The sequence below is a fragment of the Dysgonomonas sp. 37-18 genome (assembly GCF_001899125.1).
In the GTDB taxonomy this organism is placed as follows: Bacteria; Bacteroidota; Bacteroidia; order Bacteroidales; family Dysgonomonadaceae; genus Dysgonomonas.
In genome coordinates this window covers 57053-98930 of sequence record NZ_MKVC01000029.1, presented here as the reverse complement: position 1 = coordinate 98930, position 41878 = coordinate 57053, and the positions used below count along the sequence as shown (strand labels likewise).

30 protein-coding genes and 1 tRNA gene (1 of these 31 only partly in view) are annotated in these 41878 nt (G+C 42.2%); 18 read left to right on the top strand and 13 right to left on the bottom strand.

All coding sequences use genetic code 11. From position 1 onward, the window contains the following. Positions 1-551: 551 nt before the first annotated feature. The 3 genes from BGO84_RS10835 (at position 552) to BGO84_RS10825 (ending at position 2283) form a co-directional block, all read left to right on the top strand. Positions 552-719 (top strand): hypothetical protein, encoded by a 168-nt coding sequence (locus BGO84_RS10835; RefSeq protein WP_291029170.1) that lies wholly within the window; start codon positions 552-554, stop codon positions 717-719. 78 nt (positions 720-797) lie between these two features. Further along, entirely contained in the window at positions 798-1295 is a 498-nt protein-coding gene (locus BGO84_RS10830; protein ID WP_291029169.1) for a DUF2628 domain-containing protein, read from the top strand. 103 nt (positions 1296-1398) lie between these two features. Beyond that, entirely contained in the window at positions 1399-2283 is an 885-nt protein-coding gene (locus BGO84_RS10825; RefSeq protein ID WP_291029167.1) for a hypothetical protein, read from the top strand. Positions 2284-2392: 109 nt separating this feature from the next. On the opposite strand, the gene BGO84_RS10820 is transcribed toward BGO84_RS10825, so the two are convergent. Then, positions 2393-2464 (bottom strand) — tRNA-Arg (locus BGO84_RS10820). A gap of 206 nt (positions 2465-2670) precedes the next feature. Here BGO84_RS10820 and BGO84_RS10815 point away from each other — a divergent pair. From BGO84_RS10815 to BGO84_RS10775, 9 genes are all read left to right on the top strand, one after another. Further along, positions 2671-3258: a DUF3109 family protein gene (locus tag BGO84_RS10815; protein ID WP_291029165.1), complete on the top strand. Its 588-nt coding sequence runs from the start codon at positions 2671-2673 to the stop codon at positions 3256-3258. Between the two features lie 68 nt (positions 3259-3326). After that, a complete protein-coding gene (locus BGO84_RS10810) occupies positions 3327-3848 on the top strand; it encodes an NUDIX domain-containing protein (RefSeq protein WP_291029164.1) in 522 nt (173 codons plus the stop codon). Further along, positions 3845-6841, top strand: coding sequence for a tetratricopeptide repeat protein (locus BGO84_RS10805; protein WP_291029162.1), 2997 nt, complete (start codon positions 3845-3847; stop codon positions 6839-6841). The genes BGO84_RS10810 and BGO84_RS10805 overlap by 4 nt, the downstream gene beginning before the upstream one ends. Positions 6842-6868: 27 nt before the next feature. Beyond that, positions 6869-8650, top strand: coding sequence for a hypothetical protein (locus BGO84_RS10800; RefSeq protein ID WP_291029160.1), 1782 nt, complete (start codon positions 6869-6871; stop codon positions 8648-8650). Positions 8651-9195: 545 nt separating this feature from the next. Then, complete coding sequence (locus tag BGO84_RS10795) at positions 9196-9813, top strand: outer membrane beta-barrel protein (RefSeq protein WP_135104711.1); 618 nt, start codon at positions 9196-9198, stop codon at positions 9811-9813. 9 nt (positions 9814-9822) lie between these two features. Next, positions 9823-12261: a primosomal protein N' gene (gene priA, locus BGO84_RS10790; protein ID WP_291029158.1), complete on the top strand. Its 2439-nt coding sequence runs from the start codon at positions 9823-9825 to the stop codon at positions 12259-12261. A gap of 258 nt (positions 12262-12519) precedes the next feature. Next, positions 12520-14829 carry a transglycosylase domain-containing protein gene (locus BGO84_RS10785; protein WP_291029172.1) on the top strand — a complete coding sequence of 770 codons (2310 nt, stop codon included), beginning with the start codon at positions 12520-12522 and terminating at the stop codon, positions 14827-14829. Positions 14830-14857: 28 nt separating this feature from the next. Further along, a complete protein-coding gene (locus tag BGO84_RS10780) occupies positions 14858-15415 on the top strand; it encodes a CD225/dispanin family protein (RefSeq protein WP_291029156.1) in 558 nt (185 codons plus the stop codon). 13 nt (positions 15416-15428) lie between these two features. Next, a complete protein-coding gene (locus BGO84_RS10775; RefSeq protein WP_291029155.1) occupies positions 15429-15812 on the top strand; it encodes a DUF2752 domain-containing protein in 384 nt (127 codons plus the stop codon). Positions 15813-15906: 94 nt separating this feature from the next. Here the strand turns inward: BGO84_RS10775 and BGO84_RS10770 are convergent, their stop codons facing one another. From BGO84_RS10770 to BGO84_RS10760, 3 genes are all read right to left on the bottom strand, one after another. Continuing rightward, positions 15907-16824: a TraB/GumN family protein gene (locus BGO84_RS10770; RefSeq protein ID WP_291029153.1), complete on the bottom strand. Its 918-nt coding sequence runs from the start codon at positions 16822-16824 to the stop codon at positions 15907-15909. A gap of 147 nt (positions 16825-16971) precedes the next feature. Next, positions 16972-17580, bottom strand: coding sequence for a hypothetical protein (locus tag BGO84_RS10765; protein ID WP_291029151.1), 609 nt, complete (start codon positions 17578-17580; stop codon positions 16972-16974). 9 nt (positions 17581-17589) lie between these two features. Beyond that, positions 17590-18078: a sigma-70 family RNA polymerase sigma factor gene (locus BGO84_RS10760; protein ID WP_135104704.1), complete on the bottom strand. Its 489-nt coding sequence runs from the start codon at positions 18076-18078 to the stop codon at positions 17590-17592. 255 nt (positions 18079-18333) lie between these two features. On the opposite strand from BGO84_RS10760, the gene BGO84_RS10755 reads away from it, so the two are divergent. Next, a complete protein-coding gene (locus BGO84_RS10755; RefSeq protein WP_291029149.1) occupies positions 18334-18972 on the top strand; it encodes a peptide deformylase in 639 nt (212 codons plus the stop codon). Between the two features lie 465 nt (positions 18973-19437). On the opposite strand, the gene BGO84_RS10750 is transcribed toward BGO84_RS10755, so the two are convergent. After that, on the bottom strand, positions 19438-20178 hold the full coding sequence (locus BGO84_RS10750; RefSeq protein WP_291029147.1) for a CPBP family intramembrane glutamic endopeptidase: 741 nt from the start codon (positions 20176-20178) through the stop codon (positions 19438-19440). Between the two features lie 253 nt (positions 20179-20431). On the opposite strand from BGO84_RS10750, the gene BGO84_RS10745 reads away from it, so the two are divergent. From BGO84_RS10745 to BGO84_RS10730, 4 genes are all read left to right on the top strand, one after another. Then, positions 20432-21451, top strand: a complete 1020-nt coding sequence (locus tag BGO84_RS10745; protein ID WP_135104701.1) for a branched-chain amino acid aminotransferase — start codon at positions 20432-20434, stop codon at positions 21449-21451. 53 nt (positions 21452-21504) lie between these two features. After that, positions 21505-22287, top strand: a complete 783-nt coding sequence (gene lptB / locus BGO84_RS10740) for an LPS export ABC transporter ATP-binding protein (RefSeq protein WP_006844650.1) — start codon at positions 21505-21507, stop codon at positions 22285-22287. A gap of 252 nt (positions 22288-22539) precedes the next feature. Beyond that, positions 22540-22962 carry a hypothetical protein gene (locus BGO84_RS10735; protein WP_291029145.1) on the top strand — a complete coding sequence of 141 codons (423 nt, stop codon included), beginning with the start codon at positions 22540-22542 and terminating at the stop codon, positions 22960-22962. Between the two features lie 123 nt (positions 22963-23085). Beyond that, positions 23086-23868, top strand: a complete 783-nt coding sequence (locus BGO84_RS10730; protein ID WP_291029143.1) for a Cof-type HAD-IIB family hydrolase — start codon at positions 23086-23088, stop codon at positions 23866-23868. 71 nt (positions 23869-23939) lie between these two features. On the opposite strand, the gene BGO84_RS10725 is transcribed toward BGO84_RS10730, so the two are convergent. From BGO84_RS10725 to BGO84_RS10695, 7 genes are all read right to left on the bottom strand, one after another. Further along, complete coding sequence (locus BGO84_RS10725; protein WP_291029141.1) at positions 23940-25748, bottom strand: sugar-binding domain-containing protein; 1809 nt, start codon at positions 25746-25748, stop codon at positions 23940-23942. Between the two features lie 217 nt (positions 25749-25965). Then, positions 25966-26979, bottom strand: a complete 1014-nt coding sequence (locus BGO84_RS10720; protein WP_291029139.1) for a family 43 glycosylhydrolase — start codon at positions 26977-26979, stop codon at positions 25966-25968. A gap of 250 nt (positions 26980-27229) precedes the next feature. Then, entirely contained in the window at positions 27230-29245 is a 2016-nt protein-coding gene (locus BGO84_RS10715) for a hypothetical protein (protein ID WP_291029138.1), read from the bottom strand. A gap of 306 nt (positions 29246-29551) precedes the next feature. Then, positions 29552-31207, bottom strand: coding sequence for a sialidase family protein (locus tag BGO84_RS10710; protein WP_291029136.1), 1656 nt, complete (start codon positions 31205-31207; stop codon positions 29552-29554). Between the two features lie 161 nt (positions 31208-31368). Then, positions 31369-32319: a glycoside hydrolase family 43 protein gene (locus BGO84_RS10705; RefSeq protein ID WP_283685791.1), complete on the bottom strand. Its 951-nt coding sequence runs from the start codon at positions 32317-32319 to the stop codon at positions 31369-31371. A 97-nt stretch (positions 32320-32416) separates the two neighbouring features. Next, on the bottom strand, positions 32417-34015 hold the full coding sequence (locus BGO84_RS10700; RefSeq protein ID WP_291029134.1) for a RagB/SusD family nutrient uptake outer membrane protein: 1599 nt from the start codon (positions 34013-34015) through the stop codon (positions 32417-32419). Between the two features lie 18 nt (positions 34016-34033). Then, positions 34034-37027, bottom strand: coding sequence for a TonB-dependent receptor (locus tag BGO84_RS10695; RefSeq protein ID WP_291029132.1), 2994 nt, complete (start codon positions 37025-37027; stop codon positions 34034-34036). A 359-nt stretch (positions 37028-37386) separates the two neighbouring features. Between BGO84_RS10695 and BGO84_RS10690 the strand changes: the two genes are divergently transcribed. Next, on the top strand, positions 37387-41397 hold the full coding sequence (locus tag BGO84_RS10690; protein WP_291029130.1) for a two-component regulator propeller domain-containing protein: 4011 nt from the start codon (positions 37387-37389) through the stop codon (positions 41395-41397). A gap of 104 nt (positions 41398-41501) precedes the next feature. Here BGO84_RS10690 and BGO84_RS10685 read toward each other — a convergent pair whose 3' ends face one another. Beyond that, positions 41502-41878: the 3' portion of a terminase small subunit gene (locus BGO84_RS10685; protein ID WP_291029128.1), read on the bottom strand. The gene runs 106 nt beyond the window's last position; 377 of the gene's 483 nt are visible here — the last part of the coding sequence; the start codon falls outside the window, past its right edge — the gene reads right to left on this strand; it ends in the stop codon at positions 41502-41504.

The following is a 41878-nucleotide window of genomic DNA, read 5'->3' as shown; positions in this document are numbered from 1 at the left end:
TGATCGTCTTCTTTACTATCTTTTATGGTAATATCTCCGCGGAAGGCATGAAGATGTTCCGACTCTGCCTTTTTCATGTCACTACTCAATCCTTCTACTTTTTTCATAGGGGCCCCCAGCCTGCTATCGAGCATAGACCTATTTTTCAATTTATCGTCATCGTTAAGCATGGTAGTATTTATTAGATTAGCAATTAAAACTGTATTATCTTAGAACAGCCCTTAACATCAAATTGTTTCTTGGTAGTGCATGAAAATAAGAATCTTAACACCTTTAGCCGCTTTTTTGATCTCTTGCCTTGTAAAAGCCAGATTACTTCTTATCAATAACTTAACAATTTACCATAAATATGGTATTGTATTTATATGAAACAGGATTTATCTTTGTAATGTATTTTTCATGGTATTAGACTTTAGGTTATAAAATTGAAGATTGGTTGTCGTGATGACAGCCTTTTTGTTTTTATACAGATAGATAATAAACGAACCGAGAACATTATTCCGATTCGTTTTGTTTAGTCTATGTATGTCGAACATTAAATTTATTGAACCATGAAAGAAGATATATCAAAGACACAATCCAAAGATCATAAATTTGAGGGATACGAACATGCCCGAAAAGTAAAAAACATCAAAAATCCTGTACCTAGCTCCGAAAAATCGGTAAAGGCTGCCACAAACAGAATTAATCCGGATGAAAACTCTAATGATAGAGGGTAGTTTTTTAAAAACTTACTGTAGTAAGATATTGTACCTATTGTTTTATAGGTACAATATTAAGTTGTGGCTTCAAAAAATATGATGAAAGACAAGCAAACTCAAATTACAGGTGAGCAATTTGAAGAGGAGGTGCTATATTCTATTTTTTATGGAAATAATTCCTTCTATTATCTAAACTGTTTAGAGAAAATAAAGAATGGAAAAAAGTTGATATTTAATCTTTATGCTTTCGTTTTTAGTATACTGTGGCTAGCTTACCGTAAAATGTATTTAGAATTTGCTATTTCTTTATTGATAGGAATATCTCTTGCTATATTTATAGGCATATCATTAAGCATATTTACATTGTCCCTAATTCTTGGATTGACAGGAAACTACTTATATGTAAAGAAGTCGATTAGAGAAATGCAAAAAGCACAAGCAAACTACCCCATTTTAAATGACCGGATAGACTATTTGAGAAGAATAGGAGGAACAAGTTATAATATTGTTTTTACTTTTATTGGTTTATTTATTCTTATCTCACTTCTCACATTTGCAATACTAGCTTATATTATTGGACATAAAGCTATTTGAGCAATCTATATCAAGGTGTTATACTATTTATTTTAAATTATTTATTCTTTTGAATACTAAATTGAATCCGAAGAAATAATTAGATTTGCAAAAACAATAAATAATGAAAGAAAAATTAATAGTTAGTCTCTTCTTATTTGTGATGCTTTTCATTAATCTACCAATATTGGCACAAGAAAGTGATATAGAAAACCAAATAGATCCATATTACAGTAGATATCTATCAAAATATGTAGACGAAAATCAAGTAGATTTTAGTCAGGATTATCTGAAGTATTGTATAGAAAATAATTCAAAAAATCAGTTAAGCGAATTTTTATCATACGACTTCAGCGCTATGTGGACAGCTCTCAATTCAATGCTATATGGCGCACCATTACAAAATGGAATTATAGGTAATAATTACCAAAGGATACAAATCCATATAAGTGAAGTGTCGAAAAGTAAAAAAAACGAGGCTATCTATTTTGTTAAAGGAAAATCAAAAGTTAATAATACCATTTGTAACTTTTCGGGAGAAATAGAACTATTAAGATTAACATGCAATAGTGATTGTAATTATTCTGATTTTTCTGAATGTGGATCTTTAGTAGCCAAATACACCCTATATGAAGATAGTTTACAAAGATATAGTGGATTCTTCAAAGGCATTACCGACTGTTTAATATATTTTGATACAGCTAAACAGATGGTGGGTCTTGATGATACGTTAAGTGGTGCGGATTTTTATTATAATCGAACATTTGTAGGCACATGGACAAATTACATAACTAAAACATCTAAAAAATGCATTTGGGGAGATGATCGTTTGCCTTACACCTTCGATTTTAGCCATGGAGATGGACAAATGGTTATAAACGAGAAATATGTAAAGAACGGATGGGAATCATTCAATGACTATTCGGAATATACAGAAACCTCAGATGGAGAGTGGAAATTAGCCGATAAATGGTGGCTAAAAGATAACGAACACTATGTCAATAAATAAGTAAATAGCTTATGTTTGATTATCCCTCGTCTCTTCGGATTTGCAATCCGAAGATTAATGTAGAAAGGCTTTCTAACAACAAAAGCCGCTTCATCAGCGACTTTCCCTGTAGCACAGCCGGGAATCGAACCCGAATCTAAAGTTTAGGAAACTTCTATTCTATCCATTGAACTACTGCGCCATACATCTTATCTTCACTATTGTTTCCGATAAAATCACTGCAAAAATAAGAGAATTTCCGACATTAGGCAAATACATTCTGCGATTTAATCAAATAGTGTTAAAGAAACCCTGTTTTTTCGGGAAATAGGACTTTAGCCAATTGTGTGCTGCTATAAAAACATCTATATTTGCTAAATATTTTTTTAAAAACATAACAATAAATAAATGTTTCAAATTGGCGATGCAATAGTCGCATCAGATATAATCGAAGAAAATTTCCTATGCGACCTCTCAGCCTGTATGGGCGAATGCTGCGTAGAAGGCGATGCCGGTGCACCTCTCGAAGAAGACGAAGTAAAGATAATAGAAGACCTCTTATCTGAGGTCTGGGACGACCTGTCGCCCGCTGCCCAAGCAGTAATTAAAGAGCATGGAGTAGCATATCGCGACCACGATGGAGACATGGTAACCTCTATCGTAAACGGAAAAGACTGTGTGTTTACCTATTACGACGAAAAAGGCATCTGCAAATGTGCTATCGAAAAAGCATACCGCGAAGGTCGTACCAACTTTTACAAACCCATCTCCTGCCATCTGTACCCTATCCGCTTGCAAAAATATAAAGACTTCACCGCCGTTAATTATCATCGGTGGTCGATCTGCAAAGCGGCTGTATTACTGGGTAAGAAGGAAGGATTGAAAGTTTACGAATTCCTCAAAGAACCGCTTATCCGTCGTTTCGGAGAAGATTGGTACAACGAACTTGTTCTGGTAGCAGAAGAATACAAAAAAGCAGGATACAAATGGCAATAATCTGTAAAGAGCTTATGGCCTGTATCGATTTACAATATAACTTAAACTCATAACTTTAAACTCAAAACATGCATCCACTACATCAATTCAAATTTTGCCCAAAATGTGGTTCAAGCCATTTTGTGGAGAATAATTTCAAATCGAAAAGATGTGAGACTTGTAGCTTCGTTTATTACTTCAACCCCAGTTCTTCCACAATAGCCATTATTATCAACAGTAATGATGAGCTGCTGGTTGCAACACGGGCTCACGACCCTGCAAAGGGAACATTCGACTTGCCCGGCGGATTTGTAGACATGAACGAAACAGGAGAGGAAGCTGTTATACGAGAGGTAAAAGAAGAAACAGGGCTCCATGTTTCGCAAGCAAAATATATGTTCTCTATCCCCAATACATACGTATACTCAGGATTTGAAGTGCATACCCTCGATCTGGTTTACCTGTGCAAAGTAGACGATATGCAGAACATAAAAGCTGAGGACGATGTCGCCAGCCTTCAATTTATAAAAATATCAGAGCTTAACCCCGACCTGTTTGGGCTACGTTCGGTAAAAGAAGTAATACAGGAAATCAAAATAATGAAAATATGAGAAAACTGCTATTAGTTATCACCCTTGCATCGGGCTTACATTTGGCTCACGCTCAGAAGTCAGTGTACACAGAATTGCCCGGAAGGCTATTTTCGCAAGGCAAAGAAATGTTCTTAAACAATAACTATGTAGGATGTATCAATACACTACAAGAATTTAAGAACCAGTCGAAAGATATAAAACTGATGGAAGAAGCAGACTATATGATTGTCAGCTCCTTATTTTATCAGGGCAAAGCCGGTGACGGAACAATTTTGAAAGATTTTCTTGACGATTATCCTGAATCTTATCACCGCAACCAGATCAGTTTCTTTACAGGATCAATTCATTTTCAACAAAAAGATTGGAACAAAGCCCTTCATTGGTTTTCACAAGTGGATATCGATTATCTATCGGTAAGCGAACAAGAAGACTACAGCTACCGCATGGCGTATGCCAGCCTCCAAAAGGGAGACAGAAAAGAAGCTAAAAACCTATTCGGACTATTGTCTCGCAATAGTAAAAAATATGCAGAACCGGCATCTTACTATCTGGCTTATGCCAATTTTCAGGAAGGAGAATACGATCAGGCTATCGCTACATTCCGAAAGCTGAAAAGCAAACCCGAATATAAGGAGAATGCAACATTCTTCCTCATACAAAGTGAGTTTCTGCAAGGCAATATGAACGGGACGATAAGCGAAGGACAAGACTTTATCTCGTCATATCCGGGCAGTAAAAACATCGGAGAAGTATATCGCCTGCTAGGCAGCAGCTATTACCGCCTTGGCAACATACAAAATGCCATCCGTAACTATGAGCAATATCGTGCCACGACATCTACACCTTTCCGTGAAGATATGTATCAACTGGCAGAAGCGTACTACCAAACAGGTGCGTATGGCAATGCCGTAGAAGCGCTGAAAGATGTAGCTTCGACAACCGACAAACTGGGACAGGCTGGACAGATGCTTCTGGGACAGTCTTATCTGAAACTAAACGACACACAGAATGCCGTTATGGCTTTTGAAGCTGCCGCACGATCCGAGTTCGACCCTTCTATCAGCGAAGGTGCATTATACAACAACGTAATGATACGCAACAGAGACGGAGGAGGTGCTTTTGGCGAAGCTATCACAGCATCGCAACGTTTCCTTGCTCAGTATCCAAATTCGAAATATACGAGCGCAGTAAGCGGAGCTCTGGCTTCCACATTGCTTTCGTCCAAAAACTATAGCACTGCCCTTGCTGCCATCAACAGCATCAAGTCGCCCGATCGTCAGATATTGGAAGCTAAGCAAATTATATTATTCCAGTCGGGTGTGCAAAACTTCATCGACAAGCGTTACGACCTTGCCGCCAACGATTTCAATGCAACCATCAATATGGGTAGCTACAATGCCGACGTACGCAACGAAGCATACTTCTGGCGGGGAGACATAGCCTATCGCAGTACCGATTATGGCTCTGCAGCCAGAGATTATACGGCTTACATTGGTCAGGCTTCCCCTTCGCAAAACAATTATCCGCTTGCTCTATACAACTTGGCTTACGCACAGTTTCAGGACAAAGTTTATTCTTCTGCTTTGAATAACTTCAAGAAATATATTTCGGCAGAAAGAAGCAAGCAATCGCCAAACTATTCCGATGCCCTCAACCGCATCGGGGATATAAACCTCTACAATAGAAACTTTTCAGAGGCAGAAAGATATTATGCGCAAGCCGTATCTTCAAACCCTGAGAATGCCGATTACTCTGAATTCCAAAAAGCATTTGTGTTGGGATTACAACGCAACTACTCGGGAAAAGTAACGGCACTGAACAGTATGATGGCAAAATATCCGAACTCGCAATACATAGACGATGCACTGTACGAAAAGAGCCGTGCATTGGTAATGCAAAACAAGGAACAGGAGGCAATATCGGTGCTTGAAAAAATGCTAAAAGACCATCCGAAATCCAATCTGGCACAAAAAGCCGGAGTACAACTCGGACAATTATACTTCAACACCAACAACCCTCGCAAGTCGGCAGAAGCCTACAAGCAGGTAATTGCCAACTATCCGAATTCGGAAGAAGCACGTACTGCCATAGAAAGCCTAGAGGCGGTTTATAAGGATATGAACGATATCAGCTCTTATGCTTCATACGTCAACTCGTTGGGTAAAGGCACAATCCTTTCGTCCAACCGTCAGGACTCACTCACCTATCTGGCTGCCGAAAACATATATATGAAAGGCCGCAAAGATGAGTCGAAAACAGCATTCAACAAATACCTGCAAGCATATCCTAACGGGGTATTTGCAAGCGATACACACTTCTATCTGGGCGATATGGCATTCGAAGCCAAGGATTTCGATAAAGCACTCACCCACTTCAATGAAGTTATAAACTCAAACAACCCGAAATACATTGCCAATGCCTTGGTGTTTGCATCGGGAATAGAGTTCGACCGCAAAAACTATGAGGCTGCCTATGCCGCTTACGAGCACCTGAATATGGTGGCATCCAATACCGAAAACAAAGACATTGCCCAACTGGGTATGTTGCGTTGTGCTTATCTCCTCAAAAAAGATAACGAGGTGGTAGCTGCCGCAAGCAAAATATTGCAAGGAGCAAAAGCAGCCCCTGCCGTAGCTAACGAAGCCAGATTCTACAGAGGAAAATCGTATATCAACCTAAAGAAGAACGACGAAGCAGCCACAGACTTGCAGGCAGTAGCCAAAGATACTCGCAGCGCATTCGGAGCCGAAGCTCAGTTCTTACTGGCTGACATGTATTACAAGTGGAAATCGTACGACAAAGCCGAGAAACAAGTGCTTGCCTTTATGAAAGAAGGTACACCATACCAATATTGGATGGCACGTGCGGTGGTAGTATTGTCGGATGCTTATGTTGCCAAAGGTGATAAATTCTCGGCACGTCAGTATCTCGAAAGCCTTCAGGCAAATTATAAAGGCAGCGAAGCCGATATAAAAACAATGATAGACGAACGCTTGTCAGCTTTAAAATAACTTATGAACAAATCAGAATTAAAACGTATGAAAACAACATATAAATCATTATTGGTCATAGGACTGGGAATAATAAGCCTGACAGTTTCGGCACAAAAAGACTCTACCATCACTCGTCAGGTGATGCTCGAAAGAGACTATGTACCTACAATGCAAGAAGCATCGAAAGTAAATACACAACCCGATATCTACGCCCCTACTATCAAACCAAAAGAAATCAAGTTCGAGAGCAATACCCCTCAGATCAGGTTGGACAACAACAAACTGGGAGCTTCGGCATCGGGCGACATCAAAACAGATGTAGCCTTCGACAAGAAACGTGGATATGCGGTATTGGGCTTAGGCACAGGTGGAAATATAGATGGAGCTCTCGGGTACAGACTTGTTAACGGAGACAACGACCGACTCGATTTTTTTGGCACATATAGCGCAACAGGCTCTACAGTAGACTATATCAACGGTAGCGACTATGCCCGCAAAGATGTAAAAGCCAAGTATATGCATGCAGGAGGCAACCTGAAATATCAACACACGTTCGACCCTTCTGTCTTATCGGTAGGAGCATCGTTCTATAATACATCTTACAATTATTATGGAAACAGCTTTATTCCGATCACATCGTCTGCCGTATATCCGTTCGATGTAGACAGCAAGCAAGGCGTAAATGTGTTTAAGATCGGAGCAGGACTGAAATCGAGAGAAGAGAACGAAGGCCCGATCAAGTATGACGGAAATGTGAGCTACAATTATTTCACAAATAAGTATGGTCGCCAAAAAGCGGATGACGGAGTAAAAGGGGGCATTATCAATGCCGACCTAAACCTGTATACAGAATTTGGAGCCGATCAGCAAGTAGGGATAAAAGGAATGATATTGAACCAATCGTTCAGCAACAAAACCGATTACCTACCCAATGCCCATCACGGATATACAAATATTACAGGTACACCATACATCAAGTTTCAGGGAGCAAACTGGAATGCCGATTTAGGAGCAAACCTGAGTGCATTGTTTGACGTGAAAACGGCTTTTGCTATTTCACCCAATGTAAAAGCAAGCGTCAGCTTCTACGAAGTAAACACGCTTTATGCCGAAGTAGGCGGAGGAGTGAACAACAATACATTCCTCGACATTTTGCAAGAAAACCGTTATGCAGACCCTAGCACCCGCATCGAATATTCAAAAACATATTACGATGCCAAGATCGGATTCCGTTCGGGTGTAGTCAGTGGTTTAGAGTTTGACCTCTTTGCCGGATACAAGCACGTAAGAAGAGACCACCTCTATGTATACAACTATTATAAAGAAGAAGGATGGGGAAATGTTGGAAGCCCTGTATATGCTAACATCTCTACAGGACACATCGGCGGGTTGCTGAAAACCAATTTGATCCCATACACCGACCTTTCGGCTCGTATGACTGCCTACTTCTACAATGTGAAATATCACGAACCGTATGTGCAAGTGATAGATGCTGAGACGTTGCCTGATACCAAACCGTGGGGACGTCCTACATTCACTGCCGAGTTTAACGCTGACGTTAATCCAATCAACAACCTTACCCTATCGGTGAATTATCTATATGCAGGCGGACGCAAGGCTCTTGCCTCAAACGCAAGTACTACCGCATGGACGATTGCAAATATGAAGGATATAAAAGAACTGAACTTCAGAGCCGAATATAAGATAAATGACTATATAGCCGTAAACGGACGATTGAACAACGTGCTTTTCCAGAAGTATGAGTTACAATACGGATATCCGCTACAAGGCTTTAACTTCATGGCGGGTGTAAGCCTCAAGTTCTAAAAAAGAAAATACATTAATCTTCATAAATGGAGTGAGACCCCGTTCGTGCAACGGATCGTTTCACTCCGTTTTCTTTGTAGGGTTACTGTATTTTTTGTTATGCAGAAGTTATGGAGTATGAGAGAAGACAAGAATACATTTTAACCCTTTCTTTAACTACAAATAAACAATATGCCGGTTCGAATAGCGTTATAAACATGAGGAGTTCTTACGATATTTCCCCGAAAGATAGTTTATAACAACGGTTATACTGTGTAGTTTATATCTAAAAGTTGATCTAAAGCCATACTAAACATCGCATATCGAAGGGTATGTAATCAACTTATAAACAAATCATTAAAAATTATCTACATATAATTTGTTTGTTTGTAAATTTTAACTATTTTCGTAAACTGTAAAATGCGAGTAATGAATATCAGAATACTTTCGAAAATCAGAAATTCCACCAATTTATTCAGAAAACATTTTATAAAACAATCGGGCACAAACGAACTTCTCTCTCTATTTATGTGTTATAAAAAAAGAGTTAATAAAAGGTATTACGTATGAAAACAAAACAATTAGTATCGCTAGCACTCTTTGTACTTATTTGTGTACTGAGTATTAATACTGCCTCAGCCCAGTTTCGTTTAGGTGTAAGGGGAGGTGTAGATGTAGCCAGCAACAAGCTGAATACCGATATATTGAAGGCCAGCAACCGATTAGGCTTCCAGATAGGCCCTACCGCCGAATTTGTAGTTCCTATTTCGGGATTCGGGGGAGACATTTCTGTTCTGTACGGACATAAAGAATATAAGATCAGTGAAAAGCAAGACAATGCGTCTCTATCCGACTATAATTATATAAGCGTGCCCATCAACTTAAAGCAACGTATCAAGCTAGGTCCTTTGGGCTTGTTTGTTACAGGTGGAGTATATGGCAATGTGAAAGTGGGTGACGACAATGCTAAAAATGCAAATGAAGTGGTTAACGCTTTCAAGCACAAAAACTTTATCTTCGGATTGGGTGCAGGAGCAGGAGTTACTTTATTCAGAAACATCGATTTGGGAATGTACTTCCGTGGCGACCTGACTAACAATTATAAAGAAGAATACATGGATGCCGATACGTTCCAAAACAAGAAAAACCAATACTGGACCGTAGGACTCAATTACTACTTCTGATAAACAAAAATGTTGTATGCTGATGTAATATTACCCTTGCCGCTACAAGGGACTTACACTTACGCTATTCCTTTAGAATTTAAAAAATCGGTATACGCAGGGAGTAGAGTTATTGTCCAGTTTGGCAAAAAGAAGTTTTACACAGCCATTGTTTTTCAGATATACGAAAAAGAAAAATTATCACAGCCGGTAAAAGACATTGTTACCGTGCTCGAAGAATATCCTATAGCCACCCCTCTCCAGCTAAAGTTCTGGGAATGGGTGGCTATGTATTATATGTGTTCGCTGGGCGATGTGTATCGTGCGGCACTACCCTCAGCCCTGAAACTGGAAAGCGAAACTCACGTTTTACTCAATGCCGACTTTGAGACTTCCGAACCGCTTACCGCCAACGAACAGAAAGTATTCTACTGCCTGTCGCCCGACAAAGCCAAAACGATAGCCGAGATAGAAAAGCAAGCGGGAATATCGAATGCCGTAACTGCAATCAAAACCTTGGTAGACAAAAAAGCGGCATACATCAGCGAAAACATACAAGACACATATACCGTAAAGAGCCAAACAGCCATACGCCTCACCCGTCAATACAGCGAAGAAGAGCTAAATGCGATGATGGACGAGCTGGGCAGGGCAAAAAAGCAACAGCACTTGTTTTCTACCTTCCTGGTCATGAAAGACGAGGCTCCCCTTGTGCTAAAAAAAATGCTGCTCGAAGAAGCCGATACTTCGGCTAGCGTACTATCTGAACTGCTAAAAAAAGGATTCCTCGAAACATACGAATACGAAGTCAGCCGTTTCGACTATGGCGATACCAATATAGATGCTGCCTCGGAACTGAACGAACATCAGCAAAAAGCCCTTGAAGAGATAAAAGACTCATTCAAAGAAAAAGATATTACCCTGCTCTTTGGCGTCACATCCAGCGGAAAGACAGAAATATACATACAACTTATAAAGGAGGCAATAGAGAAAGGCAAGCAAGTACTTTACCTTCTGCCCGAAATAGCCCTCACCACCCAGATAACCGACAGGCTAAAAGCCGTTTTTGGCAACAAACTTGCGGTGTATCACTCCAAGTTTAACGATAACGAGCGAGCCGAAATTTGGAACAACCTACTAAGGAACAACGACATACAAGTTGTCTTAGGAGCACGTTCCGCTATATTCCTGCCCTTTACAGACTTAGATCTGGTGATTGTAGACGAGGAACACGAAAGCTCGTACAAGCAGCAAGACCCTGCCCCCCGCTACAACGCACGCAATGCAGCTATCGTATTGGCTTCACTGTTCAACACCAAAACGCTGCTGGGTACAGCGACCCCTTCGCTCGAAACATACAACAACGCCCTCACGGGAAGGTACAGACTGGTAAGACTGGACAAGAGATATGAAAATATCGAGTTGCCACAGATAGCGGTCGTTAACACCAAAGAGATGAGAAGGAAAAAACAAATGAAGTCGTTCCTATCTCCTCCCCTCATCGACAAAATGAAGGAGGCGTTGAGCAAAAAGGAACAGATCATACTTTTCCAAAACAGACGTGGATTTGCATCTATGCTCGAGTGCAAAACCTGCTCGTGGACATTGCATTGCCGAAATTGTGACGTAAGCCTCACCTATCACAAAGGGCAGCGCATGATGGTATGCCACTACTGTGGAGCAACATACGAAGTGCCTACCGTTTGCCCCGATTGTAAGACCCCTACGCTCGACATGCTGGGCTATGGCACAGAACGGATAGAGGAAGAAGTTGCAAAACTCTTTCCCGAAGCTTCGGTTGCTCGTATGGACTTAGACACCACACGAGGGAAGCGGTCGTACGAACGTATTATTTCCGACTTTGAACAAAACAAAACCAATATACTTATCGGTACGCAGATGGTATCCAAAGGCTTGGACTTTGATAATGTAAGCATTGTAGGCATACTCAACGCCGACAATATGCTCAACTACCCCGACTTCAGAGCATACGAACGGGCGTACCAACTCATGACACAGGTAAGCGGACGTGCCGGACGAAAAAATAAACAAGGCTTGGTCTTCCTCCAAACCTCGCACCCGGGTAGCCCGTTGATCAGCTTTGTAAGGAGAAACGACTATGAATCGTTTTACGAACTGCAAGCCGAGGAGCGAAAAATGTTCCGTTATCCACCCTACTTCCGTCTGATAAACATTGTAGTACGTGGCAGAGACGAGCAACTGACAGACAGCGCAGCACGGGAGTTTGCCTCAGCCTTGCGCGCCACCTTTGGCGAGCGTGTGTTGGGACCGGGCAAGCCGCCGGTATCACGCATACAATCTTTGTATATCCGCCACATTATGCTCAAAATCGAAAATCAGGCATCGATACAGAAGGTTCGTGAAGGTATTTTCCAATGCCAGTCCCTTGTATTTACCAACCCGGCGTTCAAGTCGCTGTTGTTGCACTACGATGTTGATCCCATGTAAGTTTACACCTGCTGTTAGATTATCATCCTGAACGGAATGAAGGATCTTTTCCCACTAAATATAAAAAACGCTTTCCGCGACTGAACATAACAAGAATTATTGAAAAGCATTTAAGTTTTTTTATCTGCATTATTGAAACGTTTTATATAACTTTGCGCCAAGTTAAAAGACTTGCATACACTTATGAATGAGAAGGAAAAACAAAGAAGGAATAATAAGACAAATAAAAAACGCACCCCGAAGACCATCATAAAAAAGATGTGGATCGGGTTTGCCTGCTTCATCGGAGTACTCACCATCACATTTGCCCTTATCAGTATAGGAGCAATCGGCTATATGCCTGATGTAGAAGAGTTAGAAAACCCGATTGACAAATACGCCTCTCAGATATATTCTACCGATGGGCAACTGTTGGGCACATACTCCCTTGCAAAAAACAACCGTATATATTCCAACTACGAAGATCTTTCTCCGTATCTGGTACAAGCGTTGGTAGCTACCGAAGACGCACGTTTCTATTCACATTCGGGTATTGATGCATACGCATTACTGAGAGCCGTAGTGAAAAGAGGTATCCTGATGCAGGAAAGTGGCGGTGGGGGTAGTACCATTCCTCAGCAGCTGGCAAAACTGCTTTATTCTCCTCCTTCCGAAAACTGGGTTCAACGTGTGTTTTTGCGCAAGCCTATCGAATGGGTTATTGCCGTAAAACTGGAAAGATATTATACAAAAGAAGAAATAGTAAACCTATACCTCAATCAGTTCGACTTCCTATACAATGCTGTAGGTATTCAGTCGGCTGCACAGGTGTACTTCAACAAAACACCCAAAGAGCTCAAGATAGAAGAAGCCGCTACCCTGATAGGGATGTGTAAAAACCCTTCGTACTTCAATCCGAGAAGATATCCCGACAGAACAAAAGGTCGTAGAAATGTGGTACTGGAACAGATGTACAAGAGCGATTACATTACCGAACAACAATACGACTCACTGATACAAACAGAACTGAAACTCGACTTCAAACGGGTAGACCACAAAGACGGGCTTGCTCCTTATTTCAGAGAGTATCTGCGTATGGCTATGACAGCCAAGAAACCGAAGAAATCGAATTACGCGTCGTGGCAAATGGAACAATATGCACTCGATTCTATCAGCTGGGAAACAAACCCGCTATACGGATGGTGCAACAAGAATAAAAAGCCGGACGGCTCTAATTACAACCTCTCTACCGACGGACTGAGAATATATACAACGATCGACTCTCGCATGCAGCAGTATGCCGAAGAGGCAATGGCAGAACACCTCAGCAAGGAACTGCAACCCGACTTCGATAAAGAAAAGAGAGGTCGCTCGTATGCTCCGTTCTCCTACTCGGTAGCCAAAGATGTAGACACATTGCTGTATCGTGCCATGAAGATTAGCGACAGGTACAAGGCTCTGAAAAATGAAGGCATGTCCGACAAAGAAATATTACAGATATTCAAGAAGCCTGTAGATATGAAAGTATTCTCTTGGAAAGGAGAAGTAGATACTACAATGACCCCTTGGGACTCTATACGCTATCACAAAAGCTTCCTGCGTTCGGGCTTTATGGCGATGGATAATCACAACGGATATGTAAAAGCTTATGTGGGAGGAATAGACTTTAAGTTCTTCCAGTATGATATGGTGAACATGGGACGCCGACAAATAGGTTCGACCATCAAACCATTCCTTTACACCCTGTCGATGGAAAGCGGAATGACGCCTTGCGACCAGATGCTATATGTGCCTCAAACCCTCATTGCCGAAACAGGTAAAGAGTGGACTCCGAGAGGAGGGCGAGCTTCTATGTTTGGCGAAACGGTCACCATCAAATGGGGGCTGCAAAACTCCGACAACCTTGTTACGGCTTACCTCATGGGACGTACCACACCGTATGCCTTTGCACGTATGTTGCACTCTTTTGGTATCACCGGACGCATAGACCCTGTGGTTTCTATGGCACTGGGTACACACGATGTGTCTGTATCGGAAATGGTTGCCGCTTATACCTCTTTTGCTAACAAAGGAATACGTTCCAACCCTGTATATGTTACCCGCATCGAAGACGCCTTTGGCAATATAATAGCTGATGCAGCCTTCGCTCCGAAGATGGACGAAGTGTTCAGCGAAAGTACGTATGTGAAGATGCTCGACATGCTTCGCGGAGTAGTGGATGGCGGTACAGGCGGACGCATCAGACGCAACTATGGCATAACAGCGCCAATGGGAGGAAAAACAGGAACAACACAAAATAACTCCGACGGATGGTTTATGGGATTCACACCTAAACTTTCTACCGGATGCTGGGTAGGTGGAGAAGACCGCTCTATACACTTCGACCGCACGACTGACGGACAGGGAGCCAGCATGGCACTGCCGATAGTAGGTCTGTTCTTCAAAAAAGTATTTGCAGACAAGCGACTCGGTTATAGTCAGGGAGACCAGTTTGAGAGTGTACCGGGATATGGTGTTTGCGACAAGAGCAGCGACGAAGAAGTTCAGGATGCACCGCCTCCGGCTCAGATAGACGAAATGTTTAAGTAAAAACCGGCTATAATCCGGCCTAGACTTTATGCTGAAATATTACTACATCGATGATATATCGAAGTTGCAATGCGGCCCCTTTACTTCAAACGAGTTACTTCGGAAGAATATCAGCCCCGAAACAATCGTTTGGCGTTCGGGGATGGCAGACTGGGCTGAAGCCGGAACGTTGCAGGAGCTGAATTTCCTTTTCGACACTAAAGCCCCTGTACCGCAAGACCGTAGAGAAGAACAGCAGACACCTCCTCCAATACGACAGCAGCAGAATAGACAAAACCCGACATATAACAGCGGGCAGCGATACCAATATGACGATCAGCACAAGTGGGACGGCATAATACCCATGCCCAAGAATTGGCTTATAGAATCGATATTGCTCACTATATTTTGTTGTTCGCCGATAAGCCTTGTCGGAATATTTTATGCCGTGAAGGTAGAAACGCTGTATGGCAAGAGAGAATATGAAGCATCACAAGAAGCATCACGCAAGGCCAAACTATGGACGCTATGGGGTATTGCATTCTTGCCTGTTATCTATATGTTATTGTTCATTTTAGGTTTGCTTGCAGCTCTTTCGCAGTATTAAAAACCGAGAAACAATGCCGAAATATCTAATCAGAGTTATTGTGATAGGCTGCGTACTACTGCTTGCCGCAATTATATACTTTCTGTTCAGTCCCGCAGAATCAGCATATTTTCCGCAATGCCCTTTTCATCGGATCACAGGGTTCGACTGTCCGGGCTGCGGTTCTCAACGAGCCATACATCACTTACTACACTTTAGGCTGAAAGATGCATTTGCAAGTAACCCCCTCTTAATATTGGCAATTCCTTATCTTATCATTGGAATTTATTTCGAATACTTTGGCGGTAAAGAAAAATATCCGACCGCACGGAAGACATTATTCGGAAAAAGGGCTATTGTTATAGTTCTTATACTGATTGTGCTTTTCTGGATAGGGAGGAATATCAGCTTTTCATAATATATAACAGGGATAACAAGCCACCAGATACAATTTCCCCCTCCAATAGAAAAGAGTGAATCTAATGAAGGGGGAAGAAAATAAAGTATATCTTTTATTTCACAGCTTCTACTGTGTATCCTTTAGCAGCAAGCTGAGCGAGCAAACCGTCCTTATCGGCAAGGTGCAATGCACCCACGGCAATGAGGCTCGATTTATTTTTCATTATCTCAGGAAGTTTTGCGATCCACTTATCATTACGGTCTTTATTCAGAGCGTTTTGCGACTTTTGTGATACACCACACGGATCGTCAGGATTATTAAATGCAAGGTTGTACATATTTGTCAGCTGTCCTGCCTTGTAGTATGCATTCAATTTATCCAACATATCTTTTGCCTTGTCGCTGTTCACGACATAGCATGCCAATGAAACAGCCTGATCTTTCAACGGTTCGGCATCGAACAGAGCATAAATCTGATCTTCGACAGTTTCGAGACCAACAACGGATTTTCCTTTCTCGGTAGCTATGCGTTGCACATATCCATCGATAGCCTCGTGTGCCATCGGGTTAAACTCAGGATAAAACTTTGTATATAACGTGATGGTGTACAACATAGAAAGCATGCCCGGTTTGAGTTGTCCAAACTGACTGAGACCAACACCGAAAAGCTCTTTCAATCCATTATCCAGCTTGGTATAATCATCGGGAGACAACAAAGCTGCATAACTTTCGCCTGCCGGCATCATCGCCGCCTGTTGCAGTTTGGCCTGCATCGCCGCCTGATCAGACATCAGAAGTTCGCCCACCGTTTGTTCGGTAGTTTCCATGGCACTTCTTAGCCCCGGAATGCTATCTACATAGCTCACATGTGCCAGATGGTGCGTACCAAGTATATAAGAAGGCTTTGATAGCCCATTGCCCGAAACCTTCCAAAGCAAAGCGTTATCATACTTCGTTTCATTCTGAGCTGTGAGCGTGGTAGCAGCTACAAATAGTATCAGTGCAAAAAATGTTGCGACCAGATTTTTCATATTACATTTATTCGTTAAGTTTCTTACAAAGGTTATTTATATTTTATCATGCTGACGACTAGAAGCATTTCTTACGGCAAGAGATTTTTGGCTATGCCGATTTTCAATTCAGTCCTTTCTAAATAACAAAGAGGATATTCTACTTATTCAGTCAACATTATCTTTCTCAAAATCTTCTATTTCCCGTATCGAATCTTGTATCTTCTTTATATTATTCAGATATAAATATTTATATATAAGGAAAGAGAAAACCATGGTAGATGCAATCATAAAGATAAGCAACAAGAGCATAAACGACGACTCGCCGTCGGACGAATATCGCCCCATCAGCTTAGGAAACATACTCGGCAGACCATAATATATATACGACACCGAGAAAGCGACTATCCACACCGCTCCTATAATAATTTCGTACACCAAGAATTTCTTGTAGCGTGTCACCCCCTTCGATATTTCCAGTATTCCCATTTTAGACACATCCGCCTTCTTCAGGTAGCTGATCTTATACAGCTGCCAGAAAAATGCCGGGATAAGCAATGCAAAATAAAGGATACCGGGCAGAGGATGCATACAATAGAACAAGACTCCTGCAAACACACAAGGTATGAGCAGCCACAGAAAGCACTTGTCATACTTCAATAAATTTGCATAAGCGCTTTTCCCCTTATTATCCAACATTTTCTGAATCTTTGATTCATCGATTGTCGGCTTTATATCCGCTTCTTGCCACGTTTTTTTTATGCTATCGAGATCCATATAATTTGGTTAGTTTTCTCCATTCGACATCTGCTTCAACTTATCTTTTATGCGGCTCAGTTTGGTTGCCACATTTGTCACAGAAAGCCCTGTGATTTCGGCTATCTCCTTATACGGTTTATCGTCGAGATAGAGTAAGACTAGGGCGCGTTCGATTTTTCCTAAACGGTTGATTAATTTGTACAATTCTTGTATTTCTTCATTATTGTCTACCACGTCGGGAATATCTGTCGATATATCTACATAGGAAACATTAATTCTATTCCTGCGATAGAAAGACACACAGGTATTGAGCGCAATCCTATATATCCAGGTCGAATACTTGCTTTCGCCCCTGAACGACGGATACCCTTTCCATAGGTTGAGTACGACTTCTTGATAAAGATCGCCGATCGGATGCTCTTTGTCGACATAGAAGGAAGCTACCTTGAAGATAATACCCTCGTTTTGGCGTATCATCTCTAAGAATTGCTCATCCCTTTCCTTCGTTTCTTTCATCTATTAGAAGTCGCTTTATTATATATGTCGCAAAAGTGTGCGATTTGTCACAATATTAGGAATTTTTTAATGTTTAATCACGAATAGATGATGAAAATATGAAACGGTAACAAAAAAATTGGATGTAAAAGCTTGTTGCTAGGGGCATGTTCTCAATTCGATTAACCATAAGAATAGCCTCTACTGTAAGATATATTTTTTGCTATGTACTAGCCATTTTTCATATCTTTGCAAAAAATATAAACATCGGATATAATGAAAAAGATAGTATACTTGCTGATTATTTTGTTTAGCATATCCGCGTGTAAATCTGTTAAGTTTATGACAAGCAACGAAAAATCACTGATAAATAGCGGAAGCGCAGATACTCCGTTCAGAGTATTACAAACCGACAACCAAAAAGATTCTCTTTTCCTCAGAAAAAAAAGCATCGATCTGGATGCGAAGAACATTGCGACCAACAAAGACCTGCAACTCCTTATCGACCGCCTGCAAATGACACTTGCCGTAGAGTCGGGAGTCGGAATAGCAGCTCCGCAGGTGGGTATCGGGCGCAACCTGTTCCTTTTCTTGCGTATCGACCAAAAAGGGATGCCTGTGCAAGTAGCCATCAATCCACGTATTGTAGGTCATTCGACTGAGACATTCCTCTTCGAAAGAGACGGATGCCTTTCTGTGCCGGAACTATCGGGCACAACGAATCGCTACACATGGGTAGATGTGGAGTATTACGACGATAACGGAACGCTTATAAAAGAAAGACTAAGCGGCGGCTCACGTGGCGCAGACTTTACGGGCGTGATATTTCAGCACGAGTACGACCATCTGCAAGGTATATTGTTTACCGACAGACTGGCTACTGCCGTTTCTCCTGAGGTTCAGAAAGAGGATTGATGCTGCCATTTGAAGAAAAACAATCGACAACATAAAAGCAAAAAGAGTAAATCAAGGAAATGATTTACTCTTTTTTTTGACGAATATAGTTTTGTATGTGTTCGTATTAAGATTAGAAAGTTAACATAATCGCCGTCTAAAGTAAGACCGCGAAGCAAAAGTATAGTATTCATTTTGCACTTATGTTAACTATTATAAATCCTGACCACAACTTTTCTCCACACAAGCAAATTGTATAAAGCTGTTTTTTCGAATGTATTCTTTGAAAATAAAAACTGTTTACTAAAAATTACCGATCATTTTTCTATGCTCCGAAAACTCACTCATGAAGCAACAAAAGGTGTAAACATTTATAAATATTTACAGCAGAAAGGGCATTGGAAAAGCGTTTTCGCTATTTGGAGATCCCCTCGTAGAGAAAGAAATATTATGGACGTGTTGAATTTATAGCCGCAAAAAAACAAGTTATAAGATATGATAAAAGATAAAGTACATCATCGCAAAGTTATATCCGGCATGCGACAGCACAGCTCCAAATATAGAGTCACACATCTGCTTGCACGCAAAAAATAGTCGACTGACAGCAAACATTGACAGCACCCACAACAGTGCCGGAACAGGAAGCAATTTCCACACCCCTGCATCAAAAATGATTCCGAAATGAGCCAAATGCGTTAATGCAAAAGCGAGGCTATCGAAGAGAGAAGCCTTTGTTTCGCCAAACTTGGTTACAAAGCTGCCGTGTATTACCCCTCTGTACAGAAATTCTTCGCCGATAGGGCTGAATAGCATACTGGGTATAGCGGCAATAAGAAAGAAGATAAGCCGATGACTATCATCTACCACGACAGAAGTGCTGGCTTTAGAGATATAGACAAGCGAATTGCTGATTGTGTTGCCATACAAAATATAAAACAGCCCGTATATAGCACCGCACGCCAATGCGCCCAAGGCAAAAGAATAAAGCAAACGAAGGTAATTGTTAGGACGCTTAAAGCCAATTTCTCTCCTGCCCTTGCGAGTGAGAAAAATAAAAGGGGTGAACCACATGACGAAAAAGATGATAAAAGCTGTGCCATATCCGCCCGACATGTTCGCATCTAACACCAGAATAAAACGAGGAACACCAAACAGCAGAATTAGCGCAAGACCAAATTGCCAATTATAGCTGAAATAGCGTGACCATATTTTGTGTAGTGATTCCATAATTAAAATAAGTATTACGATTGAAAGTATAAATGAAGTATCTTTTTCTATTCTGACATAAGATTCTCCACTTGTAAGCATGGCAATAAAAATACATTTTAAATATCATCTCCAAAAGAAGAAACTCCTAAAATCTGAAAAATGAGCTTAAATATTTACTTAATAAGAAAAAACATCGCCTGAATATCGATGAAAATTGTACTTTTGTGATATAAACAATTTATCGAAAGTATTGATTTAAACTTTTATCGACATGAATGGGATAGACTGGTCTAATTTGTCTTTCGGGTACATGAAGACAGATTATAATGTAAGAAGCCATTACAAAGATGGAAAATGGAGTACACCAACCGAAACTACTTCTGAGAGTATTGACATTCATATAGCTGCCACTTGCCTCCACTACGGACAAGAAGCATTTGAAGGACTCAAAGCGTTTAGAGGTAAAGACGGGAAAATCCGAATTTTCAGAATGCGCGATAATGCTTTGCGTATGATTTCTTCATGTCATGGTATTATGATGGCCGAGCTTCCTGTCGAAGTTTTTGAAGAAACAGTATTAAAAGCTGTAAAACTGAACGAAAAATTTGTTCCGCCATACGGAAGCGGAGCTTCTTTATATATCCGTCCGCTACTGATAGGTACAAGTGCACAGGTGGGCGTGAAACCTGCTGCCGAATACATGTTTCTCGTATTTGTTACCCCTGTAGGCCCATACTTCAAGGAAGGGTTTAAACCTACTCCAGTTGCCATCTTGCGAGGATACGACCGTGCTGCACCGCTGGGTACAGGCACAATCAAGGTAGGTGGCAACTATGCAGCCAGCCTCGTAGCAGGACACAAAGCGCACGAAATGGGGTATTCTGCCGTTTTGTATCTGGATGCCAGAGAAAAGAAATATCTGGACGAATGCGGCCCTGCAAATTTCTTCGGAATAAAAAACAATACATATATCACACCGCTTTCGAGCTCGATACTTCCTTCCATCACCAACAAGAGCCTGATGCAACTGGCCGAAGATATGGGAATGAAGGTAGAACGCCGTCAGATACATGAAGACGAATTGGCGACATTCGAAGAAGCGGGACAAGTGGGTACAGCTGCCGTAATCAGCCCGATACTAAGAGTAGATGATCTGGACGAAAACAAGTCATATGTGATATCTAAAGATGGTAACGCAGGTCCTGTAAGCACCAAGCTGTACAACAAGCTGAGAGCGATACAGCAGGGAGACGAACCCGACACACACGGCTGGGTAACAGTTCTCGACTGATCGGGTATACAATCCTAACAACTTGTTTGCTTGTCTACAATAGTAATTGAATAATGGCAGAAGATAACAATATACAACCCACCGAGAGAATGGTGCTACGCACCGAAGACCTTGTAAAGCGATACTCGTCACGTACTGTCGTAAATCACGTCTCTATAGATGTGAAGCAGGGCGAGATTGTCGGCTTGCTAGGCCCCAACGGTGCAGGGAAAACCACAACGTTCTACATGACCGTAGGATTGGTGATGCCCAACGAAGGCAAGATTTTCCTCAACGATACGGAGATAACCAAGTTCCCTGTTTACAAGCGGGCGCAACATGGCATCGGCTATCTGGCACAGGAAGCCTCCATCTTTCGCAAGATGACTGTGGAAGACAATATCCGGTCGGTACTGGAAATGACAAAGACATCGTCTGAATATCAGAAAGAAAAGTTGGAAAGCCTCATCGATGAGTTTGGGTTGCACAAGGTTCGCAAAAATCTGGGTGACAGGCTATCGGGAGGTGAACGCCGTCGCTCGGAGATTGCCCGCTGTTTGGCTATAGACCCTAAGTTTATCATGCTTGACGAGCCTTTTGCGGGGGTAGACCCTATTGCCGTGCAAGACATCCAAGAGATTGTGGCAAAGCTGAAATATAAGAACATCGGAATTCTCATCACCGACCACAATGTGGACGAAACGCTGAGTATCACCGACCGTGCATATCTTTTGTTCGAAGGGAAGGTATTGTTCCAAGGAAGTGCCGAGCAGTTAGCTGAAAATGAAACGGTAAGGGAGAAATATCTCGGACGTGACTTCCAGCTGAAACGACGCAATTTTGAACATTTGAAATAGCAGAATAAAAAATAACAGAGAGCGCAGATTGATATAATCTGCGCTTTTTTTATTGCTGAAATCTATAACGCATAAAAAAAAGTCATATTGCAACACAAACAAAAGACTACTAAATAATTACACTACAATATTTTATCACGAATCACATCCTACAAAAAGTCATATTCAGGCTTACACCACCCTTATTTCCAGACAATTATTACTAATTTCAAGACACATAAAATTCTATGTTTAACGCTAAATTAAGTTATCATGAAAAAAGCTTTGTACACATTAATCGCTGTTTTTGTATTTACACTTACATGCAGTAGTCTGAAAGCCCAGTCAGTCGACGTATTTTTCACAAATGACAAGCTAAGCTCTGACAAATCGAAGGTAACTGCTGATGTTTATAGCAGCCAGCCGTCAACTGTTATTTTCGAATTGAGAACAAGCAAGCATCCTTCTTTTTCGTACAGTGCAGCCGGATATAAGGTAATAGATTGGTCAAATTATATGAGCTGCTATGTGCCCAATACGAATACGATGATTACTTATATGACTGTAAATCTGCCTCAGGGATACTCTCCTATCGAAATCTATTTAACAAATTACCCTACAGTAATAATGCTACTCAGCAAAGTAAACGGAGTTGCAGCTAGTACCCGCCCAATTGTTTTCGCAAATTATTATTGAAATTTACTCATAAAACAAGATCAAAAGCGTCTGAATATTCAGGCGCTTTTTTATTTCCGACTCTACGCTACAATTTTATTATCACTACAAAAACATTACCTTTGCAATCTATCCTAAAACATTATGACAAAAGCTATTTTTTTTGATATAGACGGCACGTTATTAAGTTTCAAAACACACTCGGTTCCACAATCTACAATCGATGCTATCAACGAAGTAAAGAGACAAGGCATCAAGGTTTTCCTTGCCACAGGTCGCTTGAGAAAGCAGATACAAAATCTGGGAGGCTTGGAGTTTGATGGCTTTATAACCGTAAACGGAGCGTATTGTGTAACTACCGATCATGATGTTATATTCAAAAAGCTGATCCCCAAAGAAGAGCTGAAATCGCTGATCGAGTATCAACAAAACGAGGTGAAATTTCCTTTAGCCTTCATGCTCAACGAAGGTTCGTTTGTAAACTATATAGACAGCAATGTAGAAAAGATAGCTAACCTTGTGAAGGTAAACGTGCCTCCTGTAAGAAACCTTGAGGAACTTATCGATGAAGAGGTTCTACAAGTAAACCTGTATGTAGACCATGCGTTGGAAAAAAGAATAATGAACGAAGCATTGGTAAGTTGCCATGCCAGCCGATGGCATCCTACATTTGCCGATGTAAATATCAAGGGGATAAACAAGAGCACAGGGATAGATAAATTTCTCGAACATTTCGGCATCCATAAGTCCGAAACAATGGCTTTTGGCGATGGAGGCAACGATATAGAAATGCTTCGCCACGTGGCTATCGGCATAGCGATGGGCAATGCCGGCGACGATGTAAAAGCAGCGGCCGACTACGTTACCAATGATATAGATGATAATGGCGTTGCAAATGCATTAAGGCATTTTGGGGTAATAAAGTAAAAAGAGGCGAAAATCCCTTCCACCTCTTTTCAAACCTAAAATCACCTAAATTCAGGAAATACTGTTCCTAGTTATTTAGACAAGGAATTGCATATCTCCAAATTCACCTTTTTTACGCGTGGTTCGTCCACTTTTATTTCTTTTCTATCGTATGTTATCAAGCCGTTTACTTCGCCTTCCACATCTGTAGTCTGGGTGTAGACAGCAGCAGAGAAACCGGCTTTGATAAGCTTTTTCAACTGTTCGGTATACTTCACGTATTCGTCTGTCACTTCTTTGGCATTCTTAAACTGAACGTATCCCCAGTTTTTGTCAGTTTGCCATAAGTGATTCTGTAGCGGAAGACCTATCCCTCCATACTCTCCAAGCACTGTAGGACGTTCGGCATCGTAGAGATACATGTCTGGACCCGGATAATTGTGCAAGTCGAGCATATCGCCTGTACGGTAGAAGTTACCACCACTGGCAGGGTTTACAAGGCGAGAAGGATCATACGCTTTTGTCCATTCGGCTATCTCCTGTGTCTTGAACTGCCCCCATGCTTCGTTGAACGGAACCCACACAGCGATAGATGGATAAGAGATCAGATAATCCATTATCGCTTTCCACTCCTGACGATAGTTCGCTTCCGATTCGGCGCTACGAATCAGCTCCGATCCCTTGAAGTAATCTCTGTTTTGCCACTGTGGCGAACGGTCTCCGTTAGGCATATCCTGCCATACTAATATCCCCAGACGATCGCAATGAGTATACCAACGTGCAGGCTCTACCTTCACGTGCTTGCGTATCATATTGAATCCAAAGTCTTTGGTCTTCTGTATATCGTACACCAAAGCCTCATCGGTAGGTGCTGTATATAATCCGTCGGGCCACCAACCCTGATCGAGCGGGCCAAACTGGAAATAATCCTTATTGTTGAGTTGCAAACGCATAATACCATTATCATCACGTTTGAACGAAACCTTACGCATTGCCGTATAGCTCTTTACCTTATCCTGAGCTTTGCCTGCACTGTAAAGTGTTACTTCTACATCGTACAAGAACGGACTTTCGGGCGACCACAATTTAGGATCGGAGATAGGCAGTTCGAGCGTCTGTCCCGAAGCGGCCTTTCCCGAAGCTACAGTTTGTCCTTTATCTTTTACTACTACCTCTACAACATCTGAAGATGAAGTATTTGCCGCACATACATCGAATGCTATTTTCTTCGTATCGAGGCAAGGTATAGCCTTAATATTTGCAATATGCTTATTATTCACCGGCTCCAGCCACACTGTTTGCCAGATACCCGACACAGGGGTGTACCATATACCGTGAGGGTCTTTGTGCTGCTTGCCGACAGGCTGATAGCCGTCTGTGGTAGGATCCCACACCTTTACAACGAGTTTTTGACTGCCCGATGTAAGGAAAGGAGTAACATCGAAGCTGAACGGGGTATATCCGCCCTTGTGTGTACCCACTTTTATATCGTTAACAAAAACCTCAGTCTTCCAGTCTACCGCACCAAAGTGAAGGATCACATTTTTACCCTTCCATGACGATGGTACTGAAAAAGTACGTTTGTACCAAAGTTCGTTTTTCGCTCCAAGTTCTTTTTGCACTCCCGACAGGCTCGATTCTACAGCAAACGGAACAAGTATCTGTCCGTCAAAGCTGCGAGGTTCGGCTTGTCCGATGGGTAAGATTGCATATTCCCATAGTCCGTTTAGGTTTGCCCAATCGGTACGCTCCATTATCGGACGCGGATACTCGGGCAATACGTTTTTGGGATCGAGCGACTCAGCCCATTTTGTTTTTATCTTATCTCCCGCTGGTTTCCATTGGGCAAAAAGACCGATACTGGTGACAAATAATATTAACAATAAAAAATTCTTCTTCATGTCTTATATTTTGAGTTAATGATTTCTTCTAGAATAATGCTTATTCTATAAAAATTATCGATATGTTATGTTGTTCTTCGTGTAGTGAGAGAAAGAAAACTTTCCTCTTTCTTTACTTCCCGAACGAAGCTTATGTTCTGGGCTCGCTTCGTCCGGGGCAGTAAATACCAATCATTAATTAGGTTGCAATCTCCTATCTATTACAATCACTATATCTTTAAAACACGGGCTTATCTGCCGAAGAAGACGGTTTGCTTCCCTCTACATAAGGCCATGAATTGTTATCCCATTTCACTTGATCGAGCAGCAGCATACGCCCATCGGGGTGGTTAAGGTCTACGCCATGATACAATATCCAGTCGTTACCTGCCTTGTCCTGTACGATTTCGGAACAGTGTCCGTTGCCTACAAAGCGGGAGCTTTTGCTTATGACCACCGTATATCCGTTGTCCATCATATCCTTGCCTGTTTTATCCACATAAGGGCCAAACAACGACTGGGAACGACCAACAACAAGCTCGTACGTACTATTTGCACCTTCGCAGCAACTGCCGATAGACGCAAACATGTAGTAATAATTTCCTCTCTTGTGGATATATGTTCCCTCAAAGGCTGTTCCGGCTATTTGTTTTTTCTGCGCACCTTCTTTTACCGACAGTCCGTCGTCACTCAGCTCTATGGCATAGATACCCCGGAAGCTACCCCAGAAGAGGTATTTCTTGCCTCCTTCTTCGATATAAAACTGGTCGATGGAATTCTGAACGCCGATCTCGTTGCTTCTAAAAAGCTTTCCTTTGTCGGTGAATGGTCCTTCGGGCTTGTCGGCAACAGCTACACCAATGCCGCATGTCCACTCGCCACCCCATACCGACATGGAGTAGTACAGCACATATTTGCCGTTGATGTAATTAATATCAGGCGCCCACAAACCTCCGTTGGGCTCGAAGGTGGGGCGTGTAGCATCCGTAAATGCCGTTCCTAAAAATGTCCAGTCTACAAGATTATCCGACCTGTAGATAGGAGTATTTCGTGTATTTTCTGTTGCATACAAATAAAAATGTCCATCCTGTGCCTTTATGATTGTTGGGTCGGGCAGGCTCAGAGCCACTACAGGATTTGTATATTTCTGATTTGGAGTTACAGGTTCTTCTTTTTCAGAACTGCTACATGCATTACATCCCGTTGCCACAAGCAACTGGATAATGAACATATATGTAAAAATTTTCTTCATGGTATTATTCGAATTTTATTGCATTATCTTACGACATGCTTTTCGTAGCGTTCTGCACTGCTAAGTTAGCATGCCAAGAATAAAAGATAGGTATACTTTTCAACCAAAAGAGTATCAAAATAAGCCAAATTCGGCCTTTGACTAGTTTTTATTACTATTTGACCGATTTTTATCATTAGCATCACTCTCCTTTAAGGCTCGTATATTGAAGTTTAAGATGGGCGGGGAATTTCTTCCCTGCCCATTGTTTTTATTTTTTCTTCGGATTAAAATACGTCTCTACTCTGTCGGGGCTCAGCATTTGCCAAAGAGAAGCTACAGTCCAGCCGGGAGCGAAGATATCGTTATAAAATCCTTTTCCGTTTTTGCCATAGTCCCAGTTGGTATGCTGTACTACTTCGGGATAATAACCCACCTTACCGATATTGAACATGTGTCCTTTTACAGGCATTAGTTGCAACATAGAGCTTTTTATTACCGACGAAAACTGTGAGAAACGGGGTTCGTTGCGTTCTTTGGCTAGCCAATCGAGCACAGTTGCAAATTCGAAGATGAAGACATCCACATGGTTGTTCTCTACCGAGACATTGCCCCATCCACGCGATTTGAAGCCCACATCACCCAGCATCTGCCCTTGCGCAAAAGGCACATCCCACATATAGTACCACGACAGACTAAAGTATGCCGCCTTTTTAGAAAGGTCGATGTAACGATCTCTTTCTTTTGGGGCAGAAGCCATTGCCAGATAATACATGGCTGTGGATGCATATAGCGACGCTTCTTTGTCTTCGCAATTGGCATCGAGCGTAGAAGAGAAGTAATCGGCTTTGGATATCAGCTCTTTTTCGAGATATACAGCCGTACGTTTTGCACTCTCCATATATTCTTTGTTCTTGAAGTAGGTATAAGCCATCGTAAGAGGTAAGGTTGCCGATGGGGTGCTGCCTCCCGAAGGGTCGGTAACACGGAATTGGTCGTCAAACTTACGAGGAAAACTACCGTCTTGTCCTTGCAACTTTTGGAAATTAGCAAGCAGTGTTTTTATCTTGGCTTCCCACTCGGGGTGCTTGCGTCCTTGCTTCTTTTCGTAGTTGAGATAGTTAAGGATAGCAAATGCCCCTTCCGACTGACGGCGAATGCTGTATATATCTGTTTCGTTGTTGTGACTATAATCTACAAACTCACGGAAAAATCCGTTTGGAGTAAAACCATGTTTTAGGTAACTGTCGAACACCGAGTTTGCTTTATTTATTAGGTCGGTATTGTTGTTTTGCTCGCCATACTCCAACGCATTGAAGGCATTGAGCAATACACGCCCTACAAATCCTACCTCAACCGAACCGGTGCTTTCGCAATCATCGGTACGCATGTGTACTCCTGAGAAATATTTAAGGTCGTACTTGTTTACATAACTCTCTGTAAAAAAGTTAGACAAAACTCGTTTTGCTTCGGCAGTGCTCATCGCATCGGCATATACCTGCGGGCGATATGTATCGTAAGAATAGTTCCACACATCGGCTACAAAAGCAGAGTAGTCGGCGGCTTTGCCTTTACGAATCTCCCATACCAATTGACGGGTTTCTCCTTTCTCTAGCTTTTCGAATGCCTGAACAGCAGGAGCCAACGTCAGTTTGCGGATGTATGTTTTTGGTGCTTCGCTATACGGAAATCCGAAAACAAGGGCTGTAGTACCCCCTACATTACGGAATCCGGTGAAGCCAAGCGAAGTTCTATCGGTAAGGATAATTTCGCCTGCACTATGAGTAGCCAAGCTTTCATTTTCGAATTTATCGAGACGAACTACTGTATAGAAGTCGCCTGTTTTGTCGCTATAGATACCTGTTAGAGGTGTGCTCAGTCGATCTTCACGTACCTGCCAGCTGTCACTTGTGGCAAACGAAGGAGCCTCTTTTGGAGAACGCATATTGCGATGATACCAAAATCCGGGCATCAAAAACTGACAATCGGCATGCTGCATAGCCGATAGTTTACACACTTCTTCGAAGTTGTAATAAACAAGATCTGTAGCTCGCAGTGTGACAGTGATGCGTGTTGCAGAGCCGTTTTCTACCCTTTGCTGTCTGATCTCTATCGGCAAAAGCTGCGAGGCTTTCAGGTAGCCCGAAGCATCCTCGGTAAGGGTATACGACTCTGCCGGATTTCCGGGCGATTTTAATGTAATCTTATACTCCGATTGTACTTCCTGTGCATCTATCATTGCGCAAGAAAAGAGGAGTAAGACAACAGAAAGCAATCTCTTTTTCATTATATTTTAAGTTTTATTTGGTTGTCGTTTCATTCTTGTATCTGCTTATTATATTTTCATCTTTGCTGTCATCCTGAACAAAGTGAGGAATCTCTTGCCTCATTAGGCGTTAATACTGTTCGTTCTTCTTGTTTTATTCGTTCTTTCGGATTTGTAATCCGAAAGCTGTTTGTTTTAGCAAATTTAAAATCCGCCGTAAAAGTTTTCGGATTACAAATCCGAAAAAACGAGAGACGGACGATAGTATCTCTTATCTAGAAAGAGTCGAGAGGCTTCGTTACTCAACATGACAAAGAGTTGCAAGCATTAATTTAACAAACTTACTTTCAGCCATGTATTCGGTTTATTTTCTTGGCTGTTTGCGAGCATTTCTTTGTAACCATTTACGGCATCGCTATAGGCTGATAATCCCAATGCCAATCTTAAGTCTTTGCCACTGCCAGACTTTATATACTTCTTAGGAATGATGATCTTCAGATCGTAACCTTTATCATTGGTAGAGGAAACTGCCTGCACATCACTTGCCATTTTGGTATGCCACACCCCCTTTTTCAGTTCACTTACTTCTGTATTACCCTGATAGCTGCACCATACTCTCATCGACTCCATTCCATCGCTGAGATAAACATATACACCATCAGAATCAGAGTTTTGCAAACCATATAATTTATTATCATTAACCTTGCATTCGACATACAGGTTTTCCTCGTCTGTACCCAATCCCGCACGAAGATTTGTTTCGCCCTTTGCCCCTACAAACAAGGGATATGCAGTAATATCTTTTGTAGCAATCTTTAGTTCAGGAATAATATATCCCTTGATAAGCCACGGCGCTACCTCTTTGGAGTTGAAATTGGATGAAGCAAAAGCTACAACCGTATTTTCGTCCCATAGTGCCAAAGAGTTCCATTTTGCCTCTTTATCGAGCGGCACATCAAAAGGACGTGTTCGTTTCGTGAAATTGCGAGCCGACTTATCTCCTATCGCTACTTCGAGTGTGGAGTATTCCCAGTCGGAGGCTCGTTTTTCGTTTGTCTGATACGAAATTAAAGTTTCGCCTGTAGGGAGTTTCAGCAGATAGGGAGCACCCATATATACCGAATTGTCTATCTTCTCAGCAAGAGCGTATTCTCTGTGTGGAGAGTCTGCCAGTACAGGTTTCACCCAATTATCTTTGAGTTTTGTACGCACTGTGTATGGTTTAAAGCGGTCTACGTTGTTATCTTCTATAACCACTACTATTTCGTCGCCCAATATTCGGGCTACCGGCATACCATCACGCCTGTTTTCGCGGAAGGATACCATTTGGGCATCGCTCCATGTAGCACCATTGTCGGCAGATCGAAGCAGGGATATCTCCTGTTCGTCGGATTGCTGATACGGATTTTCATTTGCAAAATATATCTGCACCTCCCCGTCGGGCAATTGCAGGAACGAGGGTTCCCAACATCCATCGTTGAAACGTGGAGCTGCATTGTATAGCACCTGTGCCGGCAGCCATGTAGCTCCGTTGTCGGTGCTGCGCCTTATCACAATGGAGTAAGGTGCTATTTCGGGCTTTGCAGGGCGATAGTTGCAAGCGGCAATAATGTCTCCATTCTGCAACTGTGTGATCTCTGCGTTTGCGATATTCACTATTGTAGATTCTCCATCTTTGCCCTGATAAGTAAATCGGGGGAATACGGTTACCGACGACGACCATGTGTGCCCTTCATCGTAGCTACGGCGAAATTCCACACTACCTGTTCGTGTTTCAAAGATGGCAATCAACGAATTATCCTGCATCCTGAGCAAGCGTGGATAACCTCCCCGCTCGGCAAGCTGCTGCATGGAACTGTAGTCCCAAGCTATGCGAATACCATCTACCGTACTTTCGATCTCTTCTTCGGGAGTATTCTTTGTCTCCGACTGACAGGCAGTGAAAGACAACAATACGGATAAGAATAAAGCTGTATATTTCATTATAATACTTTTATAAACTCATTTGTAATCTTTTGCGCTTTGGGACGAAAGAATAATCTCGAGTAATTATTTTAAACTACCTATATCACAAATAAGAGAATATCTGATAGTAAAGTTTCTTCATTTTACACTGAGGCAAAATGAAGAAACTGTCCAAAAAATTATCTGGCAACTTTAGGGCTAATAATATCTCCTGTAATTTTCATTACCGGCACAGCATCGTCCGTAAAGCTTACATCTGCAATGTACATCGCACGTGGGTGAATGCTATCTTTGGAGTGATGCGCATGGAATACTATTTTGAGCTGACCCGCTTTGTCGCGGAACATGGCGCTATGCCCTACCCCTACAAGGCTGTCAGGCTTTTGCAAAATAGGATTCTTTTCATACTTTGTCCAAGGTCCCATCGGGCTCGTAGCTGTGGCAAAGCCTACGCCATAAAACGGACTTTCGTAGCTGTTTGCCGAATAGGTGAGATAGTAAATCCCCTTGTGCTTGGTTATAAATGCACCTTCGTTGACACGTGGCCATACTTCTTCCCATGCTTGCGAAACGTTGATACACTTGGTCAGCGTCTCGGTCTTGATGGTCTTCAGATCGCTTTCGAGTTCGGCTACCCATATATTCAGACCATCGTTGAAACGGTCGAAATAAAGATATGGTTTACCGTCGTCGTCTACAAAGAGAGAGTTATCTATACATTTTTCGTCTGCCATCATCGGCTCTTTTACATCTTGTACAAAAGGTCCGAGCGGCGAATCGGCTGTCGCTACGCAGATATGCTCGTCGGCAGAATAGTACATAAAGAATTTGTTCTTTTCTTTAATATAATATACCTCGGGAGCCCAGAACCAACGATCAGCCCACGAGTCTTTTTTGTCTAGAGCAAGAACGGGTTCTTTTTTCCATGTCAGCAAATCGTCGGATGTGTACACTTCTATTCCATTCTCGGCATTGGTTCCGTAAGCATAGTATACATTGTCGTACAACATAATAAACGGATCGCCCAATGGTACAGGGTTTTTATATTCAAAGTCGGTCTTTTCGCTGCTGCCGCAAGACAAGCAAACAAAAGAAACCAGCAGGAATACAATAGCTTGTAATTTTTTCATTCTATTCTGTTTTATGATTTCCCCCTTCTTATTAAGAATAGAGAAAATATTTTTTTGATGAAGCTGCTCGGGAGAGCAGCCTCATCAAATACTCATATTAATAATTAGGATTTTGATCAATATTCGGGTTGTTATTAGCCTCATCGGATGGGATAGGCAAACAATTGTGACGACCAATAACAAAATTTTGTATCCATTTTTGCTCTTTTTCATCCCAGCGAGCGAAATCAGCATCTCTTAACTTCAACTCATCGATACCTGCCTGATTGTCGAGCAATCCCCAACGTTTGATGTCAGCCCAACGATGCCCTTCGGTAGCGAGCTCAAGCACACGTTCCATTTGCAGACGCTTGAGGAATGTATCCTTATCGGTGGTTGCCGCAGGGTGGTTTACCGACAGTTTAGGCATATTGGCTCTGGCACGTACTCTGTCTACTTGTGCTACTGCTGTAGAGAGGCTTCCGCCTGACTGAACAATAGATTCGGCATACATCAAAAGTACATCGGCAAAACGAATCAGTCTTACGTTGGTAGGATTGTGATAATCATCATAATCGCGATAATAGTCTGAGCCATACTTGCGGAAGAATACACGTCCTTTCCAGTTGTTTTGACCCCATGTAGCAGCATTACTTGTATACTTATAAATCCTCTCGTTATTGGTAAAATCCGCCTCTTGTCCTTCATAGAAAGCTGTATATCTGAGACGTATATCGTAACCGCTATTCAAATCTTTTTCTTTCTTAAACTCTGTTACCAACCAAGGACGAAGCTCGCCGTCAGTCCAGCCGATACCGGGAGGTGCGAAGAATTGTCCACGGTTCAATCCCAAGTTCGGATCTACATCAAAGTCACCATCTCCGGCAGGAGCCTTGTGTGCATCAGAATATTGTATTTCGAATACCGATTCTATATTATTCTCTTTATCCTTGTTGAAGTTATCAAAATAATTTGTTGTCAGGTCGTAATACTTCTTGCCTTCGCCTTCTACCAGCCAACTCAAATCTGTCTTGGCTTCGTTCCATTGATGTAGCTGCATATAACATTTTGCTCTGAAAGCCAATGCCGCACCTTTGGTCGCACGTCCTTTGTCGTTGTCACCCCATACTTCCGGCAACACTTTTTGCGCTTCTGTAAAATCATTGATAGCCTGCTGATATACCTCAGCTCCGGTATGTCCTTCGGGTTGCATACCCGGTGTAGAAGGTTCGAGCACGATAGGCAGACTCTTGTTGGTGCTACCCCATAGCAAAGCCAGGTTGTAGTAATATAATCCGCGAAGAAAATATGCCTGACCCAGAATCTGATTTTTGTTATTCTCGTCGGCGAATGTTATATTCGGCACATAGTACAAAACCTGATTAGCTCTGAAAACAGCCTCGTAACAGTCGCGGTACGTCCATGCGTTACCTTCCCAGAAGTTATAATTATTGTATCTGAAGTCAGTCCACTCTTTCAACTCTGCCCATGGGCTCTGGCTAAAACCTTCATCGGAAGTAAGGTCTAAGCGGAACCACATCCAACGGCTATATGTGCCGGGCTTGTAAAACATATTGTATACAGAGTTCACTCCGTACAATGCATCTTTTTCTGTCTTCCAGAAGGTAGCAGTTGTGATCGTATTGGGATTGTCTACATCCACATCACAAGCACTGAATAAAAATACAGTGAATAATATATATATAAGTTTTTTCATTGTTTTGGTATTTTTAGATTAGAATGATACTTGTGCTCCAAAAGTTACCCCACGAGGATTAGGGAATGACCCGCCATCGTAGCTGCGATCCCAGATATTCGTATTCAGGAATTCAGGATCAAGCCCTTTGTATGATGTAAATGTGATTAGATTTTGAGCATTCACATACACACGAATACCACTGAATACTTCACCCAATAGAGATTTTGGAAGATTATACCCCAAAGCCATTTGTTTTACTCTCAGGTAGCTTCCGTTTTCTAACCAGCGATCCTGATTGCCGCGCACGTTGCGAGAATCGGCGTAGATAGGACGTGGATCTTTTGCGTTCGGATTGTCGGGAGTCCAAGGGTCGTAGTCGGCACGATAGTTCGAGTTGTCGTCAAACCTGTCGTAAGCACTGCGAGGTCCGTTGAATGATTTATGCCCGAATGCACCTGAGAACTGCAACTGAAGATCAAATCCTTTGTATTCGAAGCCCCAATTCATCCCCAATTGGAATTTTGGCAAAGTAGAGCCGCAATATTGTCTGTCGGCATCGGTAATCATACCATCATCGTTGGCATCGATAAATCTCACATCACCCGGTCTGGCATTTGGCTGTATCAGTTTGCCTTCACTATTTTTGTGAGCTTGTACCTCTTCTTCGGAGCGGAACAAACCATCGGTTTTGATCAAATACCACTCTCCGATAGGGTGTCCTACTTTCGACTTCGTATCCCACTGTGTAAACTCTGTACGTCCATATCCTAATTCTTTAATCTTATTCTTAAGGAAAGACCCGTTTACGTTGAAACTATAGCCAAAGTCTTTACCAATCTTGTCGCGCCATGTAGCCGACACCTCAATACCTGTATTCTGCAAGGTTGCTGCATTTACGTTCGGGTTACCGCCATTGTTACCGGTTACCATTAGTATTTGCATCGGAGTCAGCACGTCTTTTGTTTCCTTCATAAAGTAGTCTACCGATATCGCTAATTTGTTGTTCAGCAAAGCGGCATCGAATCCGGCATTGATTTGCGAAAGTTTTTCCCATTTCAAATCGGCATTGGCTAGTTTGATTTGAGTCATACCTGTTTGTACAGATTGTCCTGTACCAAACACCGCCTGAGGAAATACGGTAATAAATGAAACCCAATCCCACACACCTATATTTGAAGTACCCAGCACCCCATAGTTCGCTCTTAGCTTCAGATCATCTACCCATGGCACATCGAAAAAGCTTTCTTTACTGATTCTCCATCCTGCCGATACAGAAGGGAAATATCCTACTCTGTTGCTAGGTGAGAATTTTGAAGACTCGTCTCTACGCATTGTAAAGCTCATGAGATATCTGTCGTCATAATTGTAATTGATTCGTCCAAATACGGAGAACAATTTCTGCAAGTCTTTATAGTTACCTGTCTTAGGATTAGATAGTGCTGCATCGAGATTATCGAAGTAGTCGTTTCCAGTCATGAGCACATCATTCTTTGTACCCCAGATTTGCTCATAGGTAGAGGTCTGGTAGCTTATACCCAATACGGCAGAGATATCGTGCTTATCGAATTTCTTATTGAATTCTAATGTATTATCGAATACGAATCCTTGATATTGAGCCTGATTTTTATTTAGTGAAGAAGGATCGTATGGCTGATTGTATGTCCAATAACCTTCTTTACGCAAATATTTATGCTTATCGTTGCTAAAGTCGAATCCAAAATTGAAGCGATATTTAAACATCTTGAAAGCTTCCAGTTCAGTAAAAGTATTACCCCTGATACGCAAGTTGCTATTTGTTGTATTTTCAAAATCTTCTTTCGCAAACGGATTAGAACCGAAGGTAACATCACGGCTACCGTCACCAAATCCGTAACCACCCTTAGCTGCATTGTTAGAGTCGTGAATAGGGATGGTAGGCAACATACGATATACATCTATAATCGGATTGGTATTAAGTTCATCTACTCCGAAGTGACTTAGTACAATATTTTCGCCGATACGGAATGTTACATTATCGCCAAAGTTGCGTGACGCTGAAGTATTGGAACGCAATGTGAAACGCTCGCTCTTAGCTCCGATTGTAGTACCCGAATTGTGCTGATAGTTACCCGAAATAAAGTAACGGCTGTCTTTTGTTCCTCCCGAGAAGGAGATATTATGGTCTTGTACAATACCGGTTTTGAATACTTCTTCCTGCCAGTCGGTATTACCGTCAAAGTGGTTTGCCGGAGCTTTGCCGCCATTGGCAAAAGCAAGGTCGTTGAGCTGAATCCATTGGTCGCGGTTTGTAAGATTATATTTAGGCAACCACTGGAGTGTCATACGCGAAGATACATCTATCTTCATCTTGCCTTCTTTCCCTTGCTTGGTGGTAATGATGATAACACCATTACCCGCGCGCGAGCCATATATAGCTGCTGCCGAAGCATCTTTGAGCACCTGAATACTTTCTATATCGTTGAAGTTGAAGTCTCGGTTGGCTCCCGAAACGATACCATCCACTACATACAGCGGCTGACTGTCTCCCAACGTACCTGTACCACGAATCTCTACCTTTCCTTCGCTACCCGGATTTCCGGCTGTACGTACAGTCAAGCCCGGAAGTGTACCCAGAGCATCGCCCACAGTACCGGTTACGATCGTGTTTTTCATTTCAGTCGGATTGAATACCGAAACAGCTCCTGTAAGGTCTGCCTTCTTGATGGTTTGATACCCGATCACGACTACCTCTTCCAAGCGTTTATCGTCGGTAGCCAGTGATACATTTATAGCAGGCTGTCCTGTATAAACAACCTCCTGCGGTGTCATTCCCACAAGGGAGAACACCAAAGTCTGATTTCGAGATACCTCGATAGAATAATTACCGTCAACATCAGTGATAGTGCCCCTTGTTGTACCTTTGATACTGACACTCACTCCGGGAAGCGGATCGTTGATATCATCCACAACCTTTCCCTTTACCTCCACATTCTGCCCATAAACTGCTAATGAACAGACCGCAAACAGTAGAAATAAAATTCTTTTTAACATGTTTCTAGATTTTGGTTTTTTATAATTAGGTTAACTCATTATTTATGAGGATAAATAATAATTTCTTTCCTTTCTGGTATTTTGATAAATGATTGTTGCCGTACTCTAGTGGCATTACACAATAATAGAGAGGCATTAAGATAGTCTTCACTTCATGGTTTGATTTTTAATAGGTTTTTCTGATAAATCAAAGTTACAGGAGAGCGAACAAAAGCAAATGTACTTTTCAACTAAAAAAGTGTAAAAAACAGTCTAGACGTGTAATTGCTCAATTATTACAAGTATTTGGTTATTTTTTACCATAAAATAAGCTTCCCGAAGAGTTCGTATGTTCGCAGATATACTGTATTTTTACAAAAATGAAAAACAGAAGACTACTTTTCACCATTTTTCTGACCGTTTTTTATACCATAAATCTATTTGCTCAGGAAAATTCCAATTTTCACTTCCGTAAGATTCAGGTAGATGACGGGCTCTCGGAAAACGCCGTGTACTGTATCCTACAGGACTCGAAAGGCTTCATGTGGTTTGGAACCAAAGACGGGCTCAACCGATACGATGGGGATAACTTCCGCATATTCAGAAAAAACAATCACAACAACCAGTCTTTGGGCAACAACTTCATCCGTTGCATTACCGAAGGAAAAGAAAACATACTTTATGTAGGTACAGATGCCGGACTATACAGAATGGATATGACGGACGAGAGTTTTGCGAAGATAAATACCAAAACCGCCAACGGCATAGAGGTTACCTCAGCCGTAAATGCATTGTATATAGACAAAAACGGCAATCTGTGGATAGGGACAATGGCGCAAGGCATATTTATGTACAACCCTGCAAAAAAAACACTGAAAGCCATAGAGATAGAGAAATACAGACTGGGGCTGAACGCTACGTGGTCTATCGTAACCGACAAATCGGGATCGATATGGGTAGGTACAAGGCTGGGGCTGCTCAGGTACAACCCCGACAAAGGCAAGCTGGAAGCACCCGAAGGCATGTTTAGCATACAAGACAACTCGCAAAACGAAATACTGTGCATGCTCGACGACAATAAGGGCAATCTGTGGTTGGGCACGTGGGACGATGGCATCAGGCTGTTCAACAAGCAAACCAACGAATACACCTCCTTCTTCGGGCTAGGGTCTAAGTCGTACTATATTACGCACGTGCGCTCTATATTTCAATATACCGACAACTCGCTGCTTATCGGTTCCGACGACGGGCTGTACCTCTTTAATACAGACACCAAGTCGATAAAACGGCTCGATGCCCCTCAGGTGAAATACAGCCTCAGCGACCAGAATGTGTACTCGATAGCCAAAGACAAGGAGAACGGGATATGGATAGGCACTTACTTTGGAGGAGTAAACTATCTGAATACCTCGCTGCTGAATATAGAAACTTACTACCCCGATGTTTTGCACAACCTGCTATCGGGAAAGGCGGTCAGTCAGTTTCTGGAAGACAACTTATCCAATATCTGGATTGCCACAGAAGACGGCGGGCTCAACTACTTCGATACCAAGACAAAGGTATTTTCGCAACCCGTAAAAACCTCTTACCACAACACCCATGCCCTGATGATGGATGGCGATAACCTGTGGATAGGTACATTTTCGCGCGGGATAGACATATATAATACACGCAGCCATTCGCTCGTCAACCACAGAAGCAATATCAGGGACGAAAGCACGCTGAATGACGACTGTATCTTCTCGCTCTATAAAACCAAGAATGGAGATATATACGCCGGTACACCTGTGGGGCTGAATAAGTTTGACCGAAGCAATAACAGCTTTAAGCGTATCCCCGAAGCCTTCGGTTTTATATACGACATGAAGGAAGACGACTACGGCAACCTGTGGGTGGCAACATACGGAAGGGGTGCGATAAAACTGGATATGACCCGCAACAAATGGGTACACTACGACACGATACAAGGACGCAGCAACCCCATTGTAGGCAGCAAGCTAACGAGCATACACATCGACAATACCAAGCGGGTGATATTCTCGAGCGAAGGGCGTGGCATTTTTATCTACGACTACAAAACGGATAACTTCAAAAACGTATCGGAAGACGACGGCTTGCCCAACAATGTGATTTACGGCGTGCTCGACGACCCTTTCGGCAATCTCTGGGTAAGCTGCAACAAGGGGCTGGTAACCTTCAACACGTCCGACCCAAAAAGCCATAGGATATATAACAAAGCAGATGGGCTGCAGAGCAACCAGTTCAATTACAAGTCGAGTTACAAGACCAGAGACGGCAAGTTTTACTTCGGAGGGATAAACGGATTCAGTTGTTTTTATCCTAAAGACCTGAGCGAGAATAAAAACGGTATTATTCCATCCATAGAGATCACCCAGATACGTGTGTTGGGAAATATCACTGCCGAAAAGGAACAAGAGATACAAACCCGTCTGAATAAAAAACAGTGCATAAAATTACCTTACAACCGTTCGTCGTTCACCATATCGTACGTTAGCCTCAGCTATATATCGCAAACTAAAAACCAGTATGCCTATATGCTCGAAGGAACGGACGAGGAATGGAACTATGCGGGCAACAACAAGAGCGTAACCTATGTAAACCTTTCGCCGGGCAAATATACCTTCAGGGTGAAGGCCTCGAACAACGATGGACTGTGGAACGAAACGGGCACAGCGATAGAGATAGAAATATTGCCGCCTTTCTGGTTGTCGATACCGGCACGGCTCGTTTATTTTGCGCTCGTTATATTCTTGATTTATATGCTGGTGTCGTACTACACCAAGAAAAGCAAGATAAAACAGCAGAAACACCTCGAAGCTTACAAAGCCGAACAGGAAACGCTTGCCTTCAAATCGAAGATCGATTTCTTTACTACCATTGCACACGAGATACGCACACCGCTCAGCCTTATCAGCGCACCGCTCGAAGAGGTGATTTCGTCGGGCGAAGGCAGCAAGGAGACTCATCAGAACCTTTCGATGATAGAGAAAAACTGCGACAGGCTGACGGTGCTCATCAATCAGTTGCTCGATTTCCGCAAGATGGATTCGACTAAATATATCGTAAATCCCGAAACAATAAACCTTAGCGAGCATATCAGCGAACTGTATGAGCGATTTAAGAAAACGGCGCAGAACAAAAAGATAGACTTTGAGCTGCACATGCCTGCCCAACCTATAATAGATGTAATATCCGATCCGGATGCGCTGACCAAAATAATAGGTAACCTGCTGACTAATGCGTTGAAATTTACCCGAAGCAAGATTATCCTTACTCTTATACCGAACAGTGATAAGACGTATACCGTGACTGTAGAAGACAACGGACGAGGCATATCCGACAATCATAAAGAACTGATATTCGACCCTTTCTATCAGGTACAGCAAGACGACAGCAAGGTAGGCACAGGCATCGGGCTTTCGCTGGTGAAGCATTTGGCTGAGATACTGAAAGGAAAGATTGAGGTAAAAGACAGCAAAACTGGTGGCGCATTGTTTGCGTTCACTTTCTCTGATATATCCAAAGAGTTTTCTATCGACCAAAGTGAAACGGCAAGTAGTGAAAGTATCTCCTTCGAGGATGGAGGACTAGCAACAATCAACGGCAAGAACAGCGTACTTGTGGTAGACGACAATCCCGAGATGATACAATTTATAAAAAACAGCCTACAGAACGAATATACGGTAGATACGGCACTGAGTGCTACCGAAGCGTTGAAACTGCTTGAAGACAAGAGCTTCGATCTTATCGTTTCGGATATTATGATGCCCGGCATCGATGGTATATCCTTTACCAAGCGACTGCGAGCCGACCTCAACTACAGCCATATACCGGTGATACTGCTATCGGCAAAGACCGAAAATACGGCGAAGGTAGAAGGACTGTTATCGGGGGCTGATGTGTTTATAGAAAAGCCGTTCTCGATATCGTACCTCAGAGCTCAGATAGCGAGTTTGCTGGAAAACAGGAAAGCGATACTCGAAGCGTTCAACCGTTCGCCGCTATCGTCTTACGCAAGCTTGGTAACCAATAAGGGTGACGAAACATTCCTCAACAAGCTGAACGAAGAGATAGAAAAACACCTCTCGGAAGAAACATTCACGGTGGAATCGCTAACCGATATACTGAGCATCAGTCGCTCCAACCTGCAACGCAAGTTAAAGAGCATAAGTGGCGTAACTCCAGGCGACTACCTGCGCAATTATCGCCTAAAAAGAGCATGCAAACTTCTGCTGGAGACAGACATGCGGATAAATGAAGTGGCTTACTACGTAGGTTTTAACTCGGCATCGTACTTTACCAAGGCATTCTTCAAAAGCTATGGCATGTCTCCAAAGGAATTTGTAAATAAGATGAAAAGCGGGGAGTAATATTTTCGGTAGGAGATACATAATGAAAAAATATTACCTTCTTTTGTCATCCTGACAGAATAATAGTAAAAAATGCTTCTGACAAACCCTCATACCATAAACGCTTACCCTGATAGGTTTTTCTTCAATGTTTCCAAATTTTCTTTTGTATCGTGAGACAGCACGTTGATAACCAATTCGGAAGGTTGGTCTGCCTCCTCCTTTTTTTCTGCGGTTGTAACCTTAGACAGAGCATTTGCATTGTAAACGCCAATACATTCACCCTCGAGCTGCTGCTGACGGATTGTCAATCGGAGATGCTCTATAGCCTCACCAAAGTGAGGGTCACACTCATATCGTGCGAAAGTAGCAAGACTGATCCCACAAAAAACGCATAGGCCTTCGATGGTGTATGGGCGTGACACAGGAAGCTCTACCACCTCTCCTACCCTTGCTCCCGAGCGGATCAGCTCGGCTTTGTGCCAGGGATTACTGTCGCACC

What these genes read in the sequence shown, in the direction of transcription:
- BGO84_RS10700 (WP_291029134.1), bottom strand. Translation starts at nt 34,015, where the DNA reads ATGAAAAAACTTATATATATATTATTCACTGTATTTTTATTCAGTGCT.
- BGO84_RS10775 (WP_291029155.1), top strand. Translation starts at nt 15,429, where the DNA reads ATGCCGAAATATCTAATCAGAGTTATTGTGATAGGCTGCGTACTACTG.
- BGO84_RS10835 (WP_291029170.1), top strand. Translation starts at nt 552, where the DNA reads ATGAAAGAAGATATATCAAAGACACAATCCAAAGATCATAAATTTGAG.
- lptB (WP_006844650.1), top strand. Translation starts at nt 21,505, where the DNA reads ATGGCAGAAGATAACAATATACAACCCACCGAGAGAATGGTGCTACGC.
- BGO84_RS10805 (WP_291029162.1), top strand. Translation starts at nt 3,845, where the DNA reads ATGAGAAAACTGCTATTAGTTATCACCCTTGCATCGGGCTTACATTTG.
- BGO84_RS10780 (WP_291029156.1), top strand. Translation starts at nt 14,858, where the DNA reads ATGCTGAAATATTACTACATCGATGATATATCGAAGTTGCAATGCGGC.
- BGO84_RS10760 (WP_135104704.1), bottom strand. Translation starts at nt 18,078, where the DNA reads ATGAAAGAAACGAAGGAAAGGGATGAGCAATTCTTAGAGATGATACGC.
- priA (WP_291029158.1), top strand. Translation starts at nt 9,823, where the DNA reads ATGTTGTATGCTGATGTAATATTACCCTTGCCGCTACAAGGGACTTAC.
- BGO84_RS10755 (WP_291029149.1), top strand. Translation starts at nt 18,334, where the DNA reads ATGAAAAAGATAGTATACTTGCTGATTATTTTGTTTAGCATATCCGCG.
- BGO84_RS10750 (WP_291029147.1), bottom strand. Translation starts at nt 20,178, where the DNA reads ATGGAATCACTACACAAAATATGGTCACGCTATTTCAGCTATAATTGG.
- BGO84_RS10825 (WP_291029167.1), top strand. Translation starts at nt 1,399, where the DNA reads ATGAAAGAAAAATTAATAGTTAGTCTCTTCTTATTTGTGATGCTTTTC.
- BGO84_RS10695 (WP_291029132.1), bottom strand. Translation starts at nt 37,027, where the DNA reads ATGTTAAAAAGAATTTTATTTCTACTGTTTGCGGTCTGTTCATTAGCA.
- BGO84_RS10725 (WP_291029141.1), bottom strand. Translation starts at nt 25,748, where the DNA reads ATGAAGAAGAATTTTTTATTGTTAATATTATTTGTCACCAGTATCGGT.
- BGO84_RS10735 (WP_291029145.1), top strand. Translation starts at nt 22,540, where the DNA reads ATGAAAAAAGCTTTGTACACATTAATCGCTGTTTTTGTATTTACACTT.
- BGO84_RS10720 (WP_291029139.1), bottom strand. Translation starts at nt 26,979, where the DNA reads ATGAAGAAAATTTTTACATATATGTTCATTATCCAGTTGCTTGTGGCA.
- BGO84_RS10715 (WP_291029138.1), bottom strand. Translation starts at nt 29,245, where the DNA reads ATGAAAAAGAGATTGCTTTCTGTTGTCTTACTCCTCTTTTCTTGCGCA.
- BGO84_RS10765 (WP_291029151.1), bottom strand. Translation starts at nt 17,580, where the DNA reads ATGGATCTCGATAGCATAAAAAAAACGTGGCAAGAAGCGGATATAAAG.
- BGO84_RS10770 (WP_291029153.1), bottom strand. Translation starts at nt 16,824, where the DNA reads ATGAAAAATCTGGTCGCAACATTTTTTGCACTGATACTATTTGTAGCT.
- BGO84_RS10710 (WP_291029136.1), bottom strand. Translation starts at nt 31,207, where the DNA reads ATGAAATATACAGCTTTATTCTTATCCGTATTGTTGTCTTTCACTGCC.
- BGO84_RS10705 (WP_283685791.1), bottom strand. Translation starts at nt 32,319, where the DNA reads ATGAAAAAATTACAAGCTATTGTATTCCTGCTGGTTTCTTTTGTTTGC.
- BGO84_RS10810 (WP_291029164.1), top strand. Translation starts at nt 3,327, where the DNA reads ATGCATCCACTACATCAATTCAAATTTTGCCCAAAATGTGGTTCAAGC.
- BGO84_RS10785 (WP_291029172.1), top strand. Translation starts at nt 12,520, where the DNA reads ATGTGGATCGGGTTTGCCTGCTTCATCGGAGTACTCACCATCACATTT.
- BGO84_RS10800 (WP_291029160.1), top strand. Translation starts at nt 6,869, where the DNA reads ATGAAAACAACATATAAATCATTATTGGTCATAGGACTGGGAATAATA.
- BGO84_RS10690 (WP_291029130.1), top strand. Translation starts at nt 37,387, where the DNA reads ATGAAAAACAGAAGACTACTTTTCACCATTTTTCTGACCGTTTTTTAT.
- BGO84_RS10815 (WP_291029165.1), top strand. Translation starts at nt 2,671, where the DNA reads ATGTTTCAAATTGGCGATGCAATAGTCGCATCAGATATAATCGAAGAA.
- BGO84_RS10795 (WP_135104711.1), top strand. Translation starts at nt 9,196, where the DNA reads ATGAAAACAAAACAATTAGTATCGCTAGCACTCTTTGTACTTATTTGT.
- BGO84_RS10745 (WP_135104701.1), top strand. Translation starts at nt 20,432, where the DNA reads ATGAATGGGATAGACTGGTCTAATTTGTCTTTCGGGTACATGAAGACA.
- BGO84_RS10830 (WP_291029169.1), top strand. Translation starts at nt 798, where the DNA reads ATGATGAAAGACAAGCAAACTCAAATTACAGGTGAGCAATTTGAAGAG.
- BGO84_RS10730 (WP_291029143.1), top strand. Translation starts at nt 23,086, where the DNA reads ATGACAAAAGCTATTTTTTTTGATATAGACGGCACGTTATTAAGTTTC.